This is a genomic window from Micromonospora sp. CA-269861, from assembly GCF_050948505.1.
GTDB lineage: Bacteria > Actinomycetota > Actinomycetes > Mycobacteriales > Micromonosporaceae > Micromonospora.
Genome location: NZ_CP192014.1, coordinates 167,813 through 225,483, shown reverse-complemented (window position 1 = coordinate 225,483; position 57,671 = coordinate 167,813). Strand labels below are relative to the sequence as shown.

Annotated in this window: 50 protein-coding genes and 1 pseudogene (1 of these 51 cut by a window edge); 25 read left to right on the top strand and 26 right to left on the bottom strand. The window is 71.1% G+C overall.

The window, feature by feature from the left end:
• Positions 1–117 carry the 5' portion of a DUF2786 domain-containing protein gene (locus ACQP0U_RS01080; RefSeq protein WP_433314968.1) on the bottom strand. Its footprint begins 588 nt before the window's first position, so only the first 117 of its 705 coding nucleotides appear in the window; it begins with the start codon at positions 115–117; its stop codon lies off the left edge, out of view.
• Positions 118–248: 131 nt separating this feature from the next.
• Here ACQP0U_RS01080 and ACQP0U_RS01075 point away from each other — a divergent pair, with 131 nt between their 5' ends.
• Positions 249–689: a hypothetical protein gene (locus ACQP0U_RS01075; RefSeq protein ID WP_433314966.1), complete on the top strand. Its 441-nt coding sequence runs from the start codon at positions 249–251 to the stop codon at positions 687–689.
• 75 nt (positions 690–764) lie between these two features.
• On the opposite strand, the gene ACQP0U_RS01070 is transcribed toward ACQP0U_RS01075, so the two are convergent.
• Positions 765–1,154 (bottom strand): hypothetical protein, encoded by a 390-nt coding sequence (locus ACQP0U_RS01070; RefSeq protein ID WP_433314965.1) that lies wholly within the window; start codon positions 1,152–1,154, stop codon positions 765–767.
• Positions 1,155–1,309: 155 nt separating this feature from the next.
• Here ACQP0U_RS01070 and ACQP0U_RS01065 point away from each other — a divergent pair, with 155 nt between their 5' ends.
• Positions 1,310–2,653, top strand: a complete 1,344-nt coding sequence (locus ACQP0U_RS01065; protein ID WP_433314963.1) for an ABC transporter substrate-binding protein — start codon at positions 1,310–1,312, stop codon at positions 2,651–2,653.
• Between the two features lie 67 nt (positions 2,654–2,720).
• Here the strand turns inward: ACQP0U_RS01065 and ACQP0U_RS01060 are convergent, their stop codons facing one another.
• On the bottom strand, positions 2,721–3,464 hold the full coding sequence (locus ACQP0U_RS01060) for an enoyl-CoA hydratase/isomerase family protein (protein ID WP_433314961.1): 744 nt from the start codon (positions 3,462–3,464) through the stop codon (positions 2,721–2,723).
• Positions 3,461–4,318, bottom strand: a complete 858-nt coding sequence (locus ACQP0U_RS01055; protein ID WP_433314959.1) for a 3-hydroxyacyl-CoA dehydrogenase family protein — start codon at positions 4,316–4,318, stop codon at positions 3,461–3,463. The genes ACQP0U_RS01060 and ACQP0U_RS01055 overlap by 4 nt, the downstream gene beginning before the upstream one ends.
• 177 nt (positions 4,319–4,495) lie before the next feature.
• Here ACQP0U_RS01055 and ACQP0U_RS01050 point away from each other — a divergent pair, with 177 nt between their 5' ends.
• A complete protein-coding gene (locus ACQP0U_RS01050; RefSeq protein ID WP_091396025.1) occupies positions 4,496–4,783 on the top strand; it encodes a hypothetical protein in 288 nt (95 codons plus the stop codon).
• 49 nt (positions 4,784–4,832) lie between these two features.
• Here the strand turns inward: ACQP0U_RS01050 and ACQP0U_RS01045 are convergent, their stop codons facing one another.
• On the bottom strand, positions 4,833–5,612 hold the full coding sequence (locus ACQP0U_RS01045; RefSeq protein ID WP_433314957.1) for a class I SAM-dependent methyltransferase: 780 nt from the start codon (positions 5,610–5,612) through the stop codon (positions 4,833–4,835).
• A 53-nt stretch (positions 5,613–5,665) separates the two neighbouring features.
• On the opposite strand from ACQP0U_RS01045, the gene ACQP0U_RS01040 reads away from it, so the two are divergent.
• Entirely contained in the window at positions 5,666–6,055 is a 390-nt protein-coding gene (locus tag ACQP0U_RS01040) for a PPOX class F420-dependent oxidoreductase (protein ID WP_433314955.1), read from the top strand.
• 85 nt (positions 6,056–6,140) lie between these two features.
• Here ACQP0U_RS01040 and ACQP0U_RS01035 read toward each other — a convergent pair whose 3' ends face one another.
• Complete coding sequence (locus ACQP0U_RS01035; RefSeq protein WP_007073996.1) at positions 6,141–6,350, bottom strand: BldC family transcriptional regulator; 210 nt, start codon at positions 6,348–6,350, stop codon at positions 6,141–6,143.
• A gap of 250 nt (positions 6,351–6,600) precedes the next feature.
• Entirely contained in the window at positions 6,601–7,440 is an 840-nt protein-coding gene (locus tag ACQP0U_RS01030; RefSeq protein ID WP_433320528.1) for a hypothetical protein, read from the bottom strand.
• Between the two features lie 193 nt (positions 7,441–7,633).
• On the opposite strand from ACQP0U_RS01030, the gene ACQP0U_RS01025 reads away from it, so the two are divergent.
• Both ACQP0U_RS01025 and ACQP0U_RS01020 read left to right on the top strand, forming a co-directional pair.
• The gene (locus ACQP0U_RS01025) at positions 7,634–8,716 is read left to right on the top strand and encodes a Leu/Phe/Val dehydrogenase (protein ID WP_196920532.1); all 1,083 of its coding nucleotides are present in this window, start codon (positions 7,634–7,636) and stop codon (positions 8,714–8,716) included.
• 306 nt (positions 8,717–9,022) lie between these two features.
• On the top strand, positions 9,023–9,238 hold the full coding sequence (locus ACQP0U_RS01020; protein ID WP_030332207.1) for a DUF3073 domain-containing protein: 216 nt from the start codon (positions 9,023–9,025) through the stop codon (positions 9,236–9,238).
• A 136-nt stretch (positions 9,239–9,374) separates the two neighbouring features.
• Here ACQP0U_RS01020 and amcA read toward each other — a convergent pair whose 3' ends face one another.
• The 5 genes from amcA to ACQP0U_RS00995 form a co-directional block, all read right to left on the bottom strand.
• Positions 9,375–9,602 carry a multiple cyclophane-containing RiPP AmcA gene (amcA, locus tag ACQP0U_RS01015; protein WP_124821604.1) on the bottom strand — a complete coding sequence of 76 codons (228 nt, stop codon included), beginning with the start codon at positions 9,600–9,602 and terminating at the stop codon, positions 9,375–9,377.
• Complete coding sequence (amcB, locus tag ACQP0U_RS01010; protein ID WP_433320525.1) at positions 9,571–10,674, bottom strand: cyclophane-forming radical SAM peptide maturase AmcB; 1,104 nt, start codon at positions 10,672–10,674, stop codon at positions 9,571–9,573. The genes amcA and amcB overlap by 32 nt, the downstream gene beginning before the upstream one ends.
• Before the next feature lie 130 nt (positions 10,675–10,804).
• Positions 10,805–11,959 carry a phosphoribosylformylglycinamidine cyclo-ligase gene (purM, locus tag ACQP0U_RS01005; RefSeq protein WP_196920530.1) on the bottom strand — a complete coding sequence of 385 codons (1,155 nt, stop codon included), beginning with the start codon at positions 11,957–11,959 and terminating at the stop codon, positions 10,805–10,807.
• A gap of 57 nt (positions 11,960–12,016) precedes the next feature.
• Entirely contained in the window at positions 12,017–13,555 is a 1,539-nt protein-coding gene (gene purF, locus ACQP0U_RS01000; protein WP_433314953.1) for an amidophosphoribosyltransferase, read from the bottom strand.
• Positions 13,556–13,721: 166 nt separating this feature from the next.
• Positions 13,722–14,075: a sterol carrier family protein gene (locus tag ACQP0U_RS00995; protein WP_433314952.1), complete on the bottom strand. Its 354-nt coding sequence runs from the start codon at positions 14,073–14,075 to the stop codon at positions 13,722–13,724.
• A gap of 161 nt (positions 14,076–14,236) precedes the next feature.
• Between ACQP0U_RS00995 and ACQP0U_RS00990 the strand changes: the two genes are divergently transcribed.
• Positions 14,237–16,267 (top strand): hypothetical protein, encoded by a 2,031-nt coding sequence (locus ACQP0U_RS00990; protein WP_433314950.1) that lies wholly within the window; start codon positions 14,237–14,239, stop codon positions 16,265–16,267.
• 125 nt (positions 16,268–16,392) lie between these two features.
• Here the strand turns inward: ACQP0U_RS00990 and ACQP0U_RS00985 are convergent, their stop codons facing one another.
• From ACQP0U_RS00985 to purS, 4 genes are all read right to left on the bottom strand, one after another.
• Complete coding sequence (locus tag ACQP0U_RS00985) at positions 16,393–17,148, bottom strand: 2-phosphosulfolactate phosphatase (RefSeq protein ID WP_433320522.1); 756 nt, start codon at positions 17,146–17,148, stop codon at positions 16,393–16,395.
• A gap of 4 nt (positions 17,149–17,152) precedes the next feature.
• Complete coding sequence (purL, locus tag ACQP0U_RS00980; RefSeq protein WP_433314948.1) at positions 17,153–19,822, bottom strand: phosphoribosylformylglycinamidine synthase subunit PurL; 2,670 nt, start codon at positions 19,820–19,822, stop codon at positions 17,153–17,155.
• A gap of 67 nt (positions 19,823–19,889) precedes the next feature.
• Complete coding sequence (gene purQ / locus ACQP0U_RS00975; protein WP_433314946.1) at positions 19,890–20,573, bottom strand: phosphoribosylformylglycinamidine synthase subunit PurQ; 684 nt, start codon at positions 20,571–20,573, stop codon at positions 19,890–19,892.
• Positions 20,570–20,833 carry a phosphoribosylformylglycinamidine synthase subunit PurS gene (gene purS, locus ACQP0U_RS00970; RefSeq protein WP_030491392.1) on the bottom strand — a complete coding sequence of 88 codons (264 nt, stop codon included), beginning with the start codon at positions 20,831–20,833 and terminating at the stop codon, positions 20,570–20,572. The genes purQ and purS overlap by 4 nt, the downstream gene beginning before the upstream one ends.
• Positions 20,834–21,189: 356 nt before the next feature.
• On the opposite strand from purS, the gene ACQP0U_RS00965 reads away from it, so the two are divergent.
• On the top strand, positions 21,190–21,873 hold the full coding sequence (locus ACQP0U_RS00965; RefSeq protein WP_433314944.1) for a S1 family peptidase: 684 nt from the start codon (positions 21,190–21,192) through the stop codon (positions 21,871–21,873).
• A gap of 23 nt (positions 21,874–21,896) precedes the next feature.
• Complete coding sequence (locus ACQP0U_RS00960; RefSeq protein WP_433314942.1) at positions 21,897–22,460, top strand: YbjQ family protein; 564 nt, start codon at positions 21,897–21,899, stop codon at positions 22,458–22,460.
• Positions 22,461–22,593: 133 nt separating this feature from the next.
• Here ACQP0U_RS00960 and purB read toward each other — a convergent pair whose 3' ends face one another.
• Positions 22,594–24,018, bottom strand: coding sequence for an adenylosuccinate lyase (gene purB / locus ACQP0U_RS00955; RefSeq protein ID WP_433314940.1), 1,425 nt, complete (start codon positions 24,016–24,018; stop codon positions 22,594–22,596).
• A gap of 177 nt (positions 24,019–24,195) precedes the next feature.
• Here purB and ACQP0U_RS00950 point away from each other — a divergent pair, with 177 nt between their 5' ends.
• Both ACQP0U_RS00950 and ACQP0U_RS00945 read left to right on the top strand, forming a co-directional pair.
• Positions 24,196–26,511, top strand: coding sequence for a PKD domain-containing protein (locus ACQP0U_RS00950; RefSeq protein WP_433314938.1), 2,316 nt, complete (start codon positions 24,196–24,198; stop codon positions 26,509–26,511).
• 268 nt (positions 26,512–26,779) lie between these two features.
• Positions 26,780–29,086 (top strand): PKD domain-containing protein, encoded by a 2,307-nt coding sequence (locus ACQP0U_RS00945; protein ID WP_433314936.1) that lies wholly within the window; start codon positions 26,780–26,782, stop codon positions 29,084–29,086.
• Between the two features lie 66 nt (positions 29,087–29,152).
• On the opposite strand, the gene ACQP0U_RS00940 is transcribed toward ACQP0U_RS00945, so the two are convergent.
• Positions 29,153–31,495 carry a hypothetical protein gene (locus tag ACQP0U_RS00940; RefSeq protein WP_433314934.1) on the bottom strand — a complete coding sequence of 781 codons (2,343 nt, stop codon included), beginning with the start codon at positions 31,493–31,495 and terminating at the stop codon, positions 29,153–29,155.
• Positions 31,488–32,438, bottom strand: coding sequence for a glycosyltransferase family 2 protein (locus ACQP0U_RS00935; protein ID WP_433314932.1), 951 nt, complete (start codon positions 32,436–32,438; stop codon positions 31,488–31,490). Before ACQP0U_RS00935 ends, ACQP0U_RS00940 begins: the two co-directional genes overlap by 8 nt.
• Positions 32,439–32,739: 301 nt before the next feature.
• On the opposite strand from ACQP0U_RS00935, the gene ACQP0U_RS00930 reads away from it, so the two are divergent.
• Together ACQP0U_RS00930 and ACQP0U_RS00925 are read left to right on the top strand one after the other, a co-directional pair.
• Positions 32,740–35,067 (top strand): PKD domain-containing protein, encoded by a 2,328-nt coding sequence (locus tag ACQP0U_RS00930; protein ID WP_433314930.1) that lies wholly within the window; start codon positions 32,740–32,742, stop codon positions 35,065–35,067.
• Between the two features lie 191 nt (positions 35,068–35,258).
• Complete coding sequence (locus ACQP0U_RS00925) at positions 35,259–37,586, top strand: PKD domain-containing protein (protein WP_433314928.1); 2,328 nt, start codon at positions 35,259–35,261, stop codon at positions 37,584–37,586.
• A gap of 68 nt (positions 37,587–37,654) precedes the next feature.
• Here ACQP0U_RS00925 and ACQP0U_RS00920 read toward each other — a convergent pair whose 3' ends face one another.
• On the bottom strand, positions 37,655–38,947 hold the full coding sequence (locus ACQP0U_RS00920; RefSeq protein WP_433314926.1) for an acetyl-CoA C-acetyltransferase: 1,293 nt from the start codon (positions 38,945–38,947) through the stop codon (positions 37,655–37,657).
• A gap of 55 nt (positions 38,948–39,002) precedes the next feature.
• Here ACQP0U_RS00920 and ACQP0U_RS00915 point away from each other — a divergent pair, with 55 nt between their 5' ends.
• The 7 genes and pseudogenes from ACQP0U_RS00915 to ACQP0U_RS00885 all read left to right on the top strand — a co-directional run bounded on the left by ACQP0U_RS00915 (position 39,003) and on the right by ACQP0U_RS00885 (position 45,970).
• Positions 39,003–40,352 (top strand): 3-oxoacyl-ACP reductase, encoded by a 1,350-nt coding sequence (locus ACQP0U_RS00915; protein WP_433314924.1) that lies wholly within the window; start codon positions 39,003–39,005, stop codon positions 40,350–40,352.
• The gene (locus tag ACQP0U_RS00910) at positions 40,352–41,218 is read left to right on the top strand and encodes a MaoC/PaaZ C-terminal domain-containing protein (protein ID WP_433314922.1); all 867 of its coding nucleotides are present in this window, start codon (positions 40,352–40,354) and stop codon (positions 41,216–41,218) included. The genes ACQP0U_RS00915 and ACQP0U_RS00910 overlap by 1 nt, the downstream gene beginning before the upstream one ends.
• A 121-nt stretch (positions 41,219–41,339) precedes the next feature.
• Positions 41,340–42,091 (top strand): annotated as a pseudogene (locus ACQP0U_RS00905) (NUDIX hydrolase).
• Positions 42,088–43,056 carry a serine/threonine protein kinase gene (locus tag ACQP0U_RS00900; RefSeq protein ID WP_433314920.1) on the top strand — a complete coding sequence of 323 codons (969 nt, stop codon included), beginning with the start codon at positions 42,088–42,090 and terminating at the stop codon, positions 43,054–43,056. The pseudogene ACQP0U_RS00905 and the gene ACQP0U_RS00900 overlap by 4 nt, the downstream one beginning before the upstream one ends.
• Before the next feature lie 9 nt (positions 43,057–43,065).
• A complete protein-coding gene (locus ACQP0U_RS00895) occupies positions 43,066–44,025 on the top strand; it encodes a hypothetical protein (RefSeq protein ID WP_433314918.1) in 960 nt (319 codons plus the stop codon).
• Positions 44,022–45,284: an adenylosuccinate synthetase gene (locus ACQP0U_RS00890; RefSeq protein ID WP_433314917.1), complete on the top strand. Its 1,263-nt coding sequence runs from the start codon at positions 44,022–44,024 to the stop codon at positions 45,282–45,284. Before ACQP0U_RS00895 ends, ACQP0U_RS00890 begins: the two co-directional genes overlap by 4 nt.
• A gap of 65 nt (positions 45,285–45,349) precedes the next feature.
• Positions 45,350–45,970: a DedA family protein gene (locus ACQP0U_RS00885; RefSeq protein WP_433314915.1), complete on the top strand. Its 621-nt coding sequence runs from the start codon at positions 45,350–45,352 to the stop codon at positions 45,968–45,970.
• 16 nt (positions 45,971–45,986) lie between these two features.
• Here ACQP0U_RS00885 and ACQP0U_RS00880 read toward each other — a convergent pair whose 3' ends face one another.
• Complete coding sequence (locus tag ACQP0U_RS00880) at positions 45,987–46,628, bottom strand: response regulator (RefSeq protein ID WP_433314913.1); 642 nt, start codon at positions 46,626–46,628, stop codon at positions 45,987–45,989.
• A 90-nt stretch (positions 46,629–46,718) separates the two neighbouring features.
• Positions 46,719–47,783 (bottom strand): sensor histidine kinase, encoded by a 1,065-nt coding sequence (locus ACQP0U_RS00875; protein WP_433314911.1) that lies wholly within the window; start codon positions 47,781–47,783, stop codon positions 46,719–46,721.
• A 167-nt stretch (positions 47,784–47,950) separates the two neighbouring features.
• Here ACQP0U_RS00875 and ACQP0U_RS00870 point away from each other — a divergent pair, with 167 nt between their 5' ends.
• Positions 47,951–48,598 (top strand): DedA family protein, encoded by a 648-nt coding sequence (locus ACQP0U_RS00870; RefSeq protein ID WP_433320520.1) that lies wholly within the window; start codon positions 47,951–47,953, stop codon positions 48,596–48,598.
• Positions 48,599–48,600: 2 nt separating this feature from the next.
• Here the strand turns inward: ACQP0U_RS00870 and ACQP0U_RS00865 are convergent, their stop codons facing one another.
• On the bottom strand, positions 48,601–49,239 hold the full coding sequence (locus ACQP0U_RS00865; protein ID WP_433314909.1) for a TetR/AcrR family transcriptional regulator: 639 nt from the start codon (positions 49,237–49,239) through the stop codon (positions 48,601–48,603).
• Between the two features lie 68 nt (positions 49,240–49,307).
• Here ACQP0U_RS00865 and ACQP0U_RS00860 point away from each other — a divergent pair, with 68 nt between their 5' ends.
• The 3 genes from ACQP0U_RS00860 to ACQP0U_RS00850 all read left to right on the top strand — a co-directional run bounded on the left by ACQP0U_RS00860 (position 49,308) and on the right by ACQP0U_RS00850 (position 52,733).
• The gene (locus tag ACQP0U_RS00860; RefSeq protein ID WP_433314908.1) at positions 49,308–49,760 is read left to right on the top strand and encodes an SCP2 sterol-binding domain-containing protein; all 453 of its coding nucleotides are present in this window, start codon (positions 49,308–49,310) and stop codon (positions 49,758–49,760) included.
• Position 49,761: 1 nt separating this feature from the next.
• The gene (locus ACQP0U_RS00855; RefSeq protein ID WP_196920507.1) at positions 49,762–50,976 is read left to right on the top strand and encodes an acyl-CoA dehydrogenase family protein; all 1,215 of its coding nucleotides are present in this window, start codon (positions 49,762–49,764) and stop codon (positions 50,974–50,976) included.
• Positions 50,977–51,170: 194 nt separating this feature from the next.
• Positions 51,171–52,733, top strand: coding sequence for an AMP-binding protein (locus ACQP0U_RS00850; RefSeq protein WP_433314906.1), 1,563 nt, complete (start codon positions 51,171–51,173; stop codon positions 52,731–52,733).
• Here the strand turns inward: ACQP0U_RS00850 and purD are convergent.
• From purD to ACQP0U_RS00835, 3 genes are all read right to left on the bottom strand, one after another.
• The gene (purD, locus tag ACQP0U_RS00845) at positions 52,724–53,989 is read right to left on the bottom strand and encodes a phosphoribosylamine--glycine ligase (protein ID WP_433314904.1); all 1,266 of its coding nucleotides are present in this window, start codon (positions 53,987–53,989) and stop codon (positions 52,724–52,726) included. The genes ACQP0U_RS00850 and purD overlap by 10 nt on opposite strands.
• An 84-nt stretch (positions 53,990–54,073) precedes the next feature.
• Positions 54,074–55,009 (bottom strand): hypothetical protein, encoded by a 936-nt coding sequence (locus ACQP0U_RS00840; RefSeq protein ID WP_433314902.1) that lies wholly within the window; start codon positions 55,007–55,009, stop codon positions 54,074–54,076.
• Positions 55,010–55,162: 153 nt separating this feature from the next.
• Complete coding sequence (locus tag ACQP0U_RS00835; RefSeq protein ID WP_433314900.1) at positions 55,163–56,452, bottom strand: adenylosuccinate synthase; 1,290 nt, start codon at positions 56,450–56,452, stop codon at positions 55,163–55,165.
• A gap of 124 nt (positions 56,453–56,576) precedes the next feature.
• Between ACQP0U_RS00835 and ACQP0U_RS00830 the strand changes: the two genes are divergently transcribed.
• Positions 56,577–57,650, top strand: coding sequence for a hypothetical protein (locus ACQP0U_RS00830; RefSeq protein ID WP_433314898.1), 1,074 nt, complete (start codon positions 56,577–56,579; stop codon positions 57,648–57,650).
• Positions 57,651–57,671: the final 21 nt, after the last annotated feature.

Sequence of the window (57,671 nt, the reverse complement as noted above, 5' to 3'; positions counted from 1 at the left end):
GCGGGCGATCAGCTCGGTCGCCTTGGCGGTGAACGCGGCCGCCTCGGCCGGCGTGCAGGCCGGGTCCTCGGCCTGGGCCAGCAGCTTGCGCACCTTGCTGAGCATGGCCTCGGACATGCCTACAGAGCTACCACACGGGCCGGACATCATCGGGGTCACACCGGAATCGATCGATACGTATCATCGTCACGATCAGATGATCAGTCCAATACGGACGGTCAGTTAACTGTTTCCGGAGGAACGAACGAATGCCATCCCCCACCGCTCGTCTGCTCGCCGTCGCCACGGCCACCGCACTGCTCGCCGCCGGCACACCCGCGCGGGCGGAGCCGACAACACCGACAGCACCCGTCAGCTCCGGGCCGAACGCGTTCGCCCCGCTCGCCACCTGTTACGGCGGGGCGGTCCGGTCGTACTTCGAGACGGGCCGCTACGGCGGCTCTGCCGGCCAGTACCGCACCACCACGCGCTGTCGCGACATCAACGTCCGCAACGCGAGCGTGTACGGCACCGATGCGTGCGTGGTCTTCGTGGACAAGACGAGCGCCTGCAACTACTGGACCTACCTGCCGGCCAACTCGGGCTGGATCACTGTGGCGACCAACGTCAAGGACGGCGTCAACTTCCGGGTCCGCTTCGAGAACCTGCGGTACGAGTACGAGCCGCTGATCGCGTACCACGCGTTCTGACCGACCCGCGCGGTCGCGGCGTCCGCCCCCCCCGACGGACGCCGCGCCCCGCGGCGCACCGGCCGGCACGGCCGCTCATCCGGCGCGGCTGCGCAGGGTGGCGATCGTCGAACCGGCGAGCGTGAGCAGGCAGTCGGGGAGCAGCCCATCGGCCGCAGCCGCGCCGAACAGGGCCTCGCCGGTCGGTTCGTCGCGATTCGCGTACGCGCTGACGAAGCGGGCCACCCAGCGGGTGTCGTACCCGGCCTGGTCGATCCCCGGAAAGTCGAGCGCCGCCCCGCTGGCCTCCGGCGCGTCACCGAGCATGGTCGCGGCCAGGCACCAGGCGACCCCGTACGCGCCGCTCAGGCCGGCCCGGTCGACGACCGCGTCGAACGCTCCCACCACCGCGTCTCCGTCACCGGTCAGCGCCGAGTGGAGCACGGCCGCCGCGTCATCGAACGTCTGCTGTGGTAGGTCCGTCACGCTGCGCACAGTAGGACGGGGGGTCAAGCCCCCCGGCGACCGTCACTGTCCGTGTTCAACGCGAGCTACCTGCGCATTACGCCACCTCCACGGTCCCGCCGTCGGCCTCGGCACGCTAATGTGCGCAGCGGACCTTCGCCGGAGGAAGGACGACCATGTTCGTATCACGCCGTTCGCGGGTAGTCACGTTGGCTGCCTGCGCGACGATCCTGCTCGCCACAAGCGCCTGCGGGGATGACAAGCCCGAGGAGGCAAGCGCCCAACAGGTGCGCCTCTACGGCACGGACGGCAACATGCTCAACTCCTATCCCGCGGAGTTGAAGGAACGGGCGAGTCTCGTCGACGGGATGAAGGGCACCACGCCCCTCGTTCCGCTGCCGGACGACTTCAAGAGCCGGCTACGTGCCGTCAATCCGGCGCTGACGGACTACCTGTACTCCGCCGAGACGTACGACGCGGTGGTGATCGCCGTGCTCGCCGCCCAGTTGGCCGGGAGCACCGACCCGGGTGCCATCGCGAAGCAGATCGTCGCCGTGACGAACGACGGGCAGCGCTGCGAGGACCCGGCCAGCTGTCTCGCGCTGGCCCGTAACGGGCAGGACATCGAGTACCGCGGCGTGTCGCTGACCCGGGCGGGCTTCACCGACAAGGGTGAGCCGGCCACCGCGAGCTACGCCACGCTGACGTTCGACGGGCAGCAGATCAACGACGGCAAGACCGAGTTCGTCGGTGCCGGCATCGAGTCGGCGGCGAGCACCAAGACGCCGCCGAAGCCGAAGAAGCAGCGCCCGGGTGGAGACACCGACCAGGAGCCGCTGATCCTGGGTGGTCTGCTGCCGAAGACCGGTGACCTCGCGATCGCCTACCCGCCGATGGCCGCCGGTGCCGCGCTGGCGATCAAGGAGATCAACGCCGCCGGCGGCGCACTGGGCAAGCCGGTGACGTGGCTGGACGGCGACGACGGCACCAGCCCGACGGTGGCCAAGGCGACGGTGGCCAAGCACGTGACGGACGGCGTCAGCGTGATCATCGGCGCGGGTGGTTCGGGTATCTCCCGGGCAGTGCTGCCGGACGTGGTGCAGGCCGGGAAGATCCTCTTCTCCCCGTCCAACACGGACAGCGGCCTGACCGACGTGGAAGACGGCGGCCTCTACTTCCGCACCGCCCCGCCGGACAGCCTCCAGGGCCGGGCGCTGGCCGACGTGATCCTGCGCGACGGGTCGCAGAAAATCGTCATCGTCGCCCGCAAGGACTCCTACGGCGAGGGCCTCCAGGCCACCGCCCGTGACGAGCTGGAGAAGGCCGGCATCGCCAGCGACCGAATCAAGCTGATGACCTACGAGCCCCCGGCCGACGCGAAGGCGGCGCCTGTCGACTTCAGCAGCGGCGCGAAGGAGATCAAGGAATTCGGCGCGGACGCCGTACTGATCATCGGCTTCGGTGAGTCCGCCCAGGTGATCCGCGGCCTGGCCGACGCCGGTGTGCAGATCCGGCAGTAATCAGGACCCGAAACCCACGACGGCCGCACCGGCTTCCCGCCGGTGCGGCCGTTTCTGGTACGTGGGATCAGCGCGGCCGACGACGCTCCAGGAACTCGGTCATCCGCCGGTGCTTCTCGTCGTCCTCGAAGAGCACCGCCTGGCTGACCAGGTCAAGATGGGGGTGCGCGGCGGCGGGCGCGTCCACCGCCAGCTTGGTCAGCCGCACCGCCAACGGTGAACCCAGGGCGATCTCGTCAAGGATCGCGTGCGCCACGGTCAGCAGCTCGCCGGGCTCGTCCACCACCCGATTCACCAGGCCGATCCGCAGCGCCTCGGCGGCGTCCACCCGCCGGCCGGTGAAGAGCAGCTCCTTGGCCCGGCCCTCACCGATCAACGCGGGCAGCCGGTGGGTCGCGCCGGCACCGGCCAGGATGCCCAACCGCACCTCCGGCTGGCCGAAGACCGCCCGCGCCGTGCACACCCGCAGATCGCAGGCGTACGCCAGCTCCGCGCCACCGCCTAACGCCGGGCCGTCGACGGCCGCCACAGTCGGCATCGGCAGTGCTCGGATGCGGGCGAAGGCGGCTGAGTTGATCGCGGCGAGGGCATCCGTGCGATTCCGTTCGCGGAGCTGGCCGATGTCTGCGCCACCGGCGAAGATGCCCGCCGCGCCGCCGGTGAGCAGCAGCAGGCGCGGGCGCGCCTCCAACTCGGCGCAGACCTGGTGCAGCTCGGCGATCAGGTCCGCGTCGATGGCGTTGCGCTTCTCCGGCCGGTCCAGGGTGACCACCAGCCGGTCCGGCCGCTCCTCGATCCGCAACCCGCTCATCGCTTGACACCGGCTTCCCACCGGTAGAAGCCCTGCCCGGACTTCTTACCCAGCCGCCCCGCGGCCACCATCTCCACGAGCAGCGGCGGTGGCGCGAAGCGGTCTCCGTACGCGGCCTGGAGGGTACGGGCGATGTCCAGCCGCACGTCGAGGCCGACCAGGTCGGTGAGCTCCAACGGCCCGATCGGGTGCCGGTAACCGAGCACCATCGCCTTGTCGATGTCCGCCGGGCTGGCCACCCCGTCGGCGACCATCCGGATCGCCTCCAGCCCGAGGGTGACCCCGAGCCGGGAGGTGGCGAAGCCGGGCATGTCGCGTACGACGACGGGGTCCTTGCCCAGCCGACCGGCGAGCGCGACGGCCGCGGCGGTGGTCTCCTCGGCGGTGGCCGGGCCGACCACGATCTCCAGCAGCGCCATCGCCCAGACCGGGTTGAAGAAGTGCAGGCCGAGGAAGCGCTCGGGCGCGTCCAGTTCGGCGGCCAGGGCACCGATCGCGATGCTGGACGTGTTGCTGCCCAGCAGCGCCGGACGCAGCGCGGCGCTGTCCCGGAGCACCGCACGCTTCAGGTCGAGGCGCTCCGGCACCGCCTCCACGATCACCTCAGGGGCGGGAGCGACCTCGGCGAGGGTTGGGCGCAGCGTCACCAACTGCCGGTTCGCGGCGGCCTGGTCGGCGCTGAGCTTCCCGCGCTGCACCGCCCGCTCCCACAGCTCGGCGAGCCGGTTCAGCGCGGCCGCACCCCGCTCGGGGTCCACCTCGACCAACTCGACGGCGTGCCCGGCGTCGGCCGCCACGTACGCGATGCCGAGCCCCATCGTGCCGGCACCGACGACCACGAAACGATCGCTCATCACGCCTCCCTGTCCCGCCCGCCGGCGCGCGGGGTCGCCGCCGCACCGGTCCGGGTGTCCCGCCCGCTCCGCTCGCTCATGGTGCGACCCTAGACAGCGCGACGACCCGGCCCATGCGTGGGGGAGCGCCGGATCGGGTAATGACGGCCCGTCAACCGAGGGAAGGACCGCATCGAGATGAGCCAGGCACCGGAGAGCGTCACCGACGGGGAGATCGTGGAGACCCGGGGCGACGAGCGGGTCGAGCTGCTGCGCGCCGACACCAACAACGACGGCAAGACCGACGTGTGGGTGGTGGACACCGACGGCGACGGCAAGGCCGATCTGTTCCAGTTCGACACCGACGGTGACGGCAAGGTGGACATCACCATGGTCGACATCGACGAGGACGGCCAGCCGGACGAGGTGGTCGACGGCGACGGCGGCCTGCCGCCCGAGCAGCTCCCCCCGACCGTCCAGGTCTGAGACGTACGACGGCCCCCGCCTCCGCCCAGCGGAGCGCGGGGGCCGTCGCTCAGTCGACGAGGCGCAGGGTGGCCAGGTAGTAGGGGGCGTCGCGGTCGTCCACATCGGTGAGCCGCCAGCCGGTGCCGTGCACCAGGCCGGCGAACTCGTCCGCCGAGCAGACCAGATAGTCGAACCATTCGGTGCTCAACTCGCGGTAGCGCAGCCGCAGCCGCAGCTGGCCACCGAGCCGGCCGCGCCGACGGTTGCGCTCGTGGTAGCCGGTGTGCAGCGGGTCGCGGGTGCCGTACGGGTCGGTGCCCTGCGCGATGATCTGCGCCCCCGGTCGGGCCAGCGCGGCGAGCACGGCCAGGAACCCGGGAGCGCGCTCCCGCCCCTCGAACAGCCCGAGATTGTTGCCGAGCAGCAGGAACGTGTCGTAGCGCGGGCCGTCGGCGATGTGCGTGTCGACGGTGCCGTGCACCAGCCGCCGGACGCCCCGACGCCGGCTCACCTCCAGCGCGCCCGCGGAGGTGTCCAGCCCGGTGACCGGTACGCCGCGCTCCTGGAGCTGCAGCGCGATCCGGCCGGCGCCGGTGCCGATGTCCAGCGTCTCGCCGTGCGCCCGGTCCACCGCGCGGTGGTCGTACGGCTGCCAGTCCGCCGGCCCGTCCAGGTAGTGCGCGGCCGGGGCGCCGTTGATCAGACCGTCGTCCCGTTCGATGATCTCGATGACCGGTCGCGGCAGTCGGCCACCGACCAGGGGTCGTGGGCCCACCCCGGTGGCCACGGCGAGCGTGTCCCGCAGCAGTTCGCCGATCACGTCACCGATTAGAGGCTCAACCGTCACGACGTCACGCTATCCGGCCACTCAGTGGCCCGCGCCGGCCATATCCTGGCGGCGTGACCATGCTGGACCGGCTGTCGGCCGAGAAGTACATCCTGCTCACGACCTTCCGCAAGGACGGTCGGGCGGTGCCGACCCCGGTCTGGGCGGTACGCGACGGTGAGGCGTTGGCGGTCTGGACCCGGGCCGACTCGGGGAAGGTGAAGCGGATCCGCCGCAACGGCGACGTGACAGTGGCGCCCTGCGACGTGCGGGGTCGGCCGCACGGGGCGGAGGTGTCGGCTCACGCGACGATCTGCGGGGGTGGTGACACCGGTCGGATCCGCGACCTGCTCAAGCACAAGTACCGCGTGATCGGTCGGCTCAGCCTGCTGAGCAGCCGGCTGCGTCGCGGCGAGGGCGGCACGGTCGGTATCCGGGTGACGTTGGCCGAGCCGCAGCGCTGACCTGCGGCCGGCGTCGTGCTCGGCGGGCCATGGAAAGGGGCGGCGGATCGAGATCCGCCGCCCCTGACGAAAAACTGTCGCCGGCTCAGTCGCCCTGCCGCTGCTGCGGGATCTGGCCCTGCAGCAGCGCCCTGACCTCCGACTCACGGTACCGACGGTGGCCACCCAGGGTGCGGATGGCACTGAGCTTGCCAGCCTTGGCCCACCGGGTCACCGTCTTCGGGTCGACCCGGAACATCGACGCCACCTCGGCCGGCGTGAGTAGCGGCTCTGGTTCGTGCGTTCGCGATGCCATCGGTCACTCCTCCACATGTATAGACATCGGCCGGGGTCCCGCCGGCCGACGCGTCTCCCATGGTCCGGCTAGTCCCCGATGTCCGACATGGGCCGAACGGATGAAGGTCCCTAGACGGACGGATGAACCATGCCCGATTTTTACGACTTTTACACGGCAGAAACTACCTTATTCGGACTCATGATCACGGTTCGTGATGCGTCAACTACGAGCACAGTTCACCTTGGGAGCGCTCCGAGGGTGATATGCCCTAGTTGCACCGCTCCAAGAGCTGCACCGCGCGCCACCGTGCCACCAACTTGTCGTACGCGGCCGACGCCTCCTCGGCCTCACCGCGCGACAGCCCCGCGAGGCCGCTGGCGACCAACTCCGGCGAGTCGTCAGCCGTGAGGGTCTCGTCGGAGAGCAGGTCGACCAGACCGCCGTAGTCCAGCTCGACCACGGACCGCGGATGGAACTCCTCCAGCCAGCGGGCCGCCTCCTCCACCGCCTCGGTGATCGGCGCCTCGCCCACCGACTTGCGCAGCACCGACAGGGCCCGCGACGAGCGGCGTCGCGCCTTGGAGATCTCGGTGCGATAGCGCAGCGCCCGCCGGCCCGGCCGGGTGACCAGGTCCCGCTCCGCCGGGTCGAAGAGCACGAACCACCGCAGCGGTACGCCCCAAGTGGCGATCTGCTCGTGCACCCGGGGCACCCCGTGCTCCAGCACCCGGGCGCCACTGCGCCAGTCGTCCACCACCGCCCTGGCCTGCCCGGCGAGCACCGGCGGCACGAAGGCGTCGGCGAGCACCGAGGGCACCCCGTCCCGGGCGCTGAGCGCCGCCTCAGCGACCCGGATGCGCAGGTTCCACGGGCAGACCAGCAGGCTGTCGTCCGTCTCCAGGACGTACGCCTCCTCCGGCAGGTCCGGCAGCCGGGTCCAGCCGGCGCCCAGCGCCTCGATCACCGCCGTCCGCTGCCGACCGGGCCCCTCGACCGGGGCGACCGCGCGCCCCTCCGAGACGTAGCGGCGCCAGTAGCTCTGCCGGTCTCGATCGAAGGCGGCCAACGGTTCGTACACGCGCAGGTAAGAAGCGAAGAGCGACGGCACCGCGCGATCCTCCCACGAACCACGCCCGTACGCGGTCAGCGGCCGGAGCACGCGCGCCGCACCGTGGGACGGCGGCGGCGCGTCGAGCGCCCGGCCGGAGGCCGATACTAGGCTCGATCACACCGGCAGCATCCCCGCCGGGGTCCACCAGGTCCGCGTTCCACAAGAACGCACACCACCGTAGGAGCCAACCATGGGCGTATTCGCGAGCACCGACGACCCGGTATCGACAGGTCACGAACAGGTCGTGTTCTGCCAGGACAAGCAGAGCGGCCTGAAGGCGATCATCGGGATCTACTCCACCGCGCTGGGCCCGGCGCTCGGCGGCACCCGCTTCTACCCGTACGCGAGCGAGGACGACGCCCTCGCCGACGTGCTGGACCTGTCGCGCGGGATGGCATACAAGAACGCGCTCGCCGGGCTGGACCTGGGCGGCGGCAAGGCCGTCATCTGGGGCGACCCGGAGCAGATCAAGAGCGAAGCGCTGCTGCGCGCGTACGGCCGCTTCGTGGAGTCGCTGGGCGGGCGCTACTACACCGCCTGCGACGTCGGCACGTACGTGGCGGACATGGACGTCGTGGCCCGGGAGACCCGCTACGTGACCGGGCGCAGCGTGGAGCACGGCGGTGCCGGCGACTCGTCGATCCTCACCGCCTGGGGCGTCTTTCAGGGGATGCGGGCCGCGGCTGAGCACGTGTGGGGCACCCCGAGCCTGCGGGGCCGGCGGGTGGGCGTGGCCGGCCTGGGCAAGGTCGGCAAGTACCTCACCGGGCACCTGCTGGAGGATGGCGCCGAGGTGGTCGCCACCGACGTCAACCCGAAGGCCCTGGCGTGGGTGCGCACCAACCACCCCCAGGTCACCCTCGTCGACGACTCCAGCGCGCTGGTCGCCGCGGACCTCGACGTGTACGCGCCGTGCGCGCTGGGTGGCGCCCTGAACGACGACACCGTGCCGGCGTTGCGCGCCAAGGTGGTGACCGGTGCGGCGAACAACCAGCTCGCCCACCCGGGGATCGAGAAGCTGCTGGCCGACCGGGGCATCCTCTACACCCCGGACTACGTGGTCAACGCGGGCGGCGTCATCCAGGTGGCCGACGAGATCGAGGGCTTCAACTTCGACCGGGCGAAGCTGCGGGCGACCCGGATCTACGACACCACCCGCGAGATCCTGCACCTGGCTGACGCGGAGGGCGTGCCGCCGGCGGTGGCCGCCGACCGGCTGGCCGAGCGGCGGATGGCGGACGTCGGCCGGCTGCGCGCGATCCACCTGCGCTGAGCGTTCCGTTCCCGGGGGCGGATCGACGAGATCCGCCTCCGGGCCCCCGGTGCCGGCGCAGGCTGGGTAAGCTGAGCCCGGGTCAAGTTTGATGCGGTTTGTCCGGTGTCACGGGTGCTAACCGTTCCGCTCCTTACCCGGTACACTGGGTGACGGCCGGATCGACGCGACGCGCAGAGCCGGCTGACGGTAACCCGAGGTGCCGAACGGTGGCATCCCCATGTACCGTAAGAGCCACGAGAGATGCCTGACGTCATCGGGGCCCGCCTTCGGGCTGCCCCGCATTCTGTGCGAGGGGGTCGAGCCATGGGGCGCGGCCGTGCTAAGGCCAAGCAGACTAAGGTGGCGCGGGAGTTGAAGTACCACTCCCCGAACACCGACCTCACCGCCTTGCAGCGCGAACTGGCGGGTGCTGGTAAGTCTGAGCACCACTTCGACGACGACTCTAAAGAGTTCGTCGACGACGATGATGAGGATCACGCGGACGACGATCCGGATCCCTGGGTCCGTCCGACCCGCTGACCGCTCGACGCAGCTGAGCACGCGGTAACCCCCGCGTGCTCACGCACGTCCAGTGCAGGTGCAGTCGCCGACGATCAGGGGCCTGGCCCGACCGGAGCCACTCCGGCCGCTCGACAGGCCCCTGACAACGGCTCCCTCAGCGCGGGCGGTTGTTCCAGTTGTAGAACGTCGGGATGTTCTCGAAGTGGTTCCAGGCGCACACCGCGCTGGAGCCGTCGCCGCCCGACACCTCCGAGCGCAGCCGCCGTGCGTCCTCGGCCTCCTGGAGCAGCGCGACGAGCGCGGGAGCCGCGTCTCGCACCCGTTCGGTGACTCCGTCGTCCGCTTCGCGCTCAGGCCGCCGGTGACTGGTGGTCTCGGGCATGCTCCAACACTCCCTCCAATAGGCGGATCTTGCTGTTGCGGCAGTGCTCGGTCTCCGTACCGTCAAAACGCCCCAGCTCGAAGTAACGGTTGGCGGCATGGCCGCCGCCGCAGAAGCCGAAGTACGGGCAGGACGCCCGACACGCCTCCACCCCGGCCAGGAACTCCCCCACCCACGGCGTGGACGCCGCGTCGCCGAGGATCTGCGCCAACGGGGTCGTCAGCACGTTGCCGCTGCTGAAGTCGCCGTAGTGGGGGTCGGTGAAACCGGCCAGCTCCGGCGAGAGCACGATCACCGAGCCGTCGTGACCGATCGTCGGGATCGGGTCCAGTTGGCGGGGCAGCACCCCGTCCGCCGAGTTGTCGAGCACCGCCGCCGCGTAGCGCAACGACCACTCGATCTCGCGGAGGTGGATTCTGGGCTCCCGGCGCCACGCCCCGACCAACTCCGCCCAGAACGCGGACACCGCCGACGGGTCGTGGCGGTTGTCGCGGGTGTTGACTCCCTCGGTCTCCTCGATGTTGATGCCCAGCACGTCGCAGCCCAGCTCGAGGAAGTAGTCGTACAGCTCGGTGGCGAGCCCCGGCTCCGGCCGGGACACCACGGCCAGCGCGGAGAAGGGCAGACCGCGACGGCGCAGCGCCGAGATTCCGCGCAGGATCCGGTCGTACGCCGGCTGACCGCCCCGGTTGACCCGGTCGCCGTTGCGCGCCCGGGGCCCGTCGACGCTCACGCTCACCCGCATCTCGTGCCGGACGAAGAAGTCGCACCAGTCGTCGTCGATGAGGGTGGCGTTGGTCTGCACGTGGTGCTCGACTTCGGGCCCGAACGGCGCGATCAGATCGGCCAGGTGCTCCCGACCGGCCGCCAACGGCTCGCCGCCGTGCCACACCACGGAGAAGCGACCGTTCGCCGCCCAGGGATTGACCGCGGCCGCGACCGCCTCGGCCACCGCCACCGGCATCCGGCGGTCGGCGGCCCGAAACGGCAGGTAGCAGTACGCGCAGTCGAGGTTGCAGAGGGTGGTGGGCTGCATCACGACGTACGACGGGACGGCGGCCAGACCGCGCATCCCGCTGAACGAGCGTCCCCGAACACCCATCGCCCTCCTCCGCCTAGCCTGAGGGTGCCCTTCAGGCTAGGCGGCATTGGCCACTCGGGTGAAGCCCTGATCAGGTGCCCGTACGATCACCGGAGGGTGATCATCCTCGGGTGTGCTGACCAACCATCTGCACGTTGCCGGTGCCCTCGATGATCTCGCCGGCCTGCCACGCCTCGACCCCACGGCCGGTCAGGGTGGCCAGCGCCCGGTCAGCGTCCTCGGCCGACACGATCGCGAACATGCCGACGCCCATGTTGAAGGTCGACTCCATGTCGTGGTCGTCGATCCGACCCTTCGTCTGGATCAGGTCGAAGATCGGCTGCGGCTTCCAGGTGGAGCGGTTGACCACCGCGTCCACGTGCTCGGGCAGCACCCGGACCAGGTTGCCGGGGATGCCGCCACCGGTGATGTGGGACAGCGCCCGCACCTCGGCCTCGGCGATCAGCTTGAGGCAGTCCTTGGCGTAGATCTTGGTCGGGGTGAGCAGCTCCTCACCGAGGGTCCGCTGCCGACCGAAGTCGTCGATCACGATGTCCAGACGCATCCGGGCTGCGCCGAGCAGCACGTGCCGGACCAGGGAGTATCCGTTGGAGTGCAGGCCGGAGGAGCGCATGGCGATCACCACGTCGCCCACCTCGACCCGCTCGGGGCTGAGGATGTCGGCCTCCTCGACCACGCCCACACCTGTCGCGGAGATGTCGTACTCGTCCGGACGCAGCACGCCGGGGTGCTCGGCGGTCTCCCCACCCAGCAGCGCACAGCCGGCGTAGCGGCAGCCGTCGGCGATGCCCGCGCCGATCTCGGCGACCTTGTCCGGAACGACCTCGCCGGTGGCGATGTAGTCGAGCAGGAACAGCGGCTCGGCACCGCAGGCCACCAGGTCGTCGACGACCATCGCGACCAGGTCGATGCCGACCGTGTCGTGGATGTCCATCTGCTGCGCGATCACCAGCTTGGTGCCCACCCCGTCGGTGGAGGACGCCAGGATCGGGCTCTTGTACTTCTTCGTGTCCAGCCGGAACAGGCCGGCGAAGCCACCGAGGTCACCGAGCACCTCGGGGCGGCGGGTCTGCCGCACCTTCGACTTGAGCAGCTCCACAGCGCGGTCTCCCGCGTCAATGGAGACGCCGGCGTCGGCGTACGAGACCGAGCGTTTGCGCGCCTGGCGGCCAGCACCGCCCGTCCACGGCTGGCGGTCGCCGCCGGCGCCGGTCGGGCTGCTTCCTGCGCCGCTGCGCTCGGACACGTGCGTCACGGTTCTCCCCTTTGGTTCTCGGTGCCGCCGGCGGTAGCCGGGCCGCGCCGGTTGGTGCTACGGGCGGTTTGCGGTAACGCCACCCGGAGTGGCGACGGACGAGCCGTTGGTGGGCGGGGCCTCCGGCGCCGAGTTGGCGACGCGTCGGCCCACCCCTTCGAGCACGTGCTTGCCGATCAGGTTGCCGGCCGGCAGCTCGATCGGGTACTCCCCATCGAAACACGCCCGACACAACCGGGTCTTCGGCTGCTCGGTCGCGGCGATCAGGCCAGGCAGCGAAACGTAGCCCAGCGTGTCGGCGCCGATGGAGCGCCGGATGCCGTCGTTGTCCAACCCGTTGGCCAGCAGCTCCGCCCGGGTGGCGAAGTCGATGCCGTAGAAGCACGGCCAGCTGACCGGCGGGGAGGAGATGCGGACGTGCACCTCCAGCGCCCCCGCCTCACGCAGCATGCGGACGATGGCGCGCTGGGTGTTGCCGCGCACGATCGAGTCGTCCACGACAACCAACCGCTTGCCCCGGACGTTCTCCCGCAGCGGGTTGAGCTTGAGCCGGATGCCGAGCTGACGCAGGGTCTGCGACGGCTGGATGAAGGTACGACCCACGTACGGGTTCTTCATCAGGCCGGCGCCGTAGGTGATGCCGGACGCCTCCGCGTACCCGATCGCGGCCGGCGTGCCCGACTCGGGCACCGGGATCACCAGGTCGGCCTCGACCGGGTGCTCCTTCGCCAACTGCCGACCGATCTGCACCCGCGCCGAGTGGACGTTCCGCCCGGCGATCGTGGCGTCGGGACGGGCGATGTAGACGTACTCGAAGAGGCAGCCCTTCGGCTCCGGCGCGGCGAACCGGGTGGAGCGCAGCCCGTTCTCGTCGATCGCGATCAGCTCGCCCGGCTCGACCTCGCGCACCACACTCGCCCCGACGATGTCCAGGGCGGCCGTCTCGCTGGCGATCACCCAGCCGCGCTCCAGGCGGCCGAGCACCAGCGGGCGGACGCCGTGCGGATCACGGGCCGCGTAGAGGGTCGACTCGTCCATGAAGACGAAGCTGAACGCGCCGCGCAGCTGCGGCAGCACCTCCAGGGCGGCCGCCTCGACCGACAGATCCGGTCGGCCGGCGAGCAGCATCGTCACCAGCGAGGTGTCGTTCGTCGAACCGTCCGCGATGAGGCCGCGCTCGGCGACCTCCTTCTCCAGCTCGGCCGTGTTGACCAGGTTGCCGTTGTGTGCCAGCGCGATGGTCGTGCCGGAGGTGGTCGACCGGATCGTCGGCTGGGCGTTCTCCCAGTTCGACGCGCCGGTGGTGGAGTATCGGGCGTGCCCGATCGCCACGTGACCGCGCAGGCTCGCCAGAGTGGGCTCGTCGAAGACCTGGGCCACGAGGCCGAGATCCTTGTAGACCACCACGCCGGAGCCATCGCTCACCGCGATGCCCGCCGCCTCCTGGCCGCGGTGCTGCAGGGCGTAGAGGCCGAAGTAGGTCAGATTGGCAACCTCTTCGCCAGGGGCCCAGACGCCGAAGACGCCGCAGGCATCCTGGGGGCCAGGTCGTTGGGGGTCAAGGTCGTGGCTCAGCCGGCCGTCGCCTCGGGGCACCTACCGCTCCCTCATGCTGGTCTGGACCGGCCGGGCGGATCACTGGCGGATCCACATACCTCTGCCGGGACCACTGTCGTCGCCTGACAGTGTACGCGAATCGACGTCAATACAGAAAGTCACGATCCCCCTGCTCAGCGTCACGGCAAGTGGGACATCGGGACGACTAGAGGGGCAGATACGCCGAGAGGTCCGCGCGGTTGCCACTCATCTGGACGCGACCGTCGGTGACCGCCTCGGCCCAGCCAAGCCTGCCGGTCGCCAGCTCCAACCAGGTGTTCGGGGCCATCTCGACCACGTTTGGTGGATTTCCCCTGGTGTGTCGAGGCCCCGGTACGCACTGGATCGCCCCGTATGGTGGGACGCGCACCTCCACCGATCGGCCGGGGGCGCGCTCCGCGAGGACGGCCAACAACGACCGGACCGCCTCTCGGAACACCGGCCGTTCGGGTGTACGCCCCTCGTCGAGCGCCGACAACGCGGCCGTAACGGCAGCGGACTTACTGTGCGGAGAGGACACGACGGGACGATACGACTCCCAGGCCAGACACGCGACGCTGGCCCTGGGTCGCGCTCATGCGGTCGGACAAGGCATAGTTGCCGACGGCGTATTCGTACCGTGATGATCCCCGGCCCGGCGCCCCGCCGGTCAGAGGGAAGTCAGCCCGGAAGGCGGTGGACGTGTCAACACACCGACGTGCCTGGAAGCAGCGGGCCGGTGTGGTCGTAGCGCTGGTTGCCGGCGCTCTGCTCGCCGTCCCCGCCACACCAGCCTTGGCCGCAGACGTCAATGTATCCCCCGGTTCAGTCACCGTGAACGCCGGCAGCGACGCCACAATCACTGTGCGCATCACTGGGGGTAACGACGACGAGTCGGCGAAGGTCAGCCTCTCCGGCCTGCCGTCCGGCGTCAGCTGCGCCAGTGGTTGCGGCGATGTCAAACTCTCCGGCGGCGGCCTGGGCAACCCGACAGGGTCGGTGCTGGTCAGGATCGCGGCCAACGACAACGCTGGCGACGCGACCGCGACCATCACGGTGGCCGTGGAGGCCGAGTCCGGCCCGGACACCGCCACCGTCTCGCTGACCGTGAAGGGCAAGGCCGCTCCGCCGCCGCCGCCGCAGAACCAGACCGTGCGGTCGGTCTCCGGCAAGGTGGTCGCGCAGGCGGACGGCAAGGCCGTGCCGAACGCCTTCGTGGTTCTCCAGGACACCGCCGGCCACCGCTACGACGCCACCAGTGACGGCAGCGGCAACTTCCGGTTCACCGGCACCACCGCCAAGCCGATCGCACCGGGCCGGATCGACCTGGGCGCGTCGTTCGACAACGTCCAGGCGTTCAAGTCCGTGAACGCCAACGCAGGGCAGGCCATCACCGGGCAGCGGCTCAGCCTCGCGATCAAGGTCGAGGTCACTCCCAGCGCCACCCCGTCCGCCACTCCCGAGGCCACTGCCACCGAGGAGGCGACCGAGGAGGGCACCGAGGAGGAGCCCACCGAGGAGGCCAGCCAGGGCGCTCCGGCGAACGCCGCGAACAACGAGGACAGCGGCGGCATCGGCTCGTACATGATCATCCTGCTCGGTGGTCTTCTGGTCGCCGCTGGTGTCGGCACGATCGTGCTGCTCTGGATGAAGCGCCGGGAGAACGGCGACGACGACGACGCTCCGGCTGCTGCCGGTGGCGGCGGTGTGGTGCCGCCCTCGCGGGGCGGCTTCCGCGGTCCGGACGACCAGACCCGGGTGGTCGGCGGTCGTCCCGGCGGCGGAGCGGACCCGACCATGGTCGGCGGCGCGGCGCTGAGCGAGGCGCCGACGATGATGCACCGCCCGGTGGTCGACGACGTCCCGCCGGATCCGTACGGCGCGCCTGCGCCGGCGTACGGCGGCGCGGGTCAACAGGGCTGGGGCGGCGCCGGCTACGGCGACGAGCCGGCGCCTGGCGGCTACGGTGCCGGCGGCTACGGCAACGCCCCCGCCTCGGGTGGCGGCTACGGCGCTCCGGCCGGCCCGGAGGGCGGCTACGGCGCCGGTGCGGCCGGTGACGGTTACGGTGCCGCGCCTGGTTCCGGTGCCGGCTACGGCGGCGCACCAGCTTCCGGCGGTGGATACGGCAACGCTCCGGCCTCCGGTGGCGGCTACGGCGGTCGTGATTACGACGCCCCGGGCGGCACCGCTGCCTACCCGCCGGCCCCCGCTGGCGGCGCGGCCTACGGCGAGCGGTTCGACGAGCCGACCGGCCGGTACACCGGCGACAGCACCCAGTACCCGGCTCCGGCCGACCCGTACGCCACAGGCGTCTACCAGCCGGAGCAGGGGCAGGGGTACGGCCAGCCCGATCCCGCCCCGTACGGCGGTCGCGCTGCCGAGCCGACCGCGGGGTACGGCGGTCCGGAGGCCGGCGGGTACGACCAGGGTGGCTACGGTCAACCGGCCGGCGGATACGACCAGGGCGGCGGCTACGGCCAGGAGCCCTCGCCGCAGCGCGGCGGCGGGTACGACGACCGGGGCTACGACCAGGGTGGCTACGGGCAGCCCGCTGGCGGATACGACCAGGGCGGTAACTACGGCCAGGAGCCTCCGCAGCAGCGCGGCGGCGGGTACGACGACCGGGGCTACGACCAGGGCGGCTACGGCCAGCCCGCCGGGCGGAACCGACCGGACACCCCGCCGGCGACCGAGCGCGGCGGCCGTCGCCTCGACTGGCTGGACGACTGACCCCACCACAGCACATGGAAACGGCCACCCGGTGATCCGGGTGGCCGTTTCGCTGACACCGCGACTTCTTGGAAGCCGAGTTGATCAAAGGGCGCGGGCCGGCGCGGTCAGGCGGGCCGGCGCGGTCAGGCGGCGGAGAAGATGCCCTGGTGGAGAACCGGCACGACGTCCGACACGCCGATCCGGACGGCGACATCAACGTCCCCGGCGAAGCCGCTCTCGGTCAACTCCCGCCCGGAGACGCTGCCGCGCACGGCGGCGGGCACATCCGGGGTGCTGGCCAGCGCGGCGAGTGCCATGGCCGCCTCCACCGAGAGCCCACCCGGCACGCCGGAGAGGGCGTCCAGCACCGAGGCGGCACCCAGTTGGTCCTCCACCGAGGGGCGCAGCGACCCGTCCGGCCACCGCTCCCCTGAGGCGATCACGCCGATCGGGGCGTCCACCGTGCCGTACCCCTGGCGGCGCAGCCAACGCCCGACGGCGCGTGCGTTGCGCAGGCACGCCGCGACCACCGGCAGGCCGGTGGCGCTGGCCGCGGCGCTGATGGCGGAGCCGTTCGGGGAGGGCAGTACGAGGTCCGCCACCACGGGCGCGCTGCTCAGCGCAGCGGGCGAGAGCGACCACGGATGTTCCGCTGTCGTCTGCCGCCGCCCGACAGCAGCGGTCGCCCCGACCCGGACGGCGTACTCGGCGGCCTGCTCACCCCAGGGGAACGGGTGCACCCGCATGCCCCGGGCGACCGCCACCTCCACGGCGGTGGTGAACGAGAGGACGTCCACCACCACCAGCGCCGCGCAGACCCGACCGAGCTCGGCCGCCCCGGTCAGCCCCCAGTCGAACCGGGCACCGGATCCGGGTTGGCCGTAGACAGCGGCCGTCAACGCCTCAGCGCTCGTCAGGCGACGGCTCGGCGACACCGGGGTCAGACTCGGACGCCGTGTCGGGCAGCTCCGACCCGATCGGCTCGACCGCGCCGGTCTCCGGGGAAGGACCCGAGGAAGCGATCGGCTCGGAGACCACCGCCGCCGCGTCGACCGGCTCCGCCTCGGCGACCGGCAGCGGGACGGCCTCGACCGCACCCGCCACACCGGCGGCCGGCGCGGGCACCTCGACGGCAGCCGAGCCCCCGAAGAGGCGCGGCAACGTCTCGGTGTGCGCGGCGCGCAGCTCGTCCAGGCCGATCCGGAACTGGCCGTGCACCTCGAGCGCCCCACCGGACGGGTCAGTGACGCCGATCAGCTCGAACGGCACGCCCCGCTCGGCGCAGAGCGCCGCGAACGCCTTGTCGTGGCCGCGCGGCACCGAGACCAGCGCCCGCGTCGCGGACTCGCTGAACAGGTAGACGAACGGCATCGAGCCCTCGGCGAACTGCTCCGGCACCGCGACCCGGGCACCGACGCCGCGACGCAGGCAGGACTCGACCAGGCTCTGGGCGAGGCCACCGTCGGAGAGGTCGTGCGCCGAGCTGAGGTGACCGACGCGGGCGGCCTCGGCCAGCAGCTCGGCGAGCGCCTTCTCCCGTCCGAGCTCGACCTGCGGCGGAATACCGCCGAGGTGCTCGTGCGTCACCCAGGCCCACTCCGAGCCGGACAGCTCCACGTTCGTCTCGCCGAGCAGGTAGAGCTGGTCGTGGTCACCACCGGCGCGCGGCACGAAGCCCATCGGCACCCGGTCGGCGACGTTGTCCAGCACACCGAGCACGCCCACCACCGGCGTCGGGTGGATGGCCGCCGCGCCGGTCTGGTTGTAGAAGCTGACGTTGCCGCCGGTCACCGGGATGCCCAGCTCCAGGCAGCCGTCCGCCAGGCCACGCACGGCCTCGGCGAACTGCCACATCACGCCCGGGTCCTCCGGGGAGCCGAAGTTGAGGCAGTTGGTCACGGCGATCGGCTTCGCGCCGGTCACCGCCACGTTCCGGTACGCCTCAGCCAGCGCCAGCTTGGTGCCGTTGTACGGGTCCAGTCGGGCGTACCGACCGTTGCCGTCGACCGACAGCGCCACGCCGAGACCGGTCCGCTCGTCGATCCGGATCACGCCGCCGTCCTCCGGCTGGGCGAGCACTGTGTTGCCGAGCACGTAGCGGTCGTACTGCTCGGTGACCCAGGTCTTGTCGGCGAGGTTGGGCGACGCGATCATGCGCAGCACGGTCTCCCGCAGCGCCTCCGGGTCGGCCGGGCGGGGCAGCGTCTCGGCCCGGTCGGCCTGGAGCAGGATCAGGTCGGCCGGCTCACGCATCGGCCGGGCGTAGACCGGGCCGTCGTCGACGAGCGAACCCGGCGGCACGTCAACGACCAGGTGGTCCTGCCAGGTGATCAGCAGTCGGCCCGGGCTGCCGTCCGGCTCCGGTGCGGTGACCTCACCGATCGCGGTGGCGAGGACGCCCCACTTCTCGCAGGTCTTGAGCACCGCGTCGAGCTTGTCCGGCTCGACGACCAGCAGCATCCGCTCCTGCGACTCGCTGGCCAGGATCTCGTGCGGGTCCATAGAGGGCTCGCGCAGCGGAACCCGCTCCAGCCAGACCCGCATGCCGGTGCCGGCAGCGGCGGCGGTCTCGGTGAGCGCGCAGGTCAGGCCGGCGCCGCCGAGGTCCTGGATGCCGACGACGAGCTGGCCGTCGTACAGCTCGAGGCACGCCTCGATCAGCAGCTTCTCGGTGAACGGGTCGCCGACCTGCACTGCGGGTCGACGCGCCTCGCTGCCCTCGTCGAAGGTCGCGCTGGCCAGCACCGACACGCCGCCGATGCCGTCCCGGCCGGTCTTGGCGCCCATCAGCACGACAACGTTGCCCGGGCCGGCGGCGGCCTTGTTCTGCAGCCGGTCGACCGGCAGCACGCCCAGGCAGAGCGCGTTGAGCAGCGGGTTGCCCTGGTAGGAGGGGTCGAAGACCAGCTCGCCACCGATGTTGGGCAGGCCCAGGCAGTTGCCGTACCCGCCCACGCCGGCGACCACGCCGGTGAGCACCCGGGCGGTGTCCGGGTGGTCCGCGGCGCCGAAGCGCAGCGGGTCCATCACCGCGACCGGGCGGGCACCCATGGCGAGGATGTCCCGGACGATGCCGCCGACGCCGGTCGCCGCACCCTGGTACGGCTCGACGAAGCTCGGGTGGTTGTGCGACTCGACCTTGAAGGTCACCGCCAGCTCGTCGGAGATCTGCACGACACCGGCGTTCTCACCGATGCCGGCGAGCAGCCGGTCGCTGTGCGGGGCCTTCTCGCCGAACTGGCGCAGGTGCACCTTGCTCGACTTGTAGGAGCAGTGCTCGCTCCACATGATCGAATACATCGCCAGCTCGGACTGCGTGGGCCGGCGGCCGAGGATCTGCCGGATCCGGTCGTACTCGTCGTCACGCAGGCCCAGCTCGGTGTACGGCTGAAGCTCGCCCGGGGTGCCACCGGCGCGCGGCACGGTGTCCACGCCCTCGGTCCAGACAGCGGCGGCCGGCTGAGCGGGAGCGGTCGCAGGTGCGACCGGCTGCGCCGGGCTCGGCTCGGCCGGCTGCGCCGGGGCGGAGTACGCCTCCGGTGTGTCCCGTACCGGGTCCGGATGGGTGGTCATGACCTCTCCTCGCTGCGCTCGTGCCCGCCAGAGATGCGGTTGAGCTGACCGATGATCGTGCCGCCGGTCATGCCGGCGCCCCCACCAGGTGCTTGAGGACCGACGTGAAGAAGCCGAGGCCGTCCAGCGAAGGGCCGGTGAGCGCCTCCACCGCGTGCTCGGGGTGCGGCATGATGCCGACCACGTTGCCGGCGGCGTTGCTGATCGCGGCGATGTCGCGCTGGGACCCGTTGGGGTTGCCACCGACGTAGCGGGCGACCACCCGGCCCTCGGCTTCGAGCTGGTCCAGCGTCGCGGTGTCCGCGACGTAGCAGCCCTCGCCGTTCTTGACCGGGATGAGCACCTCCTGGCCGGGCTGGAACGCGTTGGTCCACGCGGTCCCGGCCGACTCGATGCGCAGGATCTGGTCCCGGTTGCGGAAGTGCAGGTGCTGGTTGCGGGTGAGCGCGCCGGGCAGCAGGTGCGCCTCGCACAGGATCTGGAAGCCGTTGCAGATGCCGAGCACCGGCAGACCGCCCTGGGCGGCGTCCACGATCGTCTCCATCACCGGGGCGAACCGGGCGATGGCACCGCACCGCAGGTAGTCCCCGTAGGAGAACCCGCCCGGCAGAACGACAGCGTCGACGCCGTGCAGCTCCGGGTCGCCGTGCCAGAGCCGGACCGGCTCAGCGCCGGCGATCCGGACGGCCCGGGCCGCGTCCCCGTCGTCGAGCGAGCCGGGGAAGGTGACAACACCGACCCGGGCGGTCACGAGCGGGCGTCCGCGGTCTCGTCGGCCTCGACCAGGCGGACGGTGAAGTCCTCGATGACCGGGTTGGCGAGCAGTTTGTCGGCAATCTCCCGAGCGCGGTCCAGGTCCGGTTCACCTGTGAACTCGATCTCGATCCGCCTGCCGATCCGAACCGAGGCGACGTCACCGACGCCGAGCCGGGGCAGCGCGTTTGCGACGGCCTGGCCCTGCGGATCGAGGATCTCGGGCTTGAGCATGACGTCGACGACGACGCGAGGCACTGGGCACTCCTGACTGTGTACGCAGTTGGGTGCCGACCCACAACGGGCGAGCGCAGCCAGCGTACCTGGCAGATATCGCTGCGGACGCACCGGCCGGGTGCAGTTCAGGCACTGATCAACATTACCGACGCCCAGGGTGACCCGTCAGGCGCTACAGGTGGCCTCAGCAGGACATATACGGCGCAACGGGTGGCCGAATCGTTACATTGATCAAACTCGATCAGGTCCTTGATAACCATCGCGTCGAGCCCTACTGTACATCGACGTAAGTCGATTCCGGCGCTGGCGGGAACCCCCGCCGCCGCCCCATCCGCGCCCGGCGACCCCGGGCCCGCCCCGTCCAAGGAGTCCACCCGATGCGCATCCGCCCCCTGCTCGCCGTACTCAGCACCGCGCTGGTCGGCGCCCTCGGCGTCACGTCCGCCGCGTCCGCAGCCCCAGCCGGCCCGCAACCCATCATCGGCGGTGGCACCGTCGCGTCCGCGCCCTGGGCCGCCGCGGTGCTCAGCAACGGCTCGTTCACCTGCTCCGGCAGTGTCATCGCCGCGCAGTGGGTGCTCACCGCCCGGCACTGCATCAACGGCACCATGTCGGTGCGCATCGGCAGCGTGAACCGCACCTCCGGCGGGGTCACCCGCACGGTCAGCGCCACCTACACCCGCTACGACCTCGCGCTCATGCGGCTCTCCAGCACCGTCAGCACCTCCGCGGTGAGCCTCGCCAGCAGCAACCCGCCGATCAACTCGACGAACTCGATCTACGGCTGGGGCATGACCTGCTACAGCGGCTGCTCGGCATCCACCCAGCTGAAGACCGCCACCGTCCGGGTGACCAGCAACAGCGTCACCGACGCGTACGGCGGCCAGGCGATCCGCAGCACCCGGATCAACGGCAACGCCTGGCGCGGTGACTCCGGTGGACCGCAGTTCTACAACGGTCTGCAGGTCGGCGTCGCCTCCACCGCCGACGGGTCGAGCATCCAGAACTACGGCAGCGTTGCGTACAACCGGGCCTGGATCACCTCGGTGGCCGGTGTCTGACAGTTAGCGCCCGCTCGGCGCGGATGGTCGGCCACGTGCCGGCCGTCCGCGCCGCGTCGTTTTGCAGCATCCGATCAGGTGAACAATGCACACGATCGGGTCGCGTCACTCCTGACAGCATCGGAAACGTGCTGGTCGTGACGACAGAGCAACTGCCCGGCTACGAGATCCGCCAGATTCTCGGTGAGGTGGTGTCATCGATGGCCAGGACGCGCAACCCGTACCGCGAGGGTGTCAAGAACCTGCGCGGTGGCGCGTACGACCCGATGGCCCCGGACAACCTGACCCGGTGGCGCACCGACTCGGTGGCCCGCCTCGGCGAGGAGGCCCTGCGGCTCGGCGCGAACGCGGTGATCGGCATGCGGTTCGACAGCCGGGACTGCGGCGAGATGTGGATGGAGATCTGCGCGTACGGGACGGCAGTGGTCGCCGTACCCAAGATGCCCGAGGTCATGCCGGCCGACCAGCCGGCGGTCGCCGCGGAGACCGCGGAGGTCGCGGGCTTCACCGGATCCCCCGGCGGCATCGCCGAACCAGCCAGCGCCCCCAACCTGAGAACCGCCGCCGAAACCCCAACCGGCGAATAACCCACCCCACCCACCCGACCACCCACCCACCCGACCGCCCACCCCGTTGATCATGAAGTTATTGCCCCGCGCATCGGCGTGTCGCGGCAATAACTTCATGATCAACACGGGGGTGGGGTGGGTGGGGTGGGGGTTAGAGGATGGGGGGTGGGCTGTAGGTGGCGGCTTCCGGATGGGCGGTCACCACCTTGGTGATGCGGCTGGTGACTGCTGCCACCTGGGCTTGGGCGGCGCCTACGAAGGCGTTGCGGTCGGCGACCAGGGTGTCGATGTCGGCGCGGGACAGGCCGAGTCGGCCGTCCGCCGCCAGGCGGTCGAAGAGGTCGTTCTCCGGTGCGCCCTTCTCGCGCATCGCCAGCGCCACCGCGACCGCGTGTTCCTTGATCACCTCGTGGGCGACCTCCCGACCGACGCCCCGACGGACCGCCGCGACAAGGATCTTCGTGGTGGCCAGGAACGGCAGGAAGCGCTCCAGCTCCCGGTTGATCACTGCCGGGTACGCGCCGAACTCGTCGAGCACGGTGAGGAACGTCTGGAACAGCCCGTCGGCGGCGAAGAACGCGTCCGGCAGTGCCACCCGCCGGACCACCGAGCAGGACACGTCCCCCTCGTTCCACTGGTCGCCGGCCAACTCGCCGACCATCGACAGGTAACCCCGGATGATCACGGCGAAGCCGTTCACCCGCTCCGACGAGCGGGTGTTCATCTTGTGCGGCATCGCGCTGGAACCGACCTGACCCGGCTTGAAGCCCTCGGTCGCCAACTCCTGGCCGACCATCAACCGGATCGTGGTGGCCAGCGACGACGGCGCGGCGGCGGTCTGGGCTAGCGCGGCCAGCACGTCGAAGTCGAGCGAGCGCGGGTAGACCTGCCCGACGCTGTCCAGCACCCGGGAGAAACCCAGGTGCTCGGCGACCCGACGCTCCAGCTCGGCCACCTTGTCGGCGTCGCCGTCGAAGAGGTCGAGCTGGTCGGCGGCAGTGCCGACCGGTCCCTTGATCCCCCGCAGCGGGTAGCGGGCGATCAGCTCCTCCAGCCGCTCGTACGCGATCAGCAACTCCTCCGCCGCCGACGCGAAGCGCTTGCCCAGCGTGGTGGCCTGCGCCGCCACGTTGTGTGACCGGCCGGTGATGACCAGCTCGGAGTGCTCGTACGCCAGGAAGGCGAGCCGGGCCAGGGTGGCCACCACCCGGTCGCGGATCAGCTCCAGCGAGGCGCGCACCTGGAGCTGTTCGACGTTCTCGGTGAGGTCCCGGGAGGTCATGCCCTTGTGCACGTGCTCGTGCCCGGCGAGTGCGCTGAACTCCTCGATCCGGGCCTTCACGTCGTGCCGGGTGACGCGCTCCCGCTCGGCGATGGAGGCGAGGTCCACCTGGTCGAGCACCCGCTCGTACGCCTCGACCACGCCGTCCGGCACCGGCACGCCCAGGTCGCGTTGCGCGCGGAGCACGGCGAGCCAGAGTCGCCGCTCCATCCGGACCTTCTCCTCCGGGGACCAGAGGGCGACCAACTCGGGCGAGGCGTACCGGTTGGCCAGCACGTTGGGGATCGTCGTCACGTGCCTCATTCTCTCCTACCCGGCGGCTAGCCCAGGCAGGAGGCCAGGACGGGTGGCGGTGGGGCCGGTTGGCCGTTTTGTCGCCCGGGGACGTCGCGCTACCAACCGGTAGAGGATCATGATCCTCATCTGACTTCCGGCGAAACCGGATTCTCCTCCACCTCCATCGAGGCGTGCATGCGTAGAACATCCCTCGCCGGTCTGACCGCGATCGCGGTGACCGGCGGCACCCTGTTGGCCACCGGCGGGTCGGCCCAGGCGGCCGACCCTGAGGTCCTGTACGTCAAGAAGGCCGACGCGAACTGCTCCGACCAGGGGCCAGGCTCGGAGACCACGCCGTTCTGCACGATCGGTGCGGCAACCGCCGTGGTGACCGCCGGCGTGACGGTTCGTATCGACGGCGGCACCTACGCCGAGCGCGTCACCATCACCAGTTCCGGCACACCCGAACTGCCGATCCACTTCATCGCCAACACCCCTCGTACGCCGGTGACGCTTGTCGGTCCGAGCGCGGGCCTGGTCGTCGACGGCCAGCACGACATCTACATCCAGGAAATCAATGCCAGCGGGTCGGCCGACGTGCCCGCCATCGATCTGCGGAACGCCTCGAACATCGTGATCGCGGGCGGCATATTCACCATGGCGAACGTCGCGACCGCGCCTGCCATCCGACTCGTCAATGTGACGGTGGCGGGGCTGGAAGAGGTCATCGCCACCGGGGCGGCGCTCGCCGGCGGACTGACAATGGATGCGTCCACCAGCGAGGTGATCGTCGACGACACGCTGGTGGTGACCGACCCGAAACACGTCGCGGCCGATGGCGGCGTGGGCATTCGAATCGACGGGCCGCGCAACACGGTCATCGGCGGCGATGTTGGCGGCTTCTCCGGCGCTGCCATCTCGGTGGGCCCTGACGCCTCCGCGACGGTGATCGCCAACAACCGGATCAAGGGCGGGATCGGGTACGGCATCCACAACCGCGGAGCCGTGGGCACGGCCATCGCCAACAACGACATCCAGGACCGCTGCCTGGGCGGCATCCGGGTCGACGGGACGTCGTCCCGGGTCTCGGCACAGAACAACCTGCTCCGCAACAACGGCGCCTTCGCCCAGGGCTACTGCGATCCGCAGGCTCCCGAGGGAGTCGAGATCGGGGTCTACGACGACGCGCTGAGCGGCACCACGGTCGATTACAACAACACCTGGCACCAGTCCACGTCCGCGACCGGCTACTCCTGGAACGGAACCAGGATGGGTCTCACCCAGTTCCGGACCGTCTCCGGGCAGGCCGCACACGACCGGTACACGTCGAATGTCCGGGACAACGTCGACTCGGCGAACTCGGCGGCACCCGGCTACCAGGATCTCGACACTGAGGGCAAGCCGCGACGTGACGATCCGGCCGTGACGAACACCGGCGCCGGCCCGATCTTGTACGCCGACCGTGGCACTGCGGAGAGCGTCAAACACCCGGTGGCGTCCTTCGACGCCACTGTGGATCTCGGCACGAGCACGGTCAGGGTGGACGCCTCCGCCTCGACGCCGGGCTTCACCCCGATCGATCTGTACGAGTTCAGGTGGGGCGACGGCACCTCCGTCATGCAGTCCTCTCCGATCGCCACGCACAAATACACCACACCGGGCACCTACGACGTCACCGTCAGCCCTCGTGGGACCGACGGTCTGACCGGCAGCAGCACCGAGCAGGTCAGCGTGCTGCGGCGGACCGCGTCCGTGGGCCTGCTCGCGATGTCCAACCGTCGCTACGTGGGCACTGCCGCGCCGGTTCTCCTGCCGAACCAGGTCGGGTTGACCGCCGCCGCGCAGTACGACCTGGCGGACGCCGGCAACGGTCAGGTGGCCCTCGTCGCACGGGCCAACGGCCGCTATGTCACCCAGTTGGCCAACGAGTCCCTGAACGCCGCGGGCCAGGTGGTCGGCACCCTGGAGAAGTTCACGGTCACCCGCAACAGTGACGGCACCGTCAGCCTCAAGGCGAGCAACAACCTGTACGTCACGGCCGACCCCAGCGGCGCCGTCTCGATCAGCGCCAGCCGGTCCACCATCAGCGCCTCGGAGAAGTTCGCCCAGGTCCCGGTGGCCGATGCGAACAGGTCGCTGAAGGCCAGCGTGAACGGCCGTTTCGTGATGGCCGACGGCGCCGGAGTCAAGCCGCTGATCGCGAGTCAGACGAGCGCCAGCACCTGGGAAAGGTTCGACATCGCCGACCTCGGCAACGGACAGGTCGCTGTCTTCGCCCGCGCGAACAGCCACTTCGTGTCCGCCGACGGTGCAGGCTCCAAGCCGCTGATCGCGAACGGCCCGGCCATCAGCACCTGGGAACGGTTCACTCTGGTCCGCAACAGCGACGGCACTGTCAGCTTCAAGGCCGGAATCAACAACAAGTACGTCAGCGCCGACGGCGCGGGCAGCAAGCCGTTGATCGCCAACGGCCCGGCCATCAGCACCTGGGAGAAGTACACCCTCGGCTGAGCCACGTCACCACCTCGGCGCCCGTCAGACCTCACGGTCTGGCGGGCGTCGTCGCGTACGGGGCAGCGCAGCGTGTCAGACGGTGGCGGAGGCGGCCGGCCGACCTTGCCAGCAACGGGCCAGCCGATGAAGAGATCACCAACTTCTTGTTGCACATCGTTCAGATCGGTGCATCAGCGACGATCGCGGCCAGGGCCACACTTCCCGATGCTGCATGATCATTTTCATCTGATCCTGCGTACTCCGGATCCCCTCCTTGAGGACACTCATGCGCGCACCGCTTCTCGCTGGTCTCGCCACCGTCATCCTGACTGGCGGAACCCTTGGCACTACCGTCCCGGCCCAGGCCGATGACCTGAAGATCCTGTACGTCCGGCAGGCGGCGACCGACTGTTCCGACCAGAACGCCGGAACCCTCGCCCAACCTTTCTGTTCGATCGGGGCCGCGGCAGCGATCGTCACCGGCGGGCAGACCATCGACATCGGTGCCGGCAGCTACCGCGAACGCGTCACCGTGAGCACCTCCGGCACCCCGGAACAGCCTGTCGTGTTCGTCGGCACCTCGGCGAGTCTGGTCGGGGAGAATTCTGGTTTCGTCATCGACGGCCAGCACGACATAGTGCTCCAGAACATCCAGGTCAACGGGTCGGGCGAGCTGCCCGCCGTCGACGCCCACGACGTCTCGGGCATCACGATCCGTGGTGGCCGCTACTCGTTGAACGGCTCCTCAACAACACCCGTGGTCCGATTCGCGGCGGTGACCAGGTCAAGCCTGTCGCAGACGAGCATCGTCACGGGGAAGGCCGCCACCTCGGGGGTGACCATGGACGTCGCGAGCAGCGGCGTGGACATCTCAGGCACGACCGTGTCCGGCAACGTCAACCGTTCCCTTGACGTACCCAGCGTGGGGATCCGGATCGACGGGCCCGGCAACACGGTCATCGGAAGCAGCATCGGCGGTTTCACCGCAACGGCTGTCGTCCTGGGGACCGGTGCGGCCGGCACGGTGGTGGCCAACAACGTGATCACCGCCGGAGCCGGTCTCGGCATCCACAACAACGGGGCCACCGGCACCGCGATCACCAGCAACAGCATCAAGCAGCGCTGCCTCGACGGTATCCGGGTCGACGGGGCCTCTTCCGGAGTCTCCATCCAGAACAACGTGCTCGTTTCCAACGGCTTCGCCGGACGGGGCGGGTGTGACCCGAAGGCCCTCGATGGTGTCGAGATCGGGATCTACGGTGACGCCGTCGGCCGGACGGTGATCGACTACAACAACGTGCACCACCATCGCGCCGACTCCTATGCCTGGGGCACCCCGACCAGCCTCGCCGGGTTCCGGGCGGCATCGGGCCAGGCCGCACACGATCGGGAGACGGAACAACAGCGGGACAGCTACGACTCGGCGAACTCCGCCGCGCCCGGGTTCCAGAAACTGGATCGGACCGGCACCCCGCGCGTGGACGACCCCACGGTGCCGAACACCGGCGCCGGCCCGGTCACCTACGCCGACCGGGGCGCGGTGGAGACGATCCGGCCTCCGGTGGCCGCCTTCGACGTCACGCTCAGCCTTGCGCCGCAGAAGGTGACGGTGGACGCATCCGCCTCCACCCCGGGCCTGAATCCGATCAAGTCCTACGAGTTCACGTTCGGCGATGGCAGCGTCGTCACCCAGTCGGGCCCGGTGGCGGCGCACACCTACGCCGACCCGGGCAACTACAGCCTGTGGATCAAGGTCACCGGGACCGACGGGCAGTCGGCGACCAGCTCTCAACCGATCAGCGTGCTCCACGCGACGTCGACCGTGGGTCTGCTCGCCTTGTCCAACCGCCGCTACATCGACGCGGGCAACGCCACCACCGGCCCTCGGGCGAACCAGCTCCGGCTGGGCGCGTCCGCGCAGTTCGATGTCGTGACGGCCGGCAACCACCAGGTCGCGCTCTTCTCTCGCAGCACCGGCCGATACCTCGCCATCGGAACCGCCGACCCGACGGCGATGACCGCGACGAGTCAGTCGGTGGACGCTCGGGAGACATTCGCCGTCGTGAAGAACACGGATGGCAGCATCAGTCTCAGGGCGAGCACAGGTCAGTACGTCACCGCCGATCCGAGCGGCACCGTCCCGCTGACCGCGAGCCGGCCCACGATCAGCACCTGGGAGAAATTCCTCCAGGTGTCGACCACTGATGCGAACAGGTCGTTGAAGGCCCGGGTGAACGGGCGCTACGTCAGCGCCGACGGTGCCGGCGCGAAGCCGCTGATCGCGTCCGCCCCGACCGCGAGCACCTGGGAGCGGTTCGACCTCGTGGACCTCGGCTACGGGACGGTAGCCCTGCTCGCGCACGTCAACAACCGCTTCGTTTCCGCCGATGGCGTCGGCACCAAACCGATGATCGCCGCCGCCCCGGCGGTCGGCAGCTGGGAGATGTTCTATCTCCTGCACAACGCCGGCGGCACCGTGAGCTTCCAGGCTGCCATCAACGGCCGTTTCGCCAGCGCCGACGGTGCCGGTTCGAAGCCACTGATCACGAACGGCCCGGCCATCAGCACCTGGGAGACGTTCATTCTCGGTTGATCAACCTCACACGTACGACGCCCGCCAGACCCTCGGGTCCGGCGGGCGTCGTCGTAGGTGGGCCAGTCAGCGCAGCTCGTAGACCGTGACGCTGCCGGAGACGAGGCGTACCTGGGCCAGCCCGGCCAACGCCGGTGACACCTCGCCGGCCCGCGTGTCGGCGAACAGCCATCGGACCCGGTAGTCGGCACGCAGCCGCTCCAGGTCGACCGCCGTGGGTGCACGGAACACCCGCTCGTTCAGCGCGAACCGGGCCGGGTCCGGCGGATCCTGCCGTACGTAGCCGAGACCCCGCCGACCGTTTGCGGCAAGGGCGGCATCGGTGTAACCCCAGCTCTCCACTACCGTCCGGTGCCCACCCAGGCCGGTCACCCAGTAGGCGCGGGCGTCGCAGTGCGCAGTGGTCGGCACCGGTTGGCAGTGCACGTTGGTGGCCACCACGTCGTCGTCCGCGGCGTGCTCGTCCAGCCACAGCGCGGCCCGCATTTCCGCTGCCGTCACTGTGGACGGCTGGGCGACCGACGCGGGCAGCCCCGGTGTGACCTGGACGTACCGGACGGCGCCGTCGACGCCCCGGGCGACGCTCGCGCCCAGCAGCGCCGCTGTGACGCCGGCCAGCGCCACAGCCACGACCCGTCGCCGCCCGCTGCCGTCCCGGCGACCCAGCAGAGCGCGGACTCCGACCGCGACGAGCGCGGCCAGCAGGAGGAGGACAGCGAGCCGCAGGTACGACCGGCCGAGGACGCCCATCCAACCGGCCATCGTCGCGGCCGGACGGGGCATCATGGGCACAAGAAGAGACGACGCCACGCCGACCGCTGCGGCGGACACCGCGACCGGCCAGGGCGGCCGGACGAGGGTGAGCAGCCACACGGTCAGCACGGCACCGAACGGGAGCACGTCCAGCCAGAAGTAGACCTGGCTCAGCGACGGATGGTGCAGGGTCCAGATGCCGCCCGCGCCGGCGAGCACCGCGCCCGACAGCAGCCAGGGCGCCGGATCGGCACGGCGCGGCCCGGCGAGGACCAGCATGCCGATCAGCCGGGGCAGCTGCACCAACAGCCACCAACCGAGCAGAACGATTGCCAGCAGCCAACCGGACGCCCCGGCACTGCCCAGACCGAACGGCAGCAGCCCGCCGCCGCGCACCCCGTCGCCCGCGCCGATGGTCTCCCGGTACTGCGGCATGGCGTGCAGGAACGCGAACGCCTGAGGGGTCAGGGTGCCCGCTCCTCCTCCGGCGAAGAGGAGGTAGCCGACGCCCATCGGCACCACGAGGCAGAGCAGGGTCGCGAGCGCCGGCCAGGGCACCCGCCGCCGCTGCTGCCACCAGGTGGCGGCGACGGCCACGCCGACGCCGGCGATCAGCGGCGGCAGCGCGCTGGACTTGGAGCCGGCGCAGGCCAGCCCCAGCGCCGGCAGCAGCGCCCAGGCCACACCCAGCGGCCGCCCGCGTACGGCGTCGACGCAGATGCCGGCGAGCAGCACCAGCAGTGGCAGGACGTACGTCTGTGACGGGCTGGAGAAGGAGAACGCGAAGGCGCCGTCCGCGATTGCCGAGTTGACGGCCACCGGCATGCCGAGACCCGCCGCCGCGCCCGCCACCGGGCCCGCCCACCAGCGGCCGGTCAGGTCCCGGGCCAGGCCGGCGGTGACCAGCACGGTGACGATGGCAACCGGTGCCAGCCACAGCCGGAGCAGGACCGTCGCGGGTGGAATGCCGGTGATCATGCTGCCGGCGGCCATGTGCGCGTCGGACAGGTAGTGGTAGCGCAGCGGCTCACCGGCCATCTGCGGCAGTTGGAAGGGCAGGTCCCGGGTCAGCTCCTGGACCAGCGACAGGTGGTAGAGCAGATCCTGGTAGTAGCTGTGGTTCACCGGCGGGAGCGGCACCAGCCGCCACTGCGCGACGGCCCAGAGCAGCACCAGCAGCAGCACCGCGACGACAGACCAGTGCCAGGCGAGCGGGAGCGGCCGGCGGGCCCCGACCCGCCAGTGCCGACGTAGCCGGGGTACGGCCAGGAAGGCCAGCACCACGGGCACCGACCACCACCGCAGCAGATGCTGTTGACCGGTGGCCGCGGCAGCGAGCCAGGCGCCCAGTTCGAGGAGCAGGCCGGTGACCGCGCCGTAGCCCAGGTCCTCCGGCAGGTTGCCGCGGCCACCGCGTACGGCCCGGTGCACCAACGTGCCGGGTAGCACCACTGCCAACGACCAGTACGCCACGTAGCGGAGCACGTCTGCCGCGGGCACGTCGGTGTACCACCAGGCGGCTGGCAGCGCGGCGAGGAGCACCGACCACGGCAGGGCCGCGACCACAGCCTGCCCGAGCGAACGGGCGGACCGTCGGTCTGGCTGCGGCGCGGGCGCTGGGGCGGGTCGTTCGATCAGGCCGACCGAGTCAGCCACGGGCGCTGCCCACCGGCGCTGCGGGAAACGGCGAGGTCAGCTCGGTGTCGGCCGAGTCGGCTCCGACGTGGTACGTCGGTCGACCCTGCACGGTCGCGTAGATCCGCCCGACGTACTCACCGAGCAGGCCGAGACAGACCAGCTGTACGCCGCCGAGGAGCAGGACCGCCACGAAGGTCGACGTCCAGCCCGGGATGGTCAGACCGCGCAGGTACGCCACGATGCCGAAGCCGATGAGGCCGAGGCAGGCCAGGAAGCTGATCGCACCGAGCCAGGTGGCGAGACGCAGCGGTGCCGCCGAGAAGTTGGCGATGCTGTCCCAGGCGAGCGCGATCATCCGGGGCAGTGGATATTTCGTCTCGCCCGCCGCCCGAACCTCCCGGGAGTAGCGCACCTCAGCACTGGCGAAGCCGAGCGCGGGCACCAGCAGCCGGTAGACCGGCGTGCGTTCGGGCAGCTGACGCAGCGTCTCGATGACCTCCCTGCTGACCAGCCGGAAGTCGCCGGCCTGGGCGGGCACCTCGGCGCCGACGAGCCGGCGCATCAACTGGTAGTAGAGCTGCGCGGTACGCCGCTTGAACGCGGTGTCCGAGCTGCGGTCGGCTCGTACGCCGTACACCACGTCGACGCCCTGCTCACGGGCCACCCGCAGCATCTCGGCGACCGTCTCCGGCGGGTCCTGCAGGTCGGCGTCCAGGCTGACCACCCACTGCCCGCGGGCGCGGTACAGCCCGGCGGTCAACGCCGCCTGGTGTCCACTGTTGCGGCGCAGCCGGATCACCCGAAGCTGGGGCCAGTTCCGTCCGTGGTCGAACAGGACCGCCACGGTCGCGTCCCGGCTGCCGTCGTCGACGGCCACCACCTCGTAGTCGACGCCGAGCGAGTCGAGCACCGGCCGCAGCCGGGCGATCAGGGCCGGGACGACCGCGGCCTCGTTGTACATCGGAATGACGACAGACAGCACCAACACTTACCGGCCCCGTTCCGGACGCAGGTGGCATCGAACGCACCTCGTTGGGGGGGTGCGGACGGTCACCGTTACCCGGCAACCTCACGGGCGGTCAGCCACCCGTTGAACAGGACGTGAACGTCTACCTGCCGGCCGCTTCGATCCACGTGACAAGGACTCGGCACGGGGCGGGTGGCCGTTTTGTCACCCGGGTCAGCGCCGCGCCTGATGATCATGCAAGATCACCTTTATCTCACCCCGGCGTCGCCGGATCCTCCTCATCTTCGAGGCCAGCATGCGTAAATCCTTCTCCGCCGGTCTCGCGACCGTCGTACTGACAGGCGGTGCCCTGGTGGGCACCGCACTGCCCGCCCAGGCGGACGCTCCGACGACTCTCTACGTCCGGCAGAATCCCCCCGCCAACTGCTCCGACCAGTACCCGGGCACGCTGGCGCAGCCGTTCTGCACCATCAGCGCCGCGGCGGCGGTTGTCACCAGCGGGCAGACCGTCGACATCGGCGGCGGCAACTACCCCGAGCGCGTCACCATCACCACGTCGGGCACCCCGCAGCAGCCGGTCGTGTTCCTGAGCGGCTCCACCTCCGCGAGCCTGATCGGATCGACCGCCGGCTTCGTCATCGACGGTCAGCACGACGTCGTGCTTCAAAATCTCCGAACCGTCGGGTCGGGTGACGGGGACCTCCCCGCCATCGACGTCCGTAATTCGTCGGGCATCACCATCCGGGGCGGCGGCTACGGGCTGCTCGTTCCCTCGACGGCACCCGTCATCCGGTTCGCCGGGGTGACCGGTTCGCGCGTGTCGACGACCGTCACCGGGCTGACCGCCGCCGCCGGCATCACGCTGGATGCCGCAAGCAGTGACGTGGACATCTCGGCCACGACCGTGAGCGGCTACACCAGCTACAGCAGCGCCGACCGCACCGTCGGTGTCCGGATCGACGGGCCTGGCAACACGTACGTTGGTGGTCGCATCGAGGGCTTCACCAGCGCGGCGGTCGCGCTCGGGCCGGGCGCGACCGGCACGGTGGTGGCCAACAACCTGATCAACGGTGGGGCCGGCCACGGCGTGCACAACAACGGTGCCGCCAACACGGCGATCACCAACAACACGATCCGCAACCGCTGCCGCGACGGGATCCGGGTCGACGGAGCCTCGTCCGGCGTCTCCGTGCAGAACAACGTGCTCACCACGAACGGCTACTTCAGCCAGGGCTACTGCGACCCGGCCTTCCTCGACGGTGTCGAGATCGGCGTCTACGGCGGGGCCGTCGGAAAGACGAAGGTCGACTACAACAACGCCCACCACTACTACAACGACTCCCCGCAGATCTACGCCTGGAACACCCGGATGAGCCTCGCCGCGTTCCGGGCCGCGTCCGGCCAGGCCGCACACGACCGCGAGACGGGACAGGGCCGGGACGACATCGACTCGGCGAACTCGGCCGCCCCCGGCTACCCGACCCTCGACCGCCTTGGCGGATCGCGTATCGACGACCCGGCCGTGCCGAACACCGGTGCCGGCCCGGTCACCTACGCCGACCGTGGAGCCGTGGAGGCCGTCCGCGCTCCGGTGGTGTCGTTCGACGTCGCTCTGGATCTCCAGGCGCAGTCGGTGAGTGTGGACGCGTCCGCCTCCACCCCCGGCCTCAACCCGATCGCGTCCTACTCGTTCTCGTTCGGCGACGGCAGCGTCGTCACCCAGACGAGCCCGATCGCCTCGCACACCTACGCGAAGCCGGACCGCTATCTCGTCGACGTCACTGTCACTGGCACCGACGGTCGGTCAGCGGCTCACAGCAGGCAGATCAGCGTGCTGCGGCGGACCGGGACTGTTGGTTTGCGCGCCCTGTCCAACCGCCGTTACGCGAGCTACGAGACCGGCTTCGGGCTTCGGCCGAACCTGGCCGAACCGACCACGATCGCGCAGTTCGACCTGGCGGACGCCGGCAACGGCAAGGTCGCCCTCTTCTCCCGGGCGGTCGGTCGCTACGTCGCCATCTCCCAGTTCGACCTCGCCACGTTGACCGCGGAAAGCATGCTCGTGGACGTCCGCGAGGCGTTCACGCTGGTGCGCAACAGCGACGGCACCATCAGCCTCCAGGCCCCCGTCACCGCTCAATACGTGTCCGCCAGCGTCGACAGCGCCGTTCCGATGAGCGCCAGCCGGCCCACCATCGGCACCTGGGAGAAGTTCCTCCAGGTCGTCGTACCGGACGCGAACCGGTCCCTGAAGGCGAAGGTCAACGGTCGCTTCGTCAGCGCCGACGGTGCGGGGGCCAAGCCGTTGATCGCCTCCGCTGCCACGGCCAGCCTCTGGGAGCGGTTCGACGTGGTGGATCTCGGCAGCGGGCAGGTCGGCCTCCTCGCCCGCGTCAACAACCACTTCGTGTCCGCCGACGGCGCAGGCGCCAAACCGTTGATCGCGAACGCACCGACGGCCAGCACCTGGGAACGTTTCACGATCGTCCGCAACAGCGACGGCACCGTCAGCTTCAAGGCCGCCGTCAACAGCAAGTACGTCAGCGCCGACGGTGCGGGCAGCAAACCCCTGATCGCCAACGGCCCGGCCATCAGCACCTGGGAGAAGTTCACAGTGGGCTGAGTCCCACCGCACTACCGACGCCCGCCGGGACCCTCGGGTCCGGCGGGCGTCGCGATCAGGCCCACCAGCACCGGTGGGGGATGGCCGTTGTGCCACTACGGTCAGCGCCTCAACCGTCCGGTAGTGCATGATCATCTCTGCCTGTCTGACTTCCGGCGATCGCCGGACCCTCCCCATCCCCGAGGCAAAGCATGGGTAAGTCCTTCCTTTCCGGTCTTGCGACCGTCGTGCTGACCGGTGGCGCCCTGGTGGGCACCACCCTGCCGGCCCAAGCGGACGCGCCGACGACGCTCTACGTCCGGCAGAACCCCGCCACCGGCTGCTCCGACCAGTTTCCGGGCACGTTGGCGCAGCCGTTCTGCACCATCAGCGCCGCAGCCGCGGTGGTCACGACCGGCCAGTCGGTGGACGTCGGCAGCGGCAACTACCGGGAGCGCGTCACGATCCCCACGTCCGGCACGCCAGAGCAGCCAGTCACCTTCTTCACCAGTGAGGTGGCAACCCTGATCGGCGCGACCGCCGGCTTCGTGATCGACGGCCAGCACGATGTCGTACTCAAGAATCTGCGCACCAACGGGTCGACAAGCGTGCTGCCCGGCCTCGACCTGCGCAACTCCTCGCGGATCACCATCCAGGGCGGCAACTTCGCGATGGACAGCTCCTCGACCGCGCCCGCGGTCCGGTTGGCCGGTGTCACCAGGTCGACGCTGAAGCAGATCAACGCCAGCGGGCCGACCCTGAGCGCCGGAATCATCATCGACGCCGCAAGCAGCGACGTGCTGGTCAAATCCGTGAACGTATTGAGCAGCGCCGGGTACCGGACACCCTCCGACGGCGTCGGCGTTCGGGTCGACGGGCCGAGAGTCAGCATCCTCGACAGCAAGGTCAGCGGTTTTACCGGAGCCGCAGTCGCCATCGGGGTGGGCGCGGTCGACACGGTAGTGGCCAACAACCAGATCGACGGTGGCCGCGGCCACGGGGTGCACAACAACGGTGGCACCGGCACGGCGATCACCAACAACACCATCAAGGACCGCTGCCGCGACGGGATCCGGGTCGACGGAGCTTCGTCCGGCGTCTCCGTGCAGAACAACGTGCTCACCACGAACGGCTACTTCAGCCAGGGCTACTGCGACCCGGCCTTCCTCGACGGTGTCGAGATCGGCGTCTACGGCGGGGCCGTCGGAAAGACGAAGGTCGACTACAACAACGCCCACCACTACTACAACGACTCCCCGCAGATCTACGCCTGGAACACCCGAATGAGCCTCGCCGCGTTCCGGGCCGCGTCCGGCCAGGCCGCACACGACCGCGAGACGGGACAACCACGAGACGACATCGACTCGGCGAACTCCGCGGCCCCCGGGTTCCCGGCACTCGACCGGATCGGCACCCCGCGCATGGATGACCCGGCCGTGGCGAACACCGGCGCCGGCCCGATCACCTACGCCGACCGTGGCGCGGAGGAGACCATCAGGTCGCCGGCAGCGTCGTTCGGCGTCAGCATGGATCTCGGAGCGCGCTCGGTGAAGTTGGACGCCTCCGCGTCCAAGCCGGGCTTCCATCCGATTGAGTCCTACCGGTTCGAGTTCGGGGACGGATCCGGGGTCACCCAGAGCACGCCGGTCGCCTCGCACACGTACGCCAACCCGGGCACCTACAGCGTCAGCGTCATGGTGACCGGGACCGACGGTCGGACGGACACCAGCTCTCAGCAGGTCAGCGTCCTGCGGCGGACCGCGACGGTGGGTCTCCTCGCCCTCTCCAACCGCCGCTACGTCGACGGCGCCGGCGCGCCGACCGGTCTCGTGCCGACCAGGCCCGAGCTGGGCCTCGCCGCGCAGTTCGACCTCGCCGACGCGGGCGGCGGCCAGGTCGCGCTCTTCTCCCACGTCACCGGGCGGTACGTCAGCCGGACCTTCGACGGCGGCCCGGGCTGGCTGCACGCCATGAGCCAGGTCGTGGCGGCTCCGGAGCGGTTCAGCCTCAACCGGAACAGCGACGGCACCATCAGCCTCAAGGCCGACAACGGCCTGTACGTCACCGCCGATCCCAGCGGCGCCGTGCCGCTGGCCGCCACCCGGCCGACGATCGGCACCTGGGAGAAGTTCCACCAGGTCAAGGCCACCGACGCCAACCGGACGTTGAAGGCGCGGGTCAACGGCCGCTACGTGAGCGCCGACGGCGCGGGCAGCAAGCCACTGATCGCCAACGGCCCGGCGGTCAGCCTCTGGGAGCGGTTCGACGTGGTGGATCTCGGCAACGGGCAGGTCACCCTCTTCGCCCACATCAACAGCCGCTTCGTCTCCGCCGACAGCGCCGGGACCAAGCCGCTGATCGCCTCCCGCCCGACGGTCGACCTGTGGGAACGGTTCACCATGGTTCACAACAGCGACGGCACCGTCAGCTTCAAGGCGGCCATCAACAACAAGTACGTCAGCGCCGACGGCGCGGGCAGCAAGCCGCTGATCGCCAACGGCCCGGCCATCAGCACCTGGGAGAAGTTCACAGTCGGCTGAACCCCACCACACGATCGACGCCCGCCGGGACCCTCGGGTACCGGCGGGCGTCGCTTTGCACACTCCGCTCAGCGTTCGAGGATGGCGGTCACGCCCTGACCACCGGCGGCGCAGATGGAGATCAGCCCGCGCCCGCTGCCCCGCTCGGCAAGCAGCTTGGCCAGGGTCGCCACGATCCGCCCACCGGTGGCGGCGAACGGATGCCCGGCGGCGAGCGACGAGCCGTTGACGTTGAGCCGGTCGGTGTCGATCGCGCCCAACGGCGCGTCCAGCCCGAGCCGGTCCTTGGCGAACTCCGGGGACTCCCAGGCGGCGAGGGTGGCCAGCACCTGCGACGCGAACGCCTCGTGGATCTCGTAGTAGTCGAAGTCCTGCAACGTCAGCCCGGCGCGGGCCAGCATCCGGGGCACCGCGTACGCGGGTGCCATCAGCAACCCCTCGTCGCCGTGTACGAAGTCGACCGCCGCCGTCTCCGACCAGCTGAACCAGGCCAGCACGGGCAGGTGGTGCGCCGCCGCCCACTCCTCGCTGGCCAGCAGCACTGTGGACGCGCCGTCGGTGAGGGGTGACGAGTTGCCGGCGGTCATGGTGGCGTGCTCGGCGTCCGGGCCGCGGGTGCCGAAGACCGGCTTCAGCGAGGCGAGCTTCTCCAGGCTGCTGTCCGGGCGCAGGTTCTGATCGCGGGTGAGCCCCAGGTACGGCGTCATCAGGTCGTCGAAGAAACCTTTGTCGTACGCGGCGGCGAGCCGCTGGTGTGAGCGCAGCGCCAGCTCGTCCTGGGATCGCCTGTCGATCTGCCAGCCCAGGGCGGTGCGGGCGGCGTGGTCGCCCATGGACAGACCGGTTCGCGGCTCGGCGTTGCGCGGGATCTCCGGCTTGAACGGCTGGAGTGGCCGCAGCTTCGCCGCAATCTTGAGCCGTTCGCCAAGTGTGCGGGCCGAGTTGAGCTTGAGCAGCGTGCGGCGCATCTCCTCGTTGACGGCGAGCGGGGCGTCGGAGGTGGTGTCGACACCGCCGGCGATGCCCACGTCGAGCTGACCGAGGGCGATCTTGTTGGCGACCAGGATCGTCGCCTCCAGACCGGTGCCGCAGGCCTGCTGGATGTCGTACGCCGGGGTGTGCGGGTCGAGCCGGGAGCCGAGGACCACCTCGCGGGTGAGGTTGAAGTCGCGGGAGTGCTTGAGCACCGCGCCGGTCACCACCTCGCCGATCCGCTGCCCGGCCAGCCCGTAGCGGGCGATCAGGCCGTCGAGCGCCGCGCCGAGCAGGTCGGCGTTCGACGCGTCCGCGTAGCGGGAGTTGGAACGGGCGAAGGGGATGCGGTTGCCCCCGATGACCGCGACCCGCCGGACACTCTGCACGATCCGCCTCCTCGACATGTGTTGCTCAAACCCTACTCGCCAGTAGGCTACGCGCATGACCGACAGGTACGCGAGCTTCGTCCAATCGGCCGCCGGCCGCGCGCTGGTCAAGCGCCTCGGGCTGCCCGACCCGCCCCGACTGCGCCGGCACCACCCCGGCGACCCGCTGCTGCCCGGGCCGGCCCTGCTCGGCGCGGCCAGCGGCGGCCGGCTCACCGAGCCGGTCGCCAAGATCCTCACCGCCGCCGGGGTCGAGCTGGCCGACCCGGCCAGCGCCGACCCGCAGCGGTACGGGGCACTGCTCTTCGACGCCACCGGGATCACCGACTCGACCGAGCTGCGCCAGCTCTACGACTTCTTCCACCCGCAGGCTCGGGCCGTACTGCCCAGCGGCCGGGTGATCGTCCTGGGCACCCCGCCGCAGGAGTGCGCGACACCCCGCGAGGCGACCGCCCAGCGCGCCCTCGAAGGGCTGGTCCGCAGCATCGGCAAGGAGTTCGGCCGGGGCACCACAGCACAACTCGTGTACGTGACCCGCACCCAGAGCGACATTCGCACGAGTCTCGAATCGACCATCCGGTTCCTGCTGTCCGGCCGGTCCGCGTACGTGTCGGGGCAGGTCATCCGGGTCGGCGGCGGCGCGGCGAGCGCCCCGGCCGACTGGGACCGCCCGTTGGACGGGCAGGTCGTGCTCGTCACCGGCGCTGCGCGGGGCATCGGTGCGGCGCTGGCGACGGTGCTCGCCCGCGACGGCGCGCGGGTGGTGGCCCTGGACATCCCGGCCGCCGGCGACGCGCTCGCCGCGGTGGCGAACGACATCGGCGGCACCGCCGTCCAACTCGACCTGACCGCGCCGGACGCGCCGACCCGGCTCGCCGAGCACCTGGCCAGCCGGCACGGGCGGGTCGACGTGGTGGTGCACAACGCCGGCATCACCCGGGACAAGACGCTCGGCCGGATGGACGCCGACCGGTGGGACCAGGTCATCGACGTCAACCTGTCCAGCCAGGAACGGATCAACGACGTGCTGCTGGAGCGGGAGCTGATGCCGGCCGGTGGGCGGATCATCTCGGTCTCCTCCATCGCGGGGATCGCCGGCAACCGGGGGCAGACCAACTACGCCACCAGCAAGGCCGGCGTGATCGGGTTGGTCGACTCGCTCGCGCCGGCCCTGCGGGAACGGGGGATCAGCGTCAACGCGGTGGCCCCCGGCTTCATCGAGACCCGGCTGACCGCGCGCATCCCGCTGGTGGTCCGCGAGGCGGGCCGGCGGATGAACAGCCTGGCCCAGGGCGGGTTGCCGGTGGACGTGGCCGAGACGATCGGCTGGCTGGCCTGGCCGGCCAGCGGCGCGGTCAGCGGAAACGTGGTCCGGGTCTGCGGCCAGAGCCTGCTGGGGGCGTGATGGGCGCGAGGCCGGAGTCGGGCAGCCGTACCCCTGTCGAACTGTCCCGGATGCCGGCGGCCGGGGCGCTGCACCGGCGGGCGTTGCTCGGCGCGCTACCCGGCCTCGGCGGTGGGCGGCGCGGGCCCGACCTGCCGGCCGTCGAGTTGACAGTGCGCGGGGTGACAGTCGACCGGGCGCAGCTCGCCGACTACGACCGGGTCTGCGGGTTCCGCCTCAGCGATCGGCTGCCCGCGACGTTTCCGCACGTGATGGGCTTCCCGCTGGCCCTGCGCCTGATGACCGCTCCGGACTTCCCCATCCCGCTGATCGGCCTGGTGCACGTCGGCAACCGGATCACCACGCACCGCCCGATCACCGCCGACGAGACCCTCGACTTCACGACGTACGCGGAGAACCTGCGCCCACACGACAGGGGGCGGCAGGTGGACGTGGTGCTTGTCGGCTCGGTCGACGGGGAGGAGGTGTGGCGCGGCGTCTCGACGTACCTCGGTCGGGAACGCAAGCCCAGCGGGCGCGACCCAGGCGAACGTCAGGCAGCGCCGACGGCCACCGCCCGCTGGCGGGTGGAACCACGTGTCGGTACGGAGTACGCGCGGGTCTCCGGCGACCACAACCCGATCCACACCTCCCGACTCGGGGCGCGACTGTTCGGCTTCCGCCGGCCGATCGCGCACGGCATGTGGAGCAAGGCGCGCTGCCTGGCCGCGCTGGAGGCCCGGCTGCCGGACGCGTACACCGTCGAGGTCGCCTTCAAGCTGCCCGTGCCACTGCCGAGCACTGTGGGCTTCGCGCTCCTGCCGGACGGCGGGTTCACAGTGCACGACTCGCGCGGCCGACCGCACCTGGCGGGTCTCGTGCGCTGAGCGCACCTGGCAGGCCCCGTGCGCTGAGCGCGCAGCCGTGCGCTGAGTTGCCCTTGGCAGGCGTGCACTTCTGCGCTAAGTTGTTCTCACAGCGAGATGTTCTCAGAATGAGAGAGACGTGATGAACGAGCAGGAGTTCCTGGCCGCGTACGACCCCCGGGCCTACCCGTCGGTCGCCGTGACCGTCGACGTGGTGGCGCTGACCATCCGCGACGACGCGCTGCACCTGCTGCTGATCCGGCGCGGCGAGGCACCCTTCGCCGGGCACTGGGCGCTGCCCGGGGGCTTCGTCCGCCCCGACGAGGACCTGACCGCCGGGGCCCGACGTGAGCTGGCCGAGGAGACCGGGCTCGGCGGCGAGGCGCTGCGTCGCGTACACCTGGAGCAGTTGGGCAGCTATGGCGCTCCCGACCGTGACCCGCGCATGCGCGTCGTCTCGATCGCCCACCTCGCGTTCGCCCCCGACCTGCCGGACCCGGCCGCCGGCACCGACGCCGACGAGGCGATCTGGCTGCCGGTGACCGCGTTGACCAGCCGACAGCTCGCCTTCGACCACGGCCGGATCATCGACGACGCGTTGGAGCGGGCCCGATCCAAGCTGGAGTACACCCCGCTCGCCACGCGCTTCCTCACCGCCGAGTTCACCATCAGCGAGCTGCGCGCCGTCTACGAGACGGTCTGGGGGCACCCGCTGCACGCCGGCAACTTCCACCGCAAGGTGCTCTCCGTGCCCGGCTTCGTGGAGAGCACGGGCGCCAGCACCGAGCGCGGTGGTGCCCGGGGCGGCCCGCGAGCACGGCTCTACCGGGCCGGCGACGCCCGGCTGCTGCACCCGGCGCTGCTGCGCCCCCCCGCGAGGAGACGGTGCGGTGAGGGCCGCGGACGCCATCCGCCTGGTCGCGGCCGCCCGCACCGACGCCGACCTGTTCGGCGCCGACCAGCCGGCCCGCCGCTACCGCGAGCTGGTCGCGGCCCTGCACCCCGACCGCCTGCCGACCAACCCGGCGGTACGCGCCGAAGCCCTCGACGCGTTCATCCGCGTCACCACCCGGTGGCGGGCACGGCAGGTCACCGTCCTCGGCGACTACCGGCTCGGCGCGCCGGCCCACTCGGGTGACCTGGCTGATCTCTACGACGTCGGCGACGACCGGCTGCTCAAGCTCCCCCGACGGCCCACCGACAACGACCTGATGGCCCGCGAGGCGCACGCCCTGCGCACCATCGCCGAGCGCGGCGACCCGCGCTACCTGCCGTACGTACCCCGACTCGTCGACGAACTCCGGCACCGCGACGCCGTCACCGGCGCGGAACGACGGATCAACGTGCTCGCCACCGCGCCCAACCTGCACAACCTCGACGAGGTGCGGCGCGCGTACCCCGGCGGGCTGGACGCCCGGGACGTGGCCTGGATCTGGCGGCGACTGCTGGTGGTGCTCGGCCTGGCCCACCGGGCGGGCGTGGTGCACGGCGCGGTCCTGCCGCGACACGTGCTGATCGAGCCGGACGCCCACGGCGTGGTGCTTGTCGACTGGTGCTTCTCCGCGGCCGTCGGAAGCACGATCCCTGCGGTCGTGCCCGGCCACGGCTGGAACCCGGAGGAGGTCCTCAAGAGGCAGCCCTGCGGCCCGGGCACCGACATCGCGATGGCCAGCCACTGCATGAGCTGGCTGATGGGGCCGCGCGCACCTCGCGAGCTGCACACCTTCGCGCAGGGATGCCGGCAACGGTCCCTGGACGCCCGGCCCGACGACGCCTGGCGACTGCTGCGCGAACTCGACCAGGTGCTGGACCGCCTCTACGGGCCCCGCGCCTTCCGACCCTTCACCCTCACCCCGTAAGGAGCTGTCATGGGCAGTGGAATCTGGTCCACCGACGTGTACGACGCCGCCGACCGCTACCGCCGGTCGACCGGCAAGAGCGCCTTCTCCTACAGCGACAGCGGGGCGCGCACCGTGCACCCCGCGCTCGACCCCAGGGACGCGACCCGCGAGAGCCGCGACTCCGACGAGCACCCCCTGTCGACGCCCGTCGCGGTGCTCTTCGACGTGACCGGTTCGATGCGCACGGTGCCGCGGGTCCTGCAGACCAAGCTGCCGCAGCTGCTCGGGCTGCTGCAACGGCAGGGCTACGCCAGCGACCCGCAGATCATGTTCGGCGCCATCGGCGACGCCACCTGCGACCGCGTGCCGTTGCAGGTGGGCCAGTTCGAGTCGGACAACCGGATGGACGACGACCTGGGCCGGATCGTGCTGGAGGGCGGTGGCGGCGGGCAGATGAGCGAGTCGTACGAGCTGGCCATGTACTTCATGGCCCGGCACACGGTCACCGACAACTGGGAGAAGCGCGGCCGGCGCGGTTACCTGTTCATCATCGGCGACGAGCTGGCGTACCCGCGAGTGAAGGCCCGGGAGGTGGCCGGCCTGATCGGGGACGACCTCGCCGAGGACGTGCCACTGCGGCAGGTCGTCGACGAGGTGACCCGGCGCTGGGACACCTACTACCTGCTCCCCGCCGGCAGCCACTACGCCGGCAGCGCGATTGTGCTCGACTTCTGGCGGGACCTGCTGGGGCAGAACGCCGTCCTGCTCGATGACCTCGACGCGGTCTGCGAGACCATCGCGCTCACCATCGGCCTCGGCGAACAGGCCATCGACCTGGACGAGGGCCTGCGCGACCTGGACCGCGCCGGCTCCGGCGCCACCGGCACCGTGTCGAAGGCGCTGGCCCGTCTCGGCCGGGAGCGGCGGGCCGAGGTGTCGACGCTGCCTGCCTTCACCGACACCGCCGGCGGGGTGACCCGGCTGTGAGGCACGTGGCGGTGGTCGACCTCGGCTACGGCGACGCCGGCAAGGGCACGGTGGTGGACTGGCTCTGCGCCACCCGTCCGGTGCACACGGTGGTCCGCTTCAACGGGGGCGCGCAGGCGGCGCACAACGTCGTGCTGCGCGACGGGCGGCACCACACGTTCGCGCAGTTCGGCGCCGGGACGTTCCATCCCGGTGTCGGTACGCACCTGTCCCGGCACGTGGTGGTGGACCCGTTGGCGCTGGCCGCCGAGGCCGACCACCTCGCCACAGTCGGGGTGCCCGACGCGCTCGACCGGCTGACCGTCGACGGGGACGCGCTGCTCGCCACCCCGTACCACCGGGCCGCCAACCGGGCCCGGGAGATCGCCCGGGGAGCCGACCGGCACGGCTCCTGCGGGCTGGGGGTGGGCGAGGCCGTCGCGTACGGTCTCGCCCACCCGGACGACGCGCCCCGGGTCGCCGACTGCCACCACCCGGCGCTGCTGCGCCGGAGGCTGACCACAGTGCGGGACCGGCTGACCGCCGAGCTGGGCCCGCTGGACGCGCCACCGATCGAGGACTGCCTGCCCGCGTTCACCGGGTTCGCCGTACGGGTCGCCATCGTCGACGGCAGTTGGCTCGCCGGGGCGCTGCGCACCGGGACCTGCGTCTTCGAGGGCGCGCAGGGGGTGCTGCTCGACGAGTGGCACGGCTTCCACCCGTACACCACCTGGAGCACCACCACGTTCGCCAACGTGGACGGCCTGCTCGCCGAGGCGGGCCGGGCCGGCGACGTGACCCGGATCGGGGTGCTCCGGCTGGTCACCACCAGGCACGGGCCCGGCCCGCTGGTGACCGAGGACCCGGGCCTGCCGTTCACCGACCCGCACAACCCGACGAACCCGTGGCAGGGCCGGTTCCGGTTCGGCCACTTCGACGCGGTCGCCCACCGGTACGCCCTCGCCGCGGCCGGCGGTGTCGACGGCCTGGCCCTCACCCACCTCGACCTGGCCGGCTCTGGCCTGCGGATCTGCCGCCGCTACGACACCACCGACCGGCTCACCCCCGGCCCGCCCGGCGACCTCGGCCGGCAGGCCGCGCTCACCGCCCGCCTGCTGCGCTCCCGCCCGGTGTACGACGAACCGCCGACGGACTGGGCCGAGGCGGTACGCACGGAGCTGGGCACACCTGTGGTGCTGACCTCGCACGGCCCCACCGCCGACGACAAGACCCCGTACGGCCCGCTGCTCGCCCCACCGGCCCTGGTCCACGCCGACTGACAACTGCCCTGGGGGGATCCGGCGACTCGCCCACCGGGTAGGTCGCGCCCGGCAAGCATGGGGACATGGACGCGCTGCTCGACCTCCTCCGTGGGACGGTCACGTCGCCGTGGGTCTACCTGGTGATCTTCGGGCTCACCGCGGTCGACGCGTTCTTCCCCGCGGTGCCGGGCGAGGCGGCGGTGATCACCGCGGGGGTGCTCTCGGCGAGCGGCGGGCACCCCAGCCTCACCCTGGTGATCGTGAGCGCCGCCGTCGGCGCGCTGGTCGGCGACCACATCTCGTACGCCATCGGTCGAGGCGGCGGCGCGCACCGGCTGGCCCGGCTGCCCGACGGCAGCCGGCGACGGGCCAGCTCCGAGTGGGCCCGACGGGCGGTGGACCGGCGCGGCGGGATGATCCTGACCACCTCCCGGTACGTGCCCGGTGGCCGGACGGCCGTCACCCTCACCATGGGCGCGGTGGGCTATCCCCGCCGGTCATTCCTGCTGTACGACAGCATCGCGGCTGTCACCTGGGCGTTGTACTGCGGGCTGCTCGGCTTCTTCGGCGGGCTGGCCTTCGAACGTGACCCGGTGAAGGGCGTGCTCGTCGGTGTGGGGCTCTCGGTGGTCGTCACGTTCGGGCTGGAGGGGATCCGGTGGCTGCGCCGCCGGTTGCGCGGCCACGCCTCCTCCCGGCACTGAGCGGAATCCGGCCACCTCACAGCAGGTCGGCGTCGTGCACGAGGATGGCCAACTGCACCCGGTTGCCCGCGTGGAGCTTCGCCAGCGCCCTGCTGACGTGCGCCTTGACGGTGGCCTCGCTCATCGTCAGCCGCCGGGCGATCTCCGCGTTGCCGTGCCCGCGCGCCACCTCCCGGACGATCGCCAACTCCCGCCCGGTCAACGGTGCGAGCCGCTCACGAGCCGCGTCCCGGCGGGCCGGACCACGCTCGGCGAACGAGCTGATCAGGCGCCGGGTCACCGTCGGGGCGAGCATGGCGTTCCCGGCGGCCACCGTACGAACGGCGGCGGCCAACTCGCGGGGCGGGGTGTCCTTGAGCAGGAAGCCGACCGCGCCGGCCCGCAGCGCCCGGTGCACGTACTCGTCGAGGTCGAAGGTGGTCAACATGATCACCTTCGGGCCGGCGGCGACCACCTCGGGCGCGACTGTCAGCCCGTCGACGCCCGGCATCCGCACGTCGAGCAGCACCACGTCGGGGCGTAACCGCTGAGCCTGCTCCAACGCGTCGGCGGCGTTCGCCGCCTCACCGACGACAGTGATGTCCTCCGCCGCCTCGAGGATCAGCCGCAGCCCGGCACGGACCAGCTGCTCGTCGTCGACCACCACCACCCGGATCACGCCGTACCCGCCAGCGGGATCAGGGCCCGGACCAGGAAGCCGCCGTCCACCGGAGTCGCCTCCAACCGGCCGCCGAGCAACTCCACCCGCTCACGCAGCCCGAGCAGCCCCTGCCCCGCGCCGGGCAGGGCCGACCCGCCCTCGGACGGGCCGTTGCGGACCAGCACCTCCAACCCGTCGGGCAGATAGCGCAGGCAGACGGTCGTCTCGGCGTCGGACGCGTGCTTGCGCACGTTCGTCAGCGCCTCCCGGACCACCCGGTACGCGGTACGCGGTACGCCCCAGGGTCGCCGGTAGTGCCGTCGGCACGCCCTCGTCCTGCCGGGACACCCGCAGCCCGGCGGCACGGGACTCCCCGATCAACTCGTCCAACGTGTCGAGCCCGCGCTCCGGCGTGACCGCCGGGCCGGCCTGGCGCAGCACGCCCAGCACCTCACGCAGGTCGGTGAGCGCCTGCCGGCCGGTCGTCCGGATCAGCGCGGCGGCCTCGACGGTCGCCGGGTCCGCGGCTGTCACCTCCAGCGCCCCGGCATGCACCACCATCAGCGAGACCCGGTGCGCCACCACGTCGTGCATCTCCCGGGCGATCCGGGTCCGTTCCTCGGCGCGGACCCGGTCGGCGCGGGCCTCCTGCTCACGCTCCAGCCGCTCGGCCCGGTCCCGCAGGGCGGCGAGCGTGTCCTGACGGGCCCGCACCCAGAGGCCGAAGACCAGTGGGAGCCCGACCAGACAGGCGGCGAGCAGCAGCACGTTGCCGGTGGTGGCGGTGGTGATCCGGCGTACGCCACCCACCGCCAGCCCGACCAGCACCCCACCGGTCAGCACCACTGCCGCCCCGGCGAGGTAGCCGGCGAGTTGACGACCGCGCAGCCGCAGACCCGCCTGGTACGAGGCCAGCACCCCGGCGGCCGCCGCGGCGAGCACCAACCAGCCGACCGCCGCGGCCAGGAACAACGGCCAGCGACGGCTCCGGATCATGCCGGCCGCCCACGCCGAGCCCAGCGCGATCAGCAGCACTACCGCGCCCGGCAACGGCGAGCGGACCCCGATGTCGCCTGCCGCGCTGGCCCAGACAGCCGCGGCGACCAGGACGGCGAGCAGCTGCGGGGCGTACCGATGGACGACCCGCCGGAGGGCGACGGCGCTGGAGGCCACGCAGCGAGCCTAGGCCTCGGCTGACGCATCGACCCGCTCCACGACGTCGTACCCGGGTGAGGTGGGGGATGACCCCGACCCGCTGTCCGGGCCGGACGCTACCTAAGTAGTGCCGCCCACCTGACCACTGGCCGATGGCAGGAGCCGCCGCCCGCACGAGCATCAGGATCATGGATCTGCTCGACCTGCTGCACGACACGATGTCCTCACCCTGGGTGTACCTGGCGATCTTCGCAATCGCGGTGCTCGACGGCTTCTTCCCGGTGGTGCCGAGCGAGACGGCGGTGATCACCGCAGGGGTGTTCGCGGCCTCCGGAGCGCCGTACCTGCCGGCGGTGATCCTGGTCGCCGCCGCCGGGGCGCTTGTCGGGGACCACATCTCGTACGCCATCGGGCGGGGTGGTGGCACGCGGCTGCTCGACCGGCTGCCGCCCGACGGTCGACGCCGGGCCGCCATCGACCGGGCCCGTCGGGGGATCGCCACCCGGGGCGGTCTGATCCTCACCGTGGCCCGCTACGTTCCGGGCGGCCGGACCGCTGTCACCCTCACCATGGGTGCGGTGCGCTACCCCCGGCGACGGTTCCTGGCCTTCGACGCGCTCGCCGCCAGCTCGTGGGGGCTCTACTCGGCGCTCGTCGGCTACGTCGGCGGTCTGGCCTTCGAGCAGGACCCGCTGCGTGGTCTCCTGCTCGGTCTGGGCCTCGCCCTGACGGTGACGGTGGTCGTCGAGGTGGTCCGCTGGCTCCGCAACCGCGGCCGGTCAGCCCAGCCGACGGTGACGGCCGAGCCGGTGGGCCGGACGTCGGTCAGGTGATGTCAGTCGGTCGGCGGACGCCAGGTGACGCCGTGCAGGAGTTGGGCGGCACCGAGCCAGGCCACGTTCATCATCCGGGTCGCCGTCTTCTCCGGGTCGGCGTCCGGGTGGTCCGCGAGCCAGTCAGCCAGCGACTCGGTCGCGCCGACCAGGGCGTACGCGACGACCTCCAGGTCGAGGGCGGCGATCTCGCGGCCCTCGGCGCGCAGCGCGTGGTCGAGCATCCCGGCGACCACCTCGACCAACCGGGCCCGCATGGTGGCCAACTCGCCGGCGAACGGCTGCTCGCCCCGGGCCTGCCGGTAGAGCACCGCCCAGCCGTCCCGGTGGGCCCCCACGAAGCCGAAGAACGCCTTCAGCCCGCGCCAGAGCCGCTCGTCGGCCGGCAGGTCGGGGGCCGCCGCACCGGCGATGGCCTGCATCATCCGGGTGCCCTCCCGGTGCAGGCAGGCGACGAACAGCTCCTCCTTGGTGCCGAGGTACGCGTACACCATCGGCTTGGAGATGCCGGCGTCCTCCGCGATCTCGTCCATGCTGGCGGCGTGGAAGCCGCGCCGGGAGAAGACCTTGACGGCCGCGTCGAGCATCTGCTGCTCGCGGACGGCTCGTGGCAGGCGCTTGAAGGCGGGGACGCTGGACACCTTGCGAGCATACCTACTCGTGCGTAGGGTTACGCGCGAGTAGCCAAATCTTCCGGAAGGCGCACCTGATGACTGACTTCGACCCGGCCACCTTCGCCAACGTCGGCCCCAAGGAGTTCGCCCAGCTGGTCAAGTCCACCCCGGACGACAAGATCGCCCAGGTGATGTCCGGTGACCTGCGCGGCAAGGTGCTGAGCGAGGTGTTCGGCCGGATGCCGTCGCTGTTCCGCGCGGACCGGGCCGGCTCCACCAACGCGGTCATCCACTGGGTCATCACCGGTCGCCCCGACGGCGGCAGCGACACCTACGAGGTGGTCATCGCCGACGGCACCTGCGTCGTGAACGAGACCCCGCAGCACGACCCGAAGCTGAGCCTGACCATGGGCCCTGTCGAGTTCCTGAAGATCGTCTCCGGTGGCGCCAACCCGGTGATGATGTTCATGACCGGCAAGTTGAAGGCGAAGGGCGACCTCGGCCTCGCCGCCAACATCGCCAACCTGTTCGACATCCCCAAGGCCTGACATGGCTGAGTTCTCGCTCGACCTGAACGAGGAACAGCGGGATCTACGCGACTGGGTGCACGGCTTCGCCGCCGAGGTCGTGCGCCCGGCCGCCGCCGAGTGGGACGAGCGCGAGGACACCCCGTGGCCGGTGATCCAGGAAGCCGCCAAGGTCGGCCTCTACGGCTTCGAGTTCCTCGCCACCTGCTGGGCCGACCCGACCGGGCTCTCCCTGCCGATCGCCAGCGAGGAACTCTTCTGGGGTGACGCCGGCATCGGCCTGAGCATCTTCGGCACCTCACTCGCCGTCGCCGCCATCTACGGCGCCGGCACCCCGGACCAGATGGTCGAGTGGGTGCCGCAGTGCTTCGGCGACGTCGACTCGCCGGCCGTCGCCGCCTTCTGCACGAGCGAGCCGGAAGCCGGCTCCGACGTCGGCGCGATGCGCACCCGGGCCGTCTACGACGAGGCCACCGACGAGTGGGTGCTCACCGGTCAGAAGGCGTACGCCACGAACGGCGGGATCGCCGGCGTGCACGTGGTCACCGCCTCCGTCGACCCCACGCTCGGCTCCCGGGGTCAGGCGGCGTTCGTCGTACCGCCGGGCACCCCCGGCCTGGCCGCCACCCGCAAGCTGCGCAAACTCGGCCTCCGCGCGTCCCACACCGCCGACGTCTTCCTCGACGGGGTACGCGTACCCGGCCGCTGCCTGCTCGGCGGACGGGACGCCCTGCTGGAACGCCTGGACCGGGCCCGCTCCGGCCAGCGGGCCACCGGGCAGGCCGCCATGCGCACCTTCGAGCTGTCCCGGCCCACGGTCGGCGCCCAGGCGCTCGGCGTGGCCCGGGCCGCCTACGAGTACGCGCTGGACTACGCGAAGGACCGGGTCCAGTTCGGACGTCCGATCATCGAGAACCAGGCTGTCGCGTTCGCGCTGGCCGACATGCGGATGGAGATCGACGCGGCGCGGCTACTGGTCTGGCGGGCCTCGTGGATGGGCCGCAACAACCGCCCGTTCACCGCCGGCGAGGGGTCGATGTCCAAGCTCAAGGCCGGCGAGGTGGCGGTGTCGGTCACCGAGAAGGCGGTGCAACTGCTCGGCGGGGCCGGCTTCCTGCGTGACCACCCGGTCGAGCGCTGGTACCGGGACGCCAAGATCTACACCATCTTCGAGGGCACCTCGGAGATCCAACGACTGGTGATCTCCCGGGCCATCTCCGGCATGCAGATCCGCTGACCGCCGCCGGCCCGGCCCCACTGTGCGGGTCGGGCCGACGGCGGTCCGGATTCCACGATCTGTGCCGTCTTCGTCACCCCGCGCCGACGCCAACTGGGCCTTCAGCCGCGCCCAGTGCATGATCAAGGAAAGAAGCCCTGATGGACGGGCAGACCGCTGCCCCGTCCGCGCACCGCCCCTAGGAGGTCTGCGGCATGGACCTGCCGTTCATGGTCGCCACGCTGACCCGTCGCGGACTACTCACCCCCGGCAGCCCGGTCCGGGTCGTCTCGCAGCTCAACGCGTTGCGGACGTGGGGGTGGAGCCTGGCAGGCGAGCTACGCCAGGCAGCCGCCCGGGACCCGGGCCGCCCCGCCGTCATCGACGAGAACGGCGTCGAGCTGACCTACCACGACCTGCTCGACCGGGCCGAACGGATGGCCCGCTCGATGCGGGCCGGGCTCGGCGTACAGGCCGGCGACCGGATCGGCGTGCTCTGCCGCAACCACCACGGGCTGATCGAGACGATCGTCGCCGCCACCCTGCTCGGCGTCGACGCGGTGCTTGTCAACACCGGGCTCAGCGCCGCCCAGTTGGGCACCGTCGCCGAGGAGCAGCGGCTGCGGCTCCTGGTGCACGACGACGAGTTCGCCGAGCGGGTCCTCGGCCTCCCCGCCGAACTGCCCCGGCTCGACGAACGTGCCCGCGAGGAACTGGTGGCCGGGGCACTGCCGGGTGACCTGCACCCGCCGGAGCGCGACGGCCGGATCATCGTGCTCACCTCCGGCACCACAGGTACGCCCAAGGGCGCTCGCCGGCCGACGCCCGGCGGCTTCGGCCCGTTGGTCTCCATCATCGACCGCATCCCCCTGCACGCCCGGGACCGGGTGATGATCGCCGCGCCGATCTTCCACACCTGGGGACTCGCCGCCCTCCAGGTCTGCCTGGCGCTACGGGCCACCATCGTGCTGCACCGTCGCTTCGACCCGACCGCCACGCTCGCCGCCCTGACCGCGCACCGGTGCGACGCGCTCTTCGCCGTACCGGTGATGCTGCAACGGCTGCTGGAGGTGCCCCCGCCGGACCCGCGCCCACCGCTCACCGTCGTCGCGGTCAGCGGCTCCGCCCTGCCCGGCGGGCTGGCCCCGAAGTTCATGGACGTCTACGGGGACGTGCTCTACAACCTCTACGGGTCGACCGAGGTCTCCTGGGCCTCCATCGCCGGCCCACCGGACCTGCGTGAGGCGCCCACCACCGCTGGTCGTCCACCACACGGCACCCGGCTGGAGCTGCTCGACGACGACGGCCAACCCGTACCGGACGGACGGGTCGGGCGGATCTTCGTCGGCAACGAGATGCTCTTCGAGGGCTACACCTCCGGCGCCAGCCGGGAAACCCACGACGGCCTGCTCGACACCGGCGACCTCGGCCGGCTCAACGCCGACGGGCTGCTCTTCGTCGACGGCCGGGCCGACGACATGATCGTCTCCGGCGGGGAGAACGTCTTCCCGTCCGAGGTGGAGGACCTGCTCGCGCAACTGCCGCAGGTCCGCGAGGCGGCCGTGATCGGCGTGCCCGACCCCGAGTACGGCCAGCGCCTGTCCGCGTTCCTCGCCCTGCACCCCGGCGAGACACTCGACCCCGAGGCGGTACGCGAATACGTCAGGCACTTCCTGGCCCGCTTCAGCGTCCCCCGGGACGTGATCTTCGTGAAGTACCTGCCCCGCAACGCCACAGGCAAGGTGCTCGCCCGCGAACTCCGCCGCTACTACGGCTGAGTTGCCGCCCCGGGGATCGTGATCCGGCCGTCGATAGCGGCGGCGGCGATGTCGGTGCGGTGCTGCGAGCCGGCCAGCTCCACCCCGTCCACCAGCACGTACGCGGCGTCCCGCGCGGCGGCCAGGTCGGAGCCGGTCGCCGTACCGCAGAGGACCCGGCCGCCGGCGGAGAGCAACGCGCCGTCGCCGGCCCGGCGGGCGGTGCCCGCGTGGATGATGCCCGGACGGTCCGCACCGGTGATCACGTCGCCGGTGCGCGGCGCGGCCGGGTAACCCGGCGAGGCAAGCACCACGGTCACGGCGCTGCCGTCCCGCCAGCGCAGCGGCGGGTGCTCGGCCAACGTGCCGGTGGCCGCCGCGTGCAGGAGCCCGCCCAGCGGGGTCTCCAGCAGCGCGAGCACCACCTGGGTCTCCGGGTCACCGAAGCGCGCGTTGAACTCGATCACCCGAGGGCCGGCCGCCGTAATCGCCAGGCCGACGTAGAGCAGGCCGGCGAACGGGGTACCCCGGCGACGCATCTCCGCGAGCGTCGGGTGGACCACATCGCGCATCACGTCGTCGACCAGGCCGGGCGGGGCCCAGGCCAGCGGCGCGTACGCCCCCATGCCCCCGGTGTTCGGCCCGGTGTCGCCGTCGCCCAGCCGCTTGAAGTCCTGTGCCGGCAACAGCGGCAGCGCCGCCTCACCGTCGGTGACCACGAAGAGGCTGACCTCCGGGCCGTCGAGGAACTCCTCGACCACGACACGACCACACTCGCTGGCGTGCGCCAACGCGGCAGCCCGGTCGTCGGTCACCACCACACCCTTGCCGGCGGCGAGCCCGTCGTCCTTCACCACGTACGGCGCGCCGAACTCGTCAAGCGCCCTAGCGGTGCTCTCCTCGTCCGTGCAGACGTACGCCCGGGCGGTCGGCACACCGGCGGCGGTCATCACGTCCTTGGCGAACGCCTTCGAGCCCTCCAACTGCGCGGCCGCGCCGGACGGACCGAACACGGCGATGCCCTTGGCGCGTACCGCATCGGCGACCCCGGCGACCAACGGCGCCTCGGGCCCGACCACCACCAGGTCGGCGGCCGTCTCCACGGCCAACGCCGCCACCGCTGCCGGATCTGTCGGAGTCACCGTCCGCAGCTCAGCCACGCCAGCGATACCCGGATTACCGGGAGCGGCGACGAGCGCGGAAACGCCCGGATCCTGAACCAGCCCGAGCGCGAGCGCATGCTCCCGCCCACCCCCACCCACCAAAAGAACCCGCACAACCCGGCATCCTACTGTCCCTCGTTACCCTTCCGTTGATCATGAGGTTGACGAGTCGCCTGGTGATCCACTGGCCCGTCAACCTCATGATCGACGGGAGTGAAGGGCTGCGATTGCTTCGCGGACCGTGTGGGGGATGTAGGTGGGGTGGAGGGTGTCCTGCCAGGTGAAGCGGAGGATGCTCCAGCCGGCGTTGACCAGGCGGTTCTGGCGACGACGGTCGGCGTAGGCAGCTTCCGGGGTGCCGTGCGCGTCTCGGCCGTCCGCTTCGGCAATCAGCCTTGGGCCACGCCAGCCCAGGTCGCCGATGCCGAGCAGATAGCCGTCATCGTCACGCACCTCCAACTGCAGAGTGTCCGGCGGAACCCCTCCGTCAACGCATCGCAGCCGACAGCGTGTCTCCAACGGCGACTGCGCCCGGCCATCCGCCTCAGCAAGGTAACCGCGCGCTGCGACCGCACCGCGTCGACCTCGAATCAGCGCCGGGATGGTTGCTAGGCATTCGGGCGTGAGTAGCCCTCGATTGAGGGCGGAGTCGAGCACCGAGACCGCCGCGTACCGGCGCTCCCGCAGGATGATTTCGGAGACGGTCAGCCGTGGCTCGGTCGCTGCGATTCCGTCCACCTGCACCACCGCGCCCGGATGGCGCTCGAGCTGGTGCAGCACGATCGCAGGATCCGACACCCGCGCCAGCTTTGCCGCCCTGCCCGGCAGCGCCACATGGATCTCGTCCCGACGCGGCAGTCCGGCAATGCCGTACAACTCAGCAGCGGTGCCATACACCGCATGAGCCTCCAGGCCCAGGGAGAGCACGGCGGCGCGAATGCGACACCGACGAGCAGGTGGTTCACCGTCCGGGCCGCGCGTCAGATAAACCGCTCGCGCAAGTGGCCGCCAACGGCCGACGGCCACCAAATGATCGATGTCGTGCCGACTGAAGCCGGCTCTCAGCGCCTGCGCTCGGGTGATCAGCTCATCCTGCACGGCAGCAATCAAGCAAACGATCTCTTTGCGGTCCACAAAGCCCAAGCTGACCGCTCAACCGACCGATCGCCAGCCCTGTGGATAACCCTGTGGACAATCGTGCCCACCATGTCAGTGATCATGGGGTTAACGGGACCCTTGTAGATCGAATACCCCGTCAACCCCATGATCACCGGGGCGAAGGGGCTGTTAGGGGAGGAGGGGGTGGAGGTGGACGTTTTCTTCTCGGCCTGGGCCTACGCCTACGACGCTGACCCTCGTGTTGCAGAGTTCCTCGACCCTCGCGATGTAGCGGCGGGCGTTCTCCGGGAGGTCGTCGATGGTGCGGGCCTTGGTGATGTCCTCCCACCAGCCGTCGAGTTCCTCGAAGACGGGCTTGGCGTGGTGGAAGTCCGTCTGGCTCATCGGCATGTCGTCGACCCGGACGCCGTTGATCTCGTAGCCGACGCAGATCGGCACCTTGGCCAGGCCGGTGAGCACGTCCAGCTTGGTGATGACCAGGTCGGTGACACCGTTGAGGCGGCAGGCGTACCTGGCGACGACCGCGTCGAACCACCCGCACCGGCGTTCCCGCCCGGTGGTGGTGCCGTACTCCGCGCCGATCTTGCGCAGGTGGTCACCGTTGGCGTCGAACAGCTCGGTCGGGAACGGCCCGGCACCGACCCGGGTGGTGTACGCCTTGCTCACCGCGATGACCTTGTTGATCGCGGTCGGCGGGATGCCGGCGCCCACGCAGGCGCCACCGGCGGTCGGGTTGGACGAGGTCACGAAGGGGTAGGTGCCGTGGTCCATGTCGAGCATGGTGGCCTGGGCGCCCTCCAGCAGCACCGTCTCGCCCCGGTCCAGGGCGTCCCAGAGCATCGCCCGGGTCTCCGCGATGTACGGCTTGAGCCGCTCCGCGTACTCCAGGTACTCCTCGACGGTTGCCTCGAGGTCGATCGCCTTGCGGTTGTAGACCTTGAACAGGATCTGGTTCTTCTCGCGCAGCGCGAGTTCCAGCTTCTTGCGCAGGATGCCCGGGTCGAGCAGGTCCTGGAGCCGGATGCCGATCCGGGCGACCTTGTCCCCGTAGGCCGGGCCGATGCCGCGGCCGGTGGTGCCGATCCGGGATGAGCCGAGGTAGCGCTCGATGACCCGGTCCAGCGCCCGGTGGTGCGGCATGATCAGGTGCGCGTCACCGGAGATCCGCAGCCGGGACACGTCGACGCCGCGCTCGGCCAGGCCGTCGATCTCGGCGAGCAGCACCTTCGGGTCGACCACCACACCGTTGCCGATGATGATCATCGCGCTCGGCGAGAGCGCGCCGGACGGCATGAGGTGCAGCGCGTACTTCTGGCCGTCCGGGGTGATCACCGTGTGTCCGGCGTTGTTGCCGCCGGAGTAGCGCACGACGTAGTCGACCCGCTCACCCAGCAGGTCGGTAACCTTGCCCTTGCCCTCGTCGCCCCACTGAGCGCCGATGAGCACGATCGCTGGCATCTTTTCCGCCTCCAGAAGGCTCGGGTGCCAGGTGGCGACCGCTCGGCGAGCCCGGGGTGTCAGGTTAACAAGTAGTGACGGCGTGGCCGGCAGGGGTCGCGTCGAGAGGCAGGAGGCTCCTTCCGTGTACGACGTGGTGCTGCTCACCCTCGGTTCGGAGCGGGACGCTCCCGGGGGCTGTGGCAGCGGCGGGGCCTGCTGCGGCGGGGCGACCGGGGCCGACACCGCCCCGACGAGCCAGTCCGACACCGGCCAGGCCAGCGCAGGCCGAGCCAGCAGCAGCCAGACCGACACCGGCCAGGCCGACACCGAGCAGTGCGCGACGGAACGGCCACGAGTGCCGGTGCTGGCCTGCGCCGACGCGCTGAACGCCCGGGGCGCCCGGGTGGAGACGGTCACCGCCCGTTCCGACGCGGAGATCGACGCGGTGCTGGCCCGACTGGACGGCCCGGCCCGCCCGGACGGCCTCACCTGGCCGGACCCGGACAGCAAGACCCGGCTGGTCGTCGCCACGGCCAGCGACGGGCAGTTGCGCGCCGTGCTGCGCCGGCTGGTCAAGCGGTACGCCCCGGCGCCGAGCAAGCGCCCGGCCGACCTGCCCGGCGACCGGACTCTGCCCGACCTGCCGCCGGTGGCCGTACTCCCGCTCGATCCGGCCCGTGGCGGCACCCACCGGGACCTGGTCGCGCAGCTCGGGTTGCCCCGTGACCCGGCGGCGGTGGCCGCCGCGGTGCTGGACGGCACCCCGCGCCGGCTGGACCTGCTGCGTAACGACGGCGGCTCGGTGACCCTGGACGGCGCGCTCCTCGGCGCCGCCGACGACGCCGGCCGGCCGCTGCACTGGCGCGCCCGGGTGGAGGTCGACGACACCATCCTCACCGACGGTGCCGAACCGTTGCTGGCCTGCGCGGTCGGCAACGCCGGCGGGTACGCGACGCTCAATGACGTGACGCTGCTGACCGCGCCGGACCCGGCCGACGGCCAGGTCGAGGTCGCGGTGGCCGTGCCGGTGGTCGTCCGCTCGGCGTGGGGGCGCAAGCGGGTACGCCTCGAAGTTCGGCGGGCCCGTGGGCGGGCGGTGTCGGTGCTGCCCAGGGAGGGCAGGGTGCCGTACCTCGACGATGGTGTCGAGGGCGAGCTGACCCGCAAGCGTTCCTGGTGGATCGAGCCGGGTGCCTGGGCGGTCTGGTCGATCTGACCTCGACCGCATCGACGGGCC

Coding starts and splice junctions, on each gene's coding strand:
- ACQP0U_RS00925 (WP_433314928.1), top strand. CDS start 35,259: ATGGGTAAGTCCTTCCTTTCCGGTCTTGCGACCGTCGTGCTGACCGGT.
- ACQP0U_RS00885 (WP_433314915.1), top strand. CDS start 45,350: ATGGACGCGCTGCTCGACCTCCTCCGTGGGACGGTCACGTCGCCGTGG.
- ACQP0U_RS00835 (WP_433314900.1), bottom strand. CDS start 56,452: ATGCCAGCGATCGTGCTCATCGGCGCTCAGTGGGGCGACGAGGGCAAG.
- ACQP0U_RS01035 (WP_007073996.1), bottom strand. CDS start 6,350: ATGGCATCGCGAACGCACGAACCAGAGCCGCTACTCACGCCGGCCGAG.
- ACQP0U_RS01020 (WP_030332207.1), top strand. CDS start 9,023: ATGGGGCGCGGCCGTGCTAAGGCCAAGCAGACTAAGGTGGCGCGGGAG.
- ACQP0U_RS00960 (WP_433314942.1), top strand. CDS start 21,897: ATGGTCGGCCACGTGCCGGCCGTCCGCGCCGCGTCGTTTTGCAGCATC.
- ACQP0U_RS00850 (WP_433314906.1), top strand. CDS start 51,171: ATGGACCTGCCGTTCATGGTCGCCACGCTGACCCGTCGCGGACTACTC.
- ACQP0U_RS01075 (WP_433314966.1), top strand. CDS start 249: ATGCCATCCCCCACCGCTCGTCTGCTCGCCGTCGCCACGGCCACCGCA.
- amcA (WP_124821604.1), bottom strand. CDS start 9,602: ATGCCCGAGACCACCAGTCACCGGCGGCCTGAGCGCGAAGCGGACGAC.
- ACQP0U_RS00945 (WP_433314936.1), top strand. CDS start 26,780: ATGCGCGCACCGCTTCTCGCTGGTCTCGCCACCGTCATCCTGACTGGC.
- ACQP0U_RS01055 (WP_433314959.1), bottom strand. CDS start 4,318: ATGAGCGATCGTTTCGTGGTCGTCGGTGCCGGCACGATGGGGCTCGGC.
- ACQP0U_RS00930 (WP_433314930.1), top strand. CDS start 32,740: ATGCGTAAATCCTTCTCCGCCGGTCTCGCGACCGTCGTACTGACAGGC.
- ACQP0U_RS00910 (WP_433314922.1), top strand. CDS start 40,352: ATGGGCGCGAGGCCGGAGTCGGGCAGCCGTACCCCTGTCGAACTGTCC.
- ACQP0U_RS00935 (WP_433314932.1), bottom strand. CDS start 32,438: ATGTACAACGAGGCCGCGGTCGTCCCGGCCCTGATCGCCCGGCTGCGG.
- ACQP0U_RS01025 (WP_196920532.1), top strand. CDS start 7,634: ATGGGCGTATTCGCGAGCACCGACGACCCGGTATCGACAGGTCACGAA.
- amcB (WP_433320525.1), bottom strand. CDS start 10,674: ATGCGCGGTCTGGCCGCCGTCCCGTCGTACGTCGTGATGCAGCCCACC.
- ACQP0U_RS00860 (WP_433314908.1), top strand. CDS start 49,308: ATGACTGACTTCGACCCGGCCACCTTCGCCAACGTCGGCCCCAAGGAG.
- ACQP0U_RS01065 (WP_433314963.1), top strand. CDS start 1,310: ATGTTCGTATCACGCCGTTCGCGGGTAGTCACGTTGGCTGCCTGCGCG.
- ACQP0U_RS00895 (WP_433314918.1), top strand. CDS start 43,066: ATGGGCAGTGGAATCTGGTCCACCGACGTGTACGACGCCGCCGACCGC.
- ACQP0U_RS00950 (WP_433314938.1), top strand. CDS start 24,196: ATGCGTAGAACATCCCTCGCCGGTCTGACCGCGATCGCGGTGACCGGC.
- ACQP0U_RS01050 (WP_091396025.1), top strand. CDS start 4,496: ATGAGCCAGGCACCGGAGAGCGTCACCGACGGGGAGATCGTGGAGACC.
- purL (WP_433314948.1), bottom strand. CDS start 19,822: ATGACCACCCATCCGGACCCGGTACGGGACACACCGGAGGCGTACTCC.
- ACQP0U_RS00855 (WP_196920507.1), top strand. CDS start 49,762: ATGGCTGAGTTCTCGCTCGACCTGAACGAGGAACAGCGGGATCTACGC.
- ACQP0U_RS00915 (WP_433314924.1), top strand. CDS start 39,003: ATGACCGACAGGTACGCGAGCTTCGTCCAATCGGCCGCCGGCCGCGCG.
- ACQP0U_RS01060 (WP_433314961.1), bottom strand. CDS start 3,464: ATGAGCGGGTTGCGGATCGAGGAGCGGCCGGACCGGCTGGTGGTCACC.
- ACQP0U_RS00965 (WP_433314944.1), top strand. CDS start 21,190: ATGCGCATCCGCCCCCTGCTCGCCGTACTCAGCACCGCGCTGGTCGGC.